The 42,310-nt window shown below is 72.6% G+C and carries 42 protein-coding genes, 1 tRNA gene and 1 riboswitch; of the genes, 20 read left to right on the top strand and 23 right to left on the bottom strand.

Annotated elements, in window-relative coordinates; translation table 11 throughout:
- From VNL12_RS05635 to VNL12_RS05620, 4 genes are all read right to left on the bottom strand, one after another.
- Nucleotides 1-686: protein adenylyltransferase SelO family protein (locus tag VNL12_RS05635; protein ID WP_325592368.1), on the bottom strand; the 686-nt coding region annotated here is incomplete at its 3' end.
- A 59-nt stretch (nucleotides 687-745) separates the two neighbouring features.
- The gene (locus VNL12_RS05630) at nucleotides 746-1,192 is read right to left on the bottom strand and encodes a hypothetical protein (protein WP_325592364.1); all 447 of its coding nucleotides are present in this window, start codon (nucleotides 1,190-1,192) and stop codon (nucleotides 746-748) included.
- Nucleotides 1,189-2,100 (bottom strand): NAD-dependent epimerase/dehydratase family protein, encoded by a 912-nt coding sequence (locus tag VNL12_RS05625; protein WP_325592360.1) that lies wholly within the window; start codon nucleotides 2,098-2,100, stop codon nucleotides 1,189-1,191. The genes VNL12_RS05630 and VNL12_RS05625 overlap by 4 nt, the downstream gene beginning before the upstream one ends.
- On the bottom strand, nucleotides 2,097-2,600 hold the full coding sequence (locus tag VNL12_RS05620; RefSeq protein WP_325592358.1) for an Rrf2 family transcriptional regulator: 504 nt from the start codon (nucleotides 2,598-2,600) through the stop codon (nucleotides 2,097-2,099). The genes VNL12_RS05625 and VNL12_RS05620 overlap by 4 nt, the downstream gene beginning before the upstream one ends.
- Before the next feature lie 297 nt (nucleotides 2,601-2,897).
- Here VNL12_RS05620 and VNL12_RS05615 point away from each other — a divergent pair, with 297 nt between their 5' ends.
- The 3 genes from VNL12_RS05615 to VNL12_RS05605 all read left to right on the top strand — a co-directional run bounded on the left by VNL12_RS05615 (nucleotide 2,898) and on the right by VNL12_RS05605 (nucleotide 4,110).
- A complete protein-coding gene (locus VNL12_RS05615; RefSeq protein WP_325592353.1) occupies nucleotides 2,898-3,059 on the top strand; it encodes a hypothetical protein in 162 nt (53 codons plus the stop codon).
- The gene (locus VNL12_RS05610) at nucleotides 3,056-3,625 is read left to right on the top strand and encodes a PIN domain-containing protein (RefSeq protein ID WP_325592348.1); all 570 of its coding nucleotides are present in this window, start codon (nucleotides 3,056-3,058) and stop codon (nucleotides 3,623-3,625) included. Before VNL12_RS05615 ends, VNL12_RS05610 begins: the two co-directional genes overlap by 4 nt.
- Nucleotides 3,626-3,912: 287 nt before the next feature.
- The gene (locus VNL12_RS05605) at nucleotides 3,913-4,110 is read left to right on the top strand and encodes a hypothetical protein (RefSeq protein WP_325592345.1); all 198 of its coding nucleotides are present in this window, start codon (nucleotides 3,913-3,915) and stop codon (nucleotides 4,108-4,110) included.
- A gap of 42 nt (nucleotides 4,111-4,152) precedes the next feature.
- Here VNL12_RS05605 and VNL12_RS05600 read toward each other — a convergent pair whose 3' ends face one another.
- From VNL12_RS05600 to VNL12_RS05580, 5 genes are all read right to left on the bottom strand, one after another.
- Nucleotides 4,153-5,436, bottom strand: a complete 1,284-nt coding sequence (locus VNL12_RS05600; protein ID WP_325592343.1) for a Fic family protein — start codon at nucleotides 5,434-5,436, stop codon at nucleotides 4,153-4,155.
- Nucleotides 5,437-6,304: 868 nt separating this feature from the next.
- Nucleotides 6,305-6,377 (bottom strand) — tRNA-Gly (locus VNL12_RS05595).
- 72 nt (nucleotides 6,378-6,449) lie between these two features.
- Complete coding sequence (locus tag VNL12_RS05590) at nucleotides 6,450-7,052, bottom strand: DUF4202 family protein (protein WP_325592340.1); 603 nt, start codon at nucleotides 7,050-7,052, stop codon at nucleotides 6,450-6,452.
- A 14-nt stretch (nucleotides 7,053-7,066) separates the two neighbouring features.
- Nucleotides 7,067-7,291 (bottom strand): hypothetical protein, encoded by a 225-nt coding sequence (locus VNL12_RS05585; protein ID WP_325592338.1) that lies wholly within the window; start codon nucleotides 7,289-7,291, stop codon nucleotides 7,067-7,069.
- Between the two features lie 10 nt (nucleotides 7,292-7,301).
- On the bottom strand, nucleotides 7,302-8,456 hold the full coding sequence (locus VNL12_RS05580; protein WP_325592336.1) for a hypothetical protein: 1,155 nt from the start codon (nucleotides 8,454-8,456) through the stop codon (nucleotides 7,302-7,304).
- A gap of 501 nt (nucleotides 8,457-8,957) precedes the next feature.
- On the opposite strand from VNL12_RS05580, the gene VNL12_RS05575 reads away from it, so the two are divergent.
- Nucleotides 8,958-10,634 (top strand): HNH endonuclease signature motif containing protein, encoded by a 1,677-nt coding sequence (locus VNL12_RS05575; RefSeq protein ID WP_325592334.1) that lies wholly within the window; start codon nucleotides 8,958-8,960, stop codon nucleotides 10,632-10,634.
- Nucleotides 10,635-10,825: 191 nt separating this feature from the next.
- Here VNL12_RS05575 and VNL12_RS05570 read toward each other — a convergent pair whose 3' ends face one another.
- From VNL12_RS05570 to metX, 3 genes are read right to left on the bottom strand one after another with little or no spacing between them, the layout of a single operon-like run.
- Entirely contained in the window at nucleotides 10,826-11,602 is a 777-nt protein-coding gene (locus VNL12_RS05570; protein ID WP_325592331.1) for a DNA-formamidopyrimidine glycosylase family protein, read from the bottom strand.
- A 22-nt stretch (nucleotides 11,603-11,624) separates the two neighbouring features.
- Nucleotides 11,625-12,818 (bottom strand): aminotransferase class I/II-fold pyridoxal phosphate-dependent enzyme, encoded by a 1,194-nt coding sequence (locus VNL12_RS05565; protein WP_325592328.1) that lies wholly within the window; start codon nucleotides 12,816-12,818, stop codon nucleotides 11,625-11,627.
- A 46-nt stretch (nucleotides 12,819-12,864) separates the two neighbouring features.
- Nucleotides 12,865-14,100 carry a homoserine O-acetyltransferase MetX gene (metX, locus tag VNL12_RS05560; RefSeq protein WP_325592326.1) on the bottom strand — a complete coding sequence of 412 codons (1,236 nt, stop codon included), beginning with the start codon at nucleotides 14,098-14,100 and terminating at the stop codon, nucleotides 12,865-12,867.
- A 64-nt stretch (nucleotides 14,101-14,164) separates the two neighbouring features.
- Nucleotides 14,165-14,283: riboswitch (SAM-I-IV-variant riboswitch) on the bottom strand.
- Between the two features lie 137 nt (nucleotides 14,284-14,420).
- Between metX and VNL12_RS05555 the strand changes: the two genes are divergently transcribed.
- Entirely contained in the window at nucleotides 14,421-15,158 is a 738-nt protein-coding gene (locus VNL12_RS05555; RefSeq protein WP_325592325.1) for a hypothetical protein, read from the top strand.
- Between the two features lie 99 nt (nucleotides 15,159-15,257).
- On the opposite strand, the gene VNL12_RS05550 is transcribed toward VNL12_RS05555, so the two are convergent.
- The 4 genes from VNL12_RS05550 to VNL12_RS05535 all read right to left on the bottom strand — a co-directional run bounded on the left by VNL12_RS05550 (nucleotide 15,258) and on the right by VNL12_RS05535 (nucleotide 19,677).
- Nucleotides 15,258-17,408, bottom strand: coding sequence for a hypothetical protein (locus tag VNL12_RS05550; protein WP_325592323.1), 2,151 nt, complete (start codon nucleotides 17,406-17,408; stop codon nucleotides 15,258-15,260).
- Between the two features lie 24 nt (nucleotides 17,409-17,432).
- Nucleotides 17,433-18,605, bottom strand: coding sequence for a DEAD/DEAH box helicase (locus VNL12_RS05545; RefSeq protein WP_325592319.1), 1,173 nt, complete (start codon nucleotides 18,603-18,605; stop codon nucleotides 17,433-17,435).
- Nucleotides 18,606-18,673: 68 nt separating this feature from the next.
- Nucleotides 18,674-19,153, bottom strand: coding sequence for a glutathione peroxidase (locus VNL12_RS05540; RefSeq protein WP_414654853.1), 480 nt, complete (start codon nucleotides 19,151-19,153; stop codon nucleotides 18,674-18,676).
- A 107-nt stretch (nucleotides 19,154-19,260) separates the two neighbouring features.
- The gene (locus tag VNL12_RS05535; RefSeq protein WP_325592313.1) at nucleotides 19,261-19,677 is read right to left on the bottom strand and encodes an MGMT family protein; all 417 of its coding nucleotides are present in this window, start codon (nucleotides 19,675-19,677) and stop codon (nucleotides 19,261-19,263) included.
- Nucleotides 19,678-19,803: 126 nt separating this feature from the next.
- On the opposite strand from VNL12_RS05535, the gene VNL12_RS05530 reads away from it, so the two are divergent.
- Both VNL12_RS05530 and VNL12_RS05525 read left to right on the top strand, forming a co-directional pair.
- Nucleotides 19,804-20,655, top strand: coding sequence for a serine hydrolase domain-containing protein (locus tag VNL12_RS05530; protein ID WP_325592311.1), 852 nt, complete (start codon nucleotides 19,804-19,806; stop codon nucleotides 20,653-20,655).
- Between the two features lie 290 nt (nucleotides 20,656-20,945).
- Nucleotides 20,946-21,164 carry a hypothetical protein gene (locus tag VNL12_RS05525; protein WP_325592310.1) on the top strand — a complete coding sequence of 73 codons (219 nt, stop codon included), beginning with the start codon at nucleotides 20,946-20,948 and terminating at the stop codon, nucleotides 21,162-21,164.
- Between the two features lie 56 nt (nucleotides 21,165-21,220).
- Here VNL12_RS05525 and VNL12_RS05520 read toward each other — a convergent pair whose 3' ends face one another.
- The 3 genes from VNL12_RS05520 to VNL12_RS05510 form a co-directional block, all read right to left on the bottom strand.
- Nucleotides 21,221-22,357 (bottom strand): osmoprotectant NAGGN system M42 family peptidase, encoded by a 1,137-nt coding sequence (locus tag VNL12_RS05520; RefSeq protein WP_414654852.1) that lies wholly within the window; start codon nucleotides 22,355-22,357, stop codon nucleotides 21,221-21,223.
- Between the two features lie 71 nt (nucleotides 22,358-22,428).
- A complete protein-coding gene (ngg, locus tag VNL12_RS05515) occupies nucleotides 22,429-24,141 on the bottom strand; it encodes an N-acetylglutaminylglutamine synthetase (RefSeq protein ID WP_349257803.1) in 1,713 nt (570 codons plus the stop codon).
- 218 nt (nucleotides 24,142-24,359) lie between these two features.
- The gene (locus tag VNL12_RS05510) at nucleotides 24,360-26,165 is read right to left on the bottom strand and encodes an N-acetylglutaminylglutamine amidotransferase (RefSeq protein WP_325592304.1); all 1,806 of its coding nucleotides are present in this window, start codon (nucleotides 26,163-26,165) and stop codon (nucleotides 24,360-24,362) included.
- Nucleotides 26,166-26,411: 246 nt separating this feature from the next.
- On the opposite strand from VNL12_RS05510, the gene VNL12_RS05505 reads away from it, so the two are divergent.
- Together VNL12_RS05505 and VNL12_RS05500 are read left to right on the top strand one after the other, a co-directional pair.
- Nucleotides 26,412-27,779: a cyclopropane-fatty-acyl-phospholipid synthase family protein gene (locus VNL12_RS05505; RefSeq protein WP_325592302.1), complete on the top strand. Its 1,368-nt coding sequence runs from the start codon at nucleotides 26,412-26,414 to the stop codon at nucleotides 27,777-27,779.
- A 92-nt stretch (nucleotides 27,780-27,871) separates the two neighbouring features.
- Entirely contained in the window at nucleotides 27,872-29,140 is a 1,269-nt protein-coding gene (locus VNL12_RS05500; RefSeq protein WP_325592300.1) for a cytochrome P450, read from the top strand.
- A gap of 69 nt (nucleotides 29,141-29,209) precedes the next feature.
- Here VNL12_RS05500 and VNL12_RS05495 read toward each other — a convergent pair whose 3' ends face one another.
- The 3 genes from VNL12_RS05495 to VNL12_RS05485 form a co-directional block, all read right to left on the bottom strand.
- Nucleotides 29,210-29,638, bottom strand: a complete 429-nt coding sequence (locus tag VNL12_RS05495; protein ID WP_325592298.1) for a type II toxin-antitoxin system VapC family toxin — start codon at nucleotides 29,636-29,638, stop codon at nucleotides 29,210-29,212.
- Nucleotides 29,635-29,889 (bottom strand): hypothetical protein, encoded by a 255-nt coding sequence (locus VNL12_RS05490; RefSeq protein WP_325592297.1) that lies wholly within the window; start codon nucleotides 29,887-29,889, stop codon nucleotides 29,635-29,637. The genes VNL12_RS05495 and VNL12_RS05490 overlap by 4 nt, the downstream gene beginning before the upstream one ends.
- Nucleotides 29,890-29,968: 79 nt before the next feature.
- Complete coding sequence (locus VNL12_RS05485) at nucleotides 29,969-31,756, bottom strand: acyl-CoA dehydrogenase (RefSeq protein WP_325592296.1); 1,788 nt, start codon at nucleotides 31,754-31,756, stop codon at nucleotides 29,969-29,971.
- A 154-nt stretch (nucleotides 31,757-31,910) separates the two neighbouring features.
- Here VNL12_RS05485 and msrB point away from each other — a divergent pair, with 154 nt between their 5' ends.
- Nucleotides 31,911-32,360, top strand: a complete 450-nt coding sequence (gene msrB, locus VNL12_RS05480) for a peptide-methionine (R)-S-oxide reductase MsrB (RefSeq protein WP_325592295.1) — start codon at nucleotides 31,911-31,913, stop codon at nucleotides 32,358-32,360.
- 282 nt (nucleotides 32,361-32,642) lie between these two features.
- Here the strand turns inward: msrB and ung are convergent, their stop codons facing one another.
- Complete coding sequence (gene ung / locus VNL12_RS05475) at nucleotides 32,643-33,323, bottom strand: uracil-DNA glycosylase (RefSeq protein ID WP_325592292.1); 681 nt, start codon at nucleotides 33,321-33,323, stop codon at nucleotides 32,643-32,645.
- A 178-nt stretch (nucleotides 33,324-33,501) separates the two neighbouring features.
- Between ung and VNL12_RS05470 the strand changes: the two genes are divergently transcribed.
- From VNL12_RS05470 to VNL12_RS05425, 10 genes are all read left to right on the top strand, one after another.
- Nucleotides 33,502-34,128 (top strand): MBL fold metallo-hydrolase, encoded by a 627-nt coding sequence (locus VNL12_RS05470; protein ID WP_325592290.1) that lies wholly within the window; start codon nucleotides 33,502-33,504, stop codon nucleotides 34,126-34,128.
- Between the two features lie 32 nt (nucleotides 34,129-34,160).
- Nucleotides 34,161-34,544, top strand: coding sequence for a hypothetical protein (locus VNL12_RS05465; protein WP_325592288.1), 384 nt, complete (start codon nucleotides 34,161-34,163; stop codon nucleotides 34,542-34,544).
- Between the two features lie 78 nt (nucleotides 34,545-34,622).
- Nucleotides 34,623-35,402, top strand: a complete 780-nt coding sequence (gene sufC / locus VNL12_RS05460) for a Fe-S cluster assembly ATPase SufC (protein ID WP_325592285.1) — start codon at nucleotides 34,623-34,625, stop codon at nucleotides 35,400-35,402.
- Nucleotides 35,399-36,733, top strand: coding sequence for a SufS family cysteine desulfurase (locus VNL12_RS05455; RefSeq protein WP_325592283.1), 1,335 nt, complete (start codon nucleotides 35,399-35,401; stop codon nucleotides 36,731-36,733). Before sufC ends, VNL12_RS05455 begins: the two co-directional genes overlap by 4 nt.
- A gap of 35 nt (nucleotides 36,734-36,768) precedes the next feature.
- On the top strand, nucleotides 36,769-37,269 hold the full coding sequence (gene sufU / locus VNL12_RS05450) for a Fe-S cluster assembly sulfur transfer protein SufU (protein ID WP_325592281.1): 501 nt from the start codon (nucleotides 36,769-36,771) through the stop codon (nucleotides 37,267-37,269).
- 45 nt (nucleotides 37,270-37,314) lie between these two features.
- Entirely contained in the window at nucleotides 37,315-38,073 is a 759-nt protein-coding gene (locus VNL12_RS05445; RefSeq protein WP_325592279.1) for a beta-phosphoglucomutase family hydrolase, read from the top strand.
- 53 nt (nucleotides 38,074-38,126) lie between these two features.
- The gene (locus tag VNL12_RS05440) at nucleotides 38,127-38,783 is read left to right on the top strand and encodes a GNAT family protein (protein ID WP_325592277.1); all 657 of its coding nucleotides are present in this window, start codon (nucleotides 38,127-38,129) and stop codon (nucleotides 38,781-38,783) included.
- A gap of 63 nt (nucleotides 38,784-38,846) precedes the next feature.
- A complete protein-coding gene (locus tag VNL12_RS05435) occupies nucleotides 38,847-39,098 on the top strand; it encodes a hypothetical protein (RefSeq protein WP_325592275.1) in 252 nt (83 codons plus the stop codon).
- Nucleotides 39,088-39,513 carry a TA system VapC family ribonuclease toxin gene (locus VNL12_RS05430; protein WP_325592273.1) on the top strand — a complete coding sequence of 142 codons (426 nt, stop codon included), beginning with the start codon at nucleotides 39,088-39,090 and terminating at the stop codon, nucleotides 39,511-39,513. The genes VNL12_RS05435 and VNL12_RS05430 overlap by 11 nt, the downstream gene beginning before the upstream one ends.
- Before the next feature lie 372 nt (nucleotides 39,514-39,885).
- A partial coding sequence (locus VNL12_RS05425) for a glycoside hydrolase family 65 protein (protein ID WP_325592271.1) occupies nucleotides 39,886-42,310 on the top strand: 2,425 nt, incomplete at its 3' end.

Raw genomic sequence — 42,310 nt, 5'->3', positions numbered from 1 at the left:
GCCTCGAAGAAGGCCAGGTAGGGCTGCTCGGCGTCGTCCGCACCGGGGTGGTGACGGGCGATGGCGTGATCGGCCAGGCGCCGCACGAGCGCGCGGTCGGGGTGGGTGGCGGCGTACTGAAAGGTGCCGACGCGCAGGTGGCTGGCCGCCACCCGGGCCAACACGGCACCCGGCAGCATGGTGTCGCGGGCGATCCGCTCGCCGGTATCCACCACGGCCAGGGCCCGGGTGGTGGGGATGCCGAGCGCACCCATGGCCTCGCCCATCAGGTACTCGCGCAGCATCGGGCCGAGGGCGGCCTTCCCGTCGCCGCCGCGGGCGAAGGGGGTCCGGCCCGAGCCCTTGAGGTGCAGGTCGCGCCGGTGGCCGTCGACGTCGGAGACCTCGCCGAGCAGGAGGGCCCGGCCATCGCCGAGGCGGGGTGAGAACCCACCGAACTGGTGGCCGGCGTAGGCCTGGGCCACGGGCGAGGCCCCCTCGGGGGTGGTGTTGCCGACGAGGACGTCGACACCCTCGGGCGTCCGCAGCGCGTCGGGGTCGATGCCGAGCTCGGTGGCGAGCTGCTCGTTGAGCACCACCAGGCCGGGGGCGGGCACCCGAGCCCCCTGCCAGGGCTCGTACAGCCCCTCGAGGTCGCGGACGTAGGTGTTGTCGAAGGCGAACAGCGGCGGCGCGGCGACGCTCATCGGGTGAGGATACCGGGCACCCTTTGACGCGCGACCGGCCCGAGCGGCGCGAGGGGGGATCAGGTCGTGGCCCGCCCGTCGACCGGACCGGCCCGATCGGCGGCTTCGTCGGACCTCGGCGCGGCGAGGGCGAGGAGGCCGGAGAGGGCGGCGACGCTGAGCGCCACGAGTTGCGCCACCACGTCGGCGGTGTCGAACGGATCCAGGTGCGTGGCGTGGTACAGCAGGTGGGGCGCCCCCAACAGGAGCGCGGCGCCACCGGCGGCCCGGGCCACGAGGACGCTTCGGGTCACGAGGGCGAAGCCGGCGACGAACGCCAGCGCCAGGTTGAGTCCGCCCACGTCGCGCACGAGGTGCTCGTTGAACGGGCCATCGACGGCGACCCACACCCGGCCGGCGCCGGGGAAGTCGTCGTAGAACGAGCGGGGGAAGGCCTGCGCCCACACCCCCACCACCAGGCTGCCGGCGGCGATGACCACCAGGGCGATGCGGTGCAACAGGGTCATCGGTCCTCCTCGGTGCCAGTGGGCCAGGACGTCCGGATCGACGGGTGGGCCGGGGTCCAACCCGTCTCCTCCGTGAAGCGGTGGTGCGAGACCCGGAGCGATCGCGAGACCGCCCGGGTCGAGGGGCTGAGGTCGGTCAGGCGCTTGGGCACCGAGCGGGGCGGCTTCTTGTCGAGGGCGGCAGCCACCACCCGGCCGGCCTCGGCCCGGGTGAGGGGCTCGTCGTCGGCGATGTTGTAGGGACCGGACGGGGCCTCGAGGGCGGCGGCGACGGCCGACCCTGCGTCGTCGGCGTGGATCATCGACACGTAGCCTTCGGGGTCGCCGATGAACGGGTTGAGTCGGCGTCGGGCGGTAGCGTTCATCGTCTCGGTGTGGGACGACCCGGCGGCGTAGAACTGGGCGAAGCGGAGCACCACGCCGGCGCCGCCCGCCTCGGCGAACCGGCGGACCTGCGCCTCGGCGGCCCCTGCGGCGCGAAACAGGTCGTCGTCGTGGGAGATCGGGCTGTCCTCGTCGATCCAGCGGCGCCCGGCATCGAGGTACGGGAAGCAGATCGCCTCCTGCACGTAGCGGCCCGCACCGGCGGTGAGGGCGGCGTCGACGAGGTGGGCCGACGCCTCGGACCGCAGGCGGTCGTTGGTGGCCCATGCCCCGCGGCGGGCGGACCGGGCCATGGGTGGGATGTTGGTGGCCAGGTGGACGACTGCCTCGTGGCCCACCACCGCAGCCGCCACCGCGGACGCGCCGAAGAGGTCGACGGTCACCGGCTGGCCGCCGAGGCGGCGGACGAGCGCGGCTCTCTCGTCGGTCCGGGCCACGGCCGTGACCTCGTGGCCGGCCGCCACCAGGGCGGGCAGGGCACGGGTGCCGACGACACCCGTGGCCCCCGTCAGGAACACCCTCACGGTCGGGACCTCCTTCTGACCTGCACCTCTTGGATCCACTCCGCGCCCTTGACGAGAACGTCCTCGGGCACCGTCGTGACCACCTCGGCGAAGAGGTCGGCGACGGTGGTGCGGGCCAGCTCGGCCCGCCACGCCTCCTCCGCCTTCCACATGGCCCGGGCGATGTGGCAGGCCTTGCGGTAGGCGGCCGGGTCGGCGCTCACCGACGGTCCCCGCTGGCGGATCTCCGAGCACCGGAAGGCGGTGTCGTCGCCGTCGACGGCCACCACGATGTCGAGCAGGGTGATCTCGTTGGCCGGTCGGGCGAGGCGGTACCCGCCCCGCGGCCCGGAGACCGATGCGGTGATGCCCGCCGCGGTGGTGGCCTGGAGGTGCTTGGCCAGATAGGCGGGAGGCACCTCGTGGTACTCAGCCAACCGGGCCGCGGGCAGTGCCTCGCCATCGGACAGGGCGGCCAGCACCGTGCAGCAGTGCACGGCCCACTCGACCCCGTCGCTCATCCTCACATCCCGGACAATAGACATCCCGGATACCCGATGTCCATATACAGATCGGCGCGCGCTCGGTGCCTACGCCTGCCCCTTCGCCCGGGGCCGACCTCGGCGGCGCGGGCGATGAGCGGCAACATGCGCGTGGTTGAGCCTTGCTCTCCTCCGATTGGTCCGGCACAATCGGGGGCCTCACGGCGGAGTCATACCGGGCGGTGTCGGCGTGTCCCTCTGCGCCCCCTGCGCAGCCGGCACCCGGTCCTTCGTTCACGTCACCGGGCCGAGGCACGGGATAGCATCTCGTCTGCGATGCCGAACGAGCCTGCGCCTCAGCGCCGCGAAGAGAGCCTTGAGCTGTCCGTCGAGGAGTTGTTCTGTCGCGCCCGCCCGCTGCCGCCTCATGACGAGATGGTCATCGACGACCTGACCCAGGAAGAGGGCGAAGCCTTCCTCGCTGCGATCCGGCGGTGAGCCCAGCCTCGACCAGGGGCCCGATCGTCATCGACACCGATGTCTTCGGTGCCGATCTGGTTCCAGGGTCGCCGCTGATCGCCCGTTACGAGCCGCTCATCGTCGGCCGTCCGGCCTTCATCTCGTTCCAGACCGTTGCCGAGCTCCGCTTCGGTGCAGCGCTCCGCAACTGGGGCCCGGCGCGGATGCTGAAGATGGACATGCGGATCGACACCGCGGAGATCGTGCACACGGGTGCCGCTCTCATCGAGGCCTACGTCCGGTTGCGCGTCGACTGCCAGCCCGTCGGGCATGCGCTGGCGCAGGCGCGTGACGACGCCGATCGCTGGATCGCCGCAACGGCCATCCGCCTAGGCGTCCCCCTGGTCTCGAACGACAAGATCTTCACCGGCGTTCCTGGCCTCACCCTCGAGTCGGTGCACACGGCTGAGCCCCGGACCCAACCCCCTCTGGCATCGCTGGCCCCTGCGGTAGAGGCCAGCAGCGCTGACCGAGGCAAGGAGCATGCCGACCAGGTTCGGTGCTGCGATCTCGGGCTGCCGAGCGAACGGGTCGTCGACACATAGGTCACGAATCCGCAGGTCAAACGACGAAACCCCCTGCTCGGCAGGGGGCTCCGCTTGGAGCGGACGACCGGATTCGAACCGGCGACCCTCACCTTGGCAAGGTGATGCTCGTCGGAGACTCGATGGCGAGAACGCCCAGGTCAGCAGCGGTGCCGGGACCCTGATCACGGCCGATTGGCACAATTCCCGGCACGATCCGCACCTACGTGTGGCCGAGTACTGAGCCCTGCCAGCCAGTTCCACGGCGTGCCACCCCGTTCGCCTCGAGCTGTTCCGCCAGTTGCGACGTGAGCATGATTGGCGAAGACCTCCTCGAGGAACGCCGCCGCCGGCGCAGGGCAGGTGATCCACGCATCACCCCAGAGGGCCGCGAGATCCTGTTGCGGCTGACGACGGGGGACCTGATGGACGAGTTCCAAGCCGCGCTCGACGCCGACCTCGAGCGCGATGCGCTCCGCGAGGGCAACGGCAGCGAGGACCCCTGACCCCGCCGACGCCGGCCCCGCCGCTCAACCTCGCCTGGGCGGCTAGATCACGGTTTCGTCCTCTTCGACGGCCGCTGGCAGGTCGAACAAGGCGACGTAGCTGTCGTACCGATAGACCCGGTAGCGCTTCTTGCCCGTCGTCTCTCGCAGGATGGCCGCGTCGACGAGGCGGTCGAGCATCTTGTTGGCGGTGGTCGGCGACACGTCGAACCGTTCGTGGACCCACTGGGCGTTGACGAGCGGCTGCCCATAGAGGGCATCGAGCAGCCGGAAGTCGTTCGCAGCGCCACCGGTGTCACCGAGCACTGCCCGGTCGGCCTCCCGCAGCTGGTGGACTGCGCCTGCTGTCTCGGCTGCCGTCGCGGCTGAGTCTTGGACGCCGTCGAGAAAGAAGCCGAGCCACCCCTCCCAGTCTCCCCGCTCGCGGACCGCCATCAGGCGCTCGAAGTAGGCCGTCCGATGCTTCTTCAGGTAGGTGCTCAGATACAGGACCGGCTTGGCCAGCACCTGCCGTTCATGGAGGAGCAACGAGACCAACAGTCGACCGGTGCGTCCATTGCCATCGGCGAACGGATGGATCGTCTCGAACTGGGCGTGGGCGAGGCCGGCAGCGAGGAGGGTGGGCAGCTCCGTCTCGTGGAGGTACTTCTCGAGGTCGCTCATCGCCTCCTCCATCACTGGCACGGGGGGCGGCACGAAGGACGCAGTGGCGAGCGTGCAGCCGGGCGGACCGATCCAGTTCTGCGTTCGGCGGAACTCCCCCGGCGTCTTCTCGGCGCCTCGCCCGCTTCGCAGCAACGTCGCGTGGACCTCGCGAAGCAGTCGGTTGCAGAGCGGAAGTTCGTCGAGACGTGCGACCCCGTGGTTGAGCGCGGCGACGTAGTTCACGACCTCCCCGACATCGAGGTTCGGAACGGCTGCCCCCTCCTTGAGCTCGAAGGCGAGGACGTCATCGAGGGTGCAATCGGTCCCCTCGATGAGCGAGCTGAGGAGTGCCTCTTGGCGCACGTACATGGCGAGGAAGAGGTCAGCGTCAGGCAGGGACCGGGCGAGCCCGTCAAGCCTCCCGATCGCCATGTCGGCGTTCGAGAGCTTGGCAACGAGGTTGGTGGCGATGAGGTCGACAGGAGGGTCGGGCGGCAAGGGCGCCGGTTCGAACGCGACGTAGCCTTCGAGCTGCTTGCGGCAGTAGCCGGCCCGGGAACCTGACTTCACCCGACCACCGTACCTCTTAAGTCCAGAATAACGTTGATCTATGGAATAAGCAGTCCGTGGTGGCGGCTTAAAGGCAGCCTCGCAGTCCCAGGCCGCGGCTATCCGCTCCATGTTCCAGAATTTGGACTCAGGCTGGACTTAGCGAGGCGGCCGAGGCTCCGGCCAGCTCTGCTTGGACCGTGACGCGATCGCCGTCGCGGCGCACCACTCGAGCCCCTAACGGCGCCTCGTCCTCGTCCCCGATCAAGACGTCGTCCCCGGGGCTCGGGTCGAACGTGGAATCACCGGCACGGGGCCCATGCGAGATCCAGCAGACCACGACGAGGTCACCTTCATCAAGCAGCACACGCTGGGATGACCGGTCGGCCAGGAGGAAGTCACCGAGGCCCGAACCGGGCACGGCGTCGTCGGCTGAGGGCCGCGCCGAGACGCCGTGTCTGCGACGTCTCACTCTGCGAGGGCAGCGGCGAACGCGTCGTCCTCGTCCTGTGACAGCCCCTCGATCACCAGTGCGTAAGCTGACGGGACCACAGAGGGGCAGCGTTCAGCCGATCGTCGATGAGGTCGGTTAGCCCCAATGCCGTTCAGTTAGGACTACAGCGCACGTGGCGCAATCCCTCCTACGCCGACTGGCGCCCGCGGCCCCAGGACAACGAAGTGGGTTGGAGCATCTCGATCGGCAGGCTCGAACGACTGGTCGAGAGCGCAGGCTGACCGACACCCGTCGAAACGCCCCGAAGTGCCGATCGGGAACGATCCGTGTCGGAGCTGGGGGACGGCGTTGGCGGCTTCCGGTCGCCATGGTCCCGATCGAAGCGAGGCCGCTCGGCTGGCACAATTTCCGGCACAGTTCGCAACGGCACAGCGGAGAACGCCCTGGTACGGGGCGGTACCACCTGGACCCTCCCGGTCGGCGACCGAGACACGAAGCCGCAGGTCAAACGACGAAACCCCCTGCTGGGCAGGGGGTTCCGCTCCGAGCGGACGACCGGATTCGAACCGGCGACCCTCACCTTGGCAAGGTGATGCTCTACCAGCTGAGCTACGTCCGCATGAGCCGGTGATGGTAGCAGTGGCCCCGCACCCGGGCACACCAGATGGCGCCCGCAGCACCCGACGACGGGCTACTCCTCGGGGACGAGGGCAGCCTCGAGCAGGGAGCGACCGGTGGCGCTGAGGGGTAGGGCGGCGGCGTGGGCCAGGGCCTCAGGGCTCATCTTGTCCGCCGTGCGGCGCAGCACGCCCACCGTCTTGTCGCCCATGAGCTCGGCCGCCTCGTCGAGCTGGACGGTGAGGAAGGCGAGGCAGACCGCATCCTCGTGGGTCTGCACCGCCGGGACCCGGCCAAGGCCCTCCTTGCGGATCAGGCGCCGGGCCAGGGCGATCGTGTCGTCGTCCCAACCGTGGTCGCCCAGCAGGCTGGCGACATCATCCGCGTGGCGGGCCTTGGCCGCCGTGCGCCAGCGCAGGTAGCCGGCCCGACCCTCGGGATAGTCCGAGCGAGGCCGCTCCCAGCGGCGCAGGTGGTGCGCCCGCGCCGCCAGCCGCTGGGCGGGGACGGCCTCCTGATCGAGGCGGTCGACCCACTCCGACGCGATCCGCCCGAGGGTCTGCTGGAGCGGCCCCTCCTGCCCGCTGACGGTGACCCGGTCGGGGTCATCATCGTTGGCGGCGTCGATGGCCGCCGCCGTGCGCGCCTCGCGCTCGTCGGCCGCCGGATCACCCATGGACCGGGGCCGGGTCAGTCCGACGGCGGGCGGAGGTCGATGCGCAGCACCAGCACACCGTCGTCGAGGGACCCCTCGGCGTCACCGATCATGGCGAAGTCCTGGAAGTCGGTCTGGGCCTGCTCGACGAGACGGGTCCGCTCGGGGCCGGCGACGGGCGGCAGGTTGCGGCGCTTCACGGCCTGGGCGCGCTCGCGGAAGCGGGCGACCATGGCATCGACGTCGAGGTCCTCAGGCATGGCGGCCACGCTACCGGCCGTTCGAGCGCCCTGACGCCGACGGCGCCGACGGCGGCGGCCCGTCGGTGGTCGACCGGCGACCGGCGTCGCCCTCCGATGCCGGGCCCGTCTCCTCATCGGTCGACGGCGCCGGAGCGGCCGGCACCCGGATGGAGGGCTGACCGGGACGCACGAGCACCCGCTCGGCGTCGGGCGTGCCCAGCTTCTTGGCCGGTGCGTCCACCCGCCGGGGCCGACGGGGCGGATCCGCGTCGATGACCGGCGGACCGCCATCGGCGACGGAGGGCTCGGGCGGGGCGGGACCGTCGGACGCATCGACAGTCGCCGTCTCGTCAGACCCAACCTCAGAGCCGTCGTCGTCGGGCGCCTCGTCGATGGAGTGCTCGTCGTCAGATGCCTCGTCGCGGAGCGCCTCGTCGGCGGAGTCCTCCGATCGACCCTCGTGGCCGTTCGCGGCACCGGCGGTGCCCTCGGCCCGGTCGCCCTCGTCGCCGTCAGGCTCGCTGACGTCCGTCGCGGTGCTCTTGGCCGGCCGAACCACAGCCGCGTCGGTCCGTCCCCCCTCTGGGTCGTCGACGCCGTTGCGGGCCGACCCATCCCCGACGTTCGTCCGTCGGGTCCCGGGACCGTCGGCCTTGGTCCGGTCGGTGGCGGGGCGAGCGCTCGTCGTGACGGGGGTGCGCGTCGTGGTGGCCGTCCCCCCGGGTGTGCCGTCGCTGTCGTCCTCTCCGCCCCGCGCCGTCGCGACACGGGCGTCAGCGGACCGGGGCTCGCGGCCCTCGGCCTCCGCCCGCCGGGCCTCGAGACGCTCGGCCGAGCGGCGGGGGTTGGTTGCCCGCACGTAGATAACCAGAAGCGCCAACAGGCCGAGGGCGACCACGCCGAGCGCGATCACCACCGTCCACACGGCGCGGAGGTCGGCGTCGGCCTGCTCCTGGGCTGCCTCGCTCGTTTCGTCGGCCTCGGTCACGTCGCCGCCCTCCCCGGGGACCGACGCCACCGGTGGCTCGTCGCCCGCAGGCGGGGTCGGCTCCGAGGGGTCGGCCTGCCTCGTGACCTCGACGGGGGCGGCCAAGGCGACAGGCGCGCCGGCGATGGACAGCCCGATGGCCAGCGCCGCCGCAGCGGCGCCGCCGCGCAGGAGCGACAGGGGGCGGGGAGACACGATGGGGGCGATGCTATCGGCGGCCACGTCCTGGCCCGGCCCAGCCTCGGTCGACCGTCGGGCCGATGGCTCCCGTCGGCTGGCCGGCTACCAGCAGGCTGGCGCAGCGCGGTCCTCAGCCGGTGAAGCGAGCCTCGGCGTGGTGACCGGCCCGGGCGAGGTCGGTCCGCCGACCAGCGCCACCCCTGCGAGTCCGGTCCGCGCGCCTCGGCGTAGTGGTCCCAGACCGCCGGCATGAGGATGGCGGTCCGAGCGCCGATGCTCCAGCCGATGGGCAGCTCGCCCCGCCGGGGGCTGTTGCAGGAGCCCGGCTCGATGTAGCACTCCTTGGGGACGATCGTGTTGTCGTCGTCGCTGCGGACCACGACCACGTTGACCTGATCCCGGGTGCGGGGTGCGGGCTCGTCGGTGGGATCGTCCAGACGGACCCGAGGGGTGTCGATGGCCCTGGCGGTCGACGTCGTGGGGTTGGTTGTCACACCCTGGAGGTACGTTGTTCCCATGGTCGATGTGGCCGAAGCGGCCCCCTCTGCGACAACCGAACCCGGCGACCTGGCCGCCTTCGTCGAGACCGACCTCGACTCGTGCACCGACGCGGAGCTCATCGACCGGCTCCTCGATGCACAGCGGATGCGGGCCCGGCTCGACGCCTGTGTGGTCGCTCTCACCGACCGCTTCGACGCCCGCACCGTCTGGGCCGCCGACGGTGCCCACAACGCCCCCGGGTGGGTCGCCGCCCGGGTCGGGGTCTCCTACGGGCAGGCCAAGACCGACCTGGCCCTGGCCCGCGACCTGCGCAGCCACCCGCAGATCACCGCTGCGCACCGGGCCGGGCGCCTCACCCAGGCCCAGGTCCGGGCGCTGCTCACAGCCCGCAGCGGCGGCCTCGAAGACGCGTTCGACCTCTGCGAGGAGGTCCTCGTCTCCGAGGTCGCCACCGCCACCCTCGCCGCAGGGCGGCGGTTCCTGGCCCGCTGGACCCAAGAGGTCCGCGAACGCTTCGCCATCGCGGAGCCCGACGGCCCCGAACCCGACGGCGGCGGGGTCCGGTCCCGGGCCTGGCTCTCGCCGGTGGGCGACCGGTGGGCCGGGCAGCTCGACCTCTGCGCCGAGAACGGCGAGAAGGTCGCCAACGCCATCGACGCCCAGATCAACGCCCTGTGGACCACCGGGGTGTTCCGCACCGACGACGGCCTCGACCCCTCTGAGCGACGGGCCATCGCCCTCGTCGAGGTCATCGAGCGCGGCACCCGCGGCGGCGACGACGACGGCACCGCCCGCCCCCTCATCCTCGCCCTCACCACCACCGCCACCCTCACCCAACCACCCCCCGGCGCCACCGACGGGACCGGCAGCGAACGCGGCTGCGAGCCACGCCCCCGCGACCACCGATCCGACCACATCGCCGACCCCAGCGGCCCACCCCCGCCGTGGCCCCTGCCCGGCACCGCCGGCGCCTCCGACCTCGACGACCCCGAGAGGGGCCTCGCTGCCGACGGTCAATTGGCCGACGACCCCCTGGGCGACGATCTGCTGGCCGGGCTCGACCCGCTCGCCCCCTACCCCGCCATGCTCTCGGAGCTGTCCCGCTCGGGGCCGGTGCACCCCGACGTGGTCCGGCGTCTGGCCTGCGAGGGCACCGTCATCCCCGTCTACGTCGGCCCCGGCGCCGATCAGCTCAACATGGGCCGCGCCATCCGCATCGCCAACCGGGCCCAACGCCGCGCCCTGCGCATCCGCGACGGCGGATGCCAGTTCCCCGGGTGCTCGGTTCCGCCCGAGCACTGCATTGCCCATCACCTGGTGTGGTGGGAACACGGCGGTCGCACCGACCTCATCAACCTTGCCCTGCTCTGTCGCCACCACCATAAGTTGGTCCACGGCGGCGGCTTCACCATGACCCGCGGCCCTGACGGCACCCTCGTCACTACCCGCACCGACCGAGAACCGCTCACCGCGCCCCTCCGCGCCCGCAGCCCCCTGATCCGCACCCGACCACCCCCCGGTGCACCACCCCGAGGTGCACCACCGGAGGACGACGCCGGTGAGATCGCAGCCGAACGCCGCCAGGCCGACTACCTGACCCGATGCCGCATCAAGGATCTCATCCGCCAGGCCGAGGTCGCCCGCCACTGCCGGCGCCGCGACCCCTCCGACACCACCCCCCTCCGCAGCTGACCCGGCCCGACGGCGACCAGCACCCGACACCATCCGCAGACCCCACCGAGCCCACACGACGAAGCCGCAAGGAACCGCCGGCTTGCCAAGATGGACGTTCCGGGCGGCTCGGCCAGACCGACCGGGGGCAACGAGATCAGGCGCCGGGTCAGAGGACCGTCAGCTCCTGGCGAAAGCTGGCCGCCGCAGCGCTAGGTCTGGTGCCGGGGACAGGAGTAGGTCGTGCGACCGCCCACGGTGCGGCGATCGAGCGGACGGTGGCAGCGCGGGCACCGCCCGTCGCGCGAGCGCTGGATCTGCAGATCGCCGGTGTGGGCGCCTCCCCGCTCGGTGAGCAGGGCGATGGTGGCGGCGAGGTGGCGGTGGAGGCGGGTCACCTCGCGGGGCTCGAGCGAGGTCGCCGGCCGGGCCGGGTCGAGCCCGGCGCGCCAGAGGGCCTCGTCGCAGATCAGGTTGCCCACACCGGCCAGGCGGGCCTGGTCCATCAGCCGCGCCTTGAGCGGCGCCTGGGATCGGGCCAGCAGGTCGCGCAGGGCGGCGCGGCCGACGGTGGCCGCATCGGGGCCGAGGCGCTCCTCGTCGGGCTCGAGCTCGACCCCGCCGAGGCGCCGGGGGTCGACGACGGTCAGATCTCCCCCACCCTCGAAGCGCAGGCCGAAGCGGTGCCACACCGGGTCGTCGCGACCCGTCGAGTACTCGAGGCGCTCGATCGGCCCGGCGCCGTCGACGAGCAGGCGACCGGCCATCCCGAAGCGCAGGCCGAGCACCGGCCCGTCGGTGTCGACCATCAGCAGCTTCCCCCGGCGCCGGGTGCCGGTGAGGGTGCGACCGGCGAGGGCGGCGGTGACCACCTCGGGTTCGACGCCCTTGCAGAACCAGGCGTCGGGCGCGTGGACGGCGGCGATGCGACGGCCCACGGCCCGCTCGGCGACGCGCCGGTAGAGCTCGACCTCGATCAACTCGGGCACGGAGCCGCCCGTCGAGGTTGCCTCACGGGCGAGGGACGGCTCCGGCCGCCGTCAGGGCCCGGCCGAGATCGGCGCGCAGGTCATCGGGGTGCTCGAGGCCCACCGACAGACGGATGGTGCCCGCGCCGATGCCGACCGCCGCCAGCTCGTCGGGCAGCAGGTTCACGTGGGTCGTCGACGCCGGGTGGGTCACGAGGGTCTCGGGGCCTCCGAGCGACGACGCCAGGCGGGCCAGCTCCACGGCCTCGACGAAGCGGCGCCCGGCGTCGATGCCCCCGGGCAGGTCGAAGCAGACGAGCCCCCCGAGGTGCTGCATCTGGCGCAGAGCCAGCTCGTGCTGGGGGTGCGACTCGAGGCCGGGGTGGCGCACCTCGGTGACCCGCCCGTCCTTCTCGAGCCACCGGGCCAGCTCGAGCGCCGAGGCCGACTGGCGGGCGAAGCGCACCGGGAGCGTCCGCAGGCCGCGGATGCCGTTGGCGGCGTCGTAGGGCGACGCGGTGGCGCCCTGCAGCACGGCGAAGCCGGTCAACCAACCGATGAGCTCGGCCGAGGCCGCGACCACGCCCAGGGTGGCATCGTTGTGCCCGGCCATGGCCTTGGTGGCCGAGTGCACGACGAGGTCGACGCCGTGGGCGAGCGGTCGCTGGCCGAGGGGCGTGGCGAAGGTCGAGTCGACGACGGTCATGGGCCCGGCGATGGCCCCCAGGGCGTCGAGGTCGACGAGGTCGAGGCGGGGGTTGGCCGGGGTCTCCACCCACACCAGCATCGTCTTCCCCGGCCGCACGGCCCCGGCGAGGGCGCCGGGCTCGGTGCCGTCGACGAAGGTGACGTCGATGCCGAAGCGCGGGCACACGGCCTGGAGCACCAGTTGGGTGCCGGCGTAGATCTGGCGGGCGGCGACGATGTGGTCGCCCTGCGAGCACAGGCCGAGCATCACCGCGGTGACCGCGCCCATGCCCGAACCGAAGGCCCGCGCCGCCTCGGCGCCCTCCAGGTCGGCCACCGCGTGCTCGAAGTCTGAGACGGTCGGGTTCCCGTAGCGGGAGTAGAAGCGGTCGCTTCCGATGGAGGTGGCGGCGGCCTGGGCCTCGTCGACCGAGTCCGACACGAACGTCGAGCTGGCCCAGATCACCGGGGCCAGCGCCGGGTCGGAGCCGGCCCGGCCGCTCCGCACGGCGAGGGTGTCAGGGTGCAGCGGCGTGCTCTCCTCGGTCATGGGCGAGAGCCTCCCACGGCGGTCGGCGGGGCGGTCGGGGCCGACATCACGGCGTCTCCAGGTCGTCGAGGACGGGGGCGAGCAGGGTGGCCACCTGGTCGAGCTCGAGCAGGAAGCCGTCGTGGCCCTGGGGGCTGTCGATCTCGGCGTAGCGCGCTCGCTGACCCCGATGGGCGAGGGAGCGCACCAGCTCCTCGGACTGGTAGCTCGGGTACAGGGTGTCGCTCGACACGCCGACGGCCAGCACCGGGGCCTTGATGCGGGCGAGGGCGGCGTCGATCCCACCGCGGCCCCGGCCGAGGTCGTGGAGGTCCATGGCCTTGGTGAGCAGCAGGTAGGAGTTGGCGTCGAAGCGCCGGATCAGCTTGTCGCCGTGGTGCTCGAGGTAGCGCTCGACCTGGAACCGCTGCCACAGGCCGAAGTCGCCCGAGAGCGGCTCGACCTCGTCACGCCCGAAGCGGGCGGTGAACACGTGGTCGGTGCGGAAGGTGATCTGGGAGATCATCCGGGCCAGGGCCAGGCCCCCGTGGGGACCGGCCCCCGGGACGGCGTCGTAGTAGTCGCCGTCACGCCAGCCGGGGTCGAGGGCGATGGCCCGGCGCCCGGTGCTCCAGTAGGCGATCTGCTGGGCCGTGGCCGCCGCACAGGTGGCGATGGGCACCAGGGCGCCCACCCGGTCGGGGAACATGACCCCCCACTCGAGCGCCTGCATGCCGCCCATCGAGCCTCCGATGACCGCGGCCCACCGCTCGATGCCGAGGCCGTCGGCCAGGCGGGCATGGGTGCGCACCATGTCGCGGATCGACACGACCGGGAACGTCGAGCCGTAGACGCCGCGCCGGTCGGGTCGCGGCGAGGCGGGACCGGTGGTGCCCTGGCAGCCGCCCAGCACGTTGGCGCAGACCACGAACCAGCGGTCGGTGTCGAGCACGCGACCGGGCCCGATCAGGTCGCCCCACCAGCCGGCGGTGGCGTGGCCGGGCCCGGCGGGCCCACCGGCGTGGGCGTCACCGGTGAGTGCGTGGCAGAGGAGGACGGCGTTCGACGCGTCGGGGGCGAGGGTGCCCCACGTCTCGAAGGCGACGGTGATGTCGCTCAGCTGCCCGCCGCCCTCGAGCACGAAGGTGCGATCGACGAACGTGCGGAGGAACTGGCGGTCGCCGGTCGGGTCGCTCGGCCGCCACGCGCCGGAGGCGGGGAGCGTGCTCACATGGGCCCGCGTCCACGACGGTTGGGCCAGCGCGGAGTCGGCCTCGACCAGCTCGGCGATGTGTTCGGCCATGGGTGTCTCGCCTCCTCCGGGGTCGGGGTCGGGGGCGGGAGCCCGGGTGCCGTGCGCCGGGCGGACCCGGACACTTCGTTGCCGGTGGGAGCCGACCACATCCCCGCCGAGGCGAGAGGCACCTTGGGTGTCCGTCCCAGGTTGCCGGACCCGGGTGACCCCGGGCCGCTCAAGATGACAGTCGCAGCGTAGGCGTCGGGCCCGGAGGTGGCCAACCAGATCGCCGCCACCCTCTCGGCGGCCCGCGGTGCCGCCGCCCTCCCCGCCACGTCGGCTCACGACCCTGGCACCGACGCGCGCCGCCGGTAGCCTCGCCCGCCATGGAACCCGACGCCGACGCCGACGTCGACGCCGACGGGGACCGGAAGAACGTCGGGGACCGGGAGAACGTCGGGGAGTCGACCGCCGGGGACGAGCCGCAGGCCGACGTCGCATCGGGGCCGGGGACCGAGCCGGCGCCGGTGCCGGCATCGGGGCCGACCGCCACCGGGCCCACCCGACGGACCCGTCGCGGTTCGACACCGACCCGGTCGGGGAAGGCGTCGCGCGGTGATTACACCGGGTGCGGGCTCTGGGCCCTCGGGTTCCTGGTCCTGGTGCTGGTCAGCTTCGCCGTCGGTGTCGTGCTGCGCCCCGACACCGACCCCAACGAGGGTCCCGACGCGGTGTCACTGGCGCGCAGCGTGGGCGGCGACAGCAGCTACCGCCTGGTCGGGCGCACCGACGAGACCGAGGACCCGTGCGTGACGCTGCTGCGCGGCGACGAGGAGGTGACCGGGCAGTGCGGCGTGGGCGTCTCGACCGACGCGGGCGAGGTCGATCGCTACGCGGTCACGTCCAGCGAGCTGGAGGACGGCACGACGGTCGTGTTCGGCCCGGTGCCCCGCCAGGCCGAGACGGTGCGCCTCGAGCTCTCCGACGGCTCCGAGCCCGAGGTGGCGGTGCGCCGCAGCGATGCCGCCGGCCTCAGCTGGTTCACCTACGAGACCGACCAGACCGTCGCCGGCCCGGCCGAGATGCTCGACGGCAACGGCAGCCCGGTGCCCACCCCGCGCTGAAGGCCCCCTCATCGGCCCCGGCCCTCGATGTGATCGATCCGCCGGCCAACTCCGGACCCAAGTCCCCCGTGGTGGCGGACACGGGTCCCAGGTGGAGGTTCAGAGGCGGGCTCTCCACCACGTGGTCACGGGGTGGTCGGCGTCGAGGCCGTAGGCGACGCTGAGGTCGGGACCGACGTCGACGAGCGGGCGACCGGCGCGTAGAGCGCGGGCTGCGGCCTCCCAGCGGCCACGATCGGAGGGCAGGGGAACGCTCAGGACCTGGCGGGCGGAGAGCTTGAGGGCGTCACCGCCGCGCGCGGTGCCGGCGCTCTCCCGCAGGGCCCAGGCGGTGACGGGAGGGGCCGACAGTGCGGCGGCGACCATCCAGAGCAGGAGCTCGACGTCGATGGGTCCGCCGTCGGTGTTCTCGACGTCCCAGAGGGTTGCCCGGCCCGGGGCCAACGGCTCGACGGCCACGAGGGGCACGCCGGGCACGAAGCGTCCGTCGATGTCGACCGCCGCCTCGACCACCCGGGTCTGGGGGGCGACGACGACCTTGGGTTGCAGGCGGGCCCGTACCCAGGCTGCGACCGCCGGTGCCTCGCGGGCCACCGCGTCGAGGTCGGCCACGGGCCGAGACCAGGTGCGACCCGCGATCCGCGCCGGGCGCCGACCCCAGAGCAAGGTCAACGGGTCGACCGAGCCGGTGGTCAGCACCGGCGCCCGCGCCGCTGGGGTCTCCGGGTCGAGGGCGTCGCCGTCGGGCGCCTCGTGCAGGTGCGGGGCCAAGCCGTAGAAGTGCTGGCGGAACCCGGCGGTGGCGGTGACCAGGTCGCCGAGGTGGCCCGACGCGCCGGGGAGGGCGACGACGGGCACGCCCCGCGCGTCGGCCAGCAGCGGGGCCCACGATCGCCTCGCCGGACCGGGGCGCGCCGGGCCGGCAGCGAGGGCGAAGCCGTGGGCGGTGCGGACAGCAGGACTCGCGACCATCCCGGTCGGGGTAGCGGGACTCGCGACGATCCCGGTCGGGGCATCGGGACCAGGGACCTCGGGGCCGGGGACGCCGGGGCCGGGGGCCGGCGGCGGTCCTGTCCCGTCGGGGGCCGAGGACCGCACCTGGAGCACCGGCGCGCACACGTCGACCTCCGCGGCGAAGGCCGATCCGCCGGCGACCCACAGGCCCACGAGGTCGGCCCGCTCGCTGACCGCGGCCCGCACGCCCTCGGCGTCGCGGGCGCCGAGCACCGACTCGGGCTGGACGAGAACGACGCGCCCTCCGGGCCGGACCCACCCACAGGCAGCCAGCAGGAAGACCGCGGCGGCATCGACGTAGCCGCCGGCGGCCCGGCCGTAGCGCTCCCGAAGACGAGCGGCGCCCGCCCGGTCGCGGGCCGTGGCGCTCGACAGCTGGCCGAGGAAGGGCGGGTTGCCCACCACCAGGTCGACCCGACCGCGCCCCAGCCGGGCCGCCCCCGTCCCCGCCACGGCGTCGGGGCCCCCCGGGCCGTCGGGGCGGTCACGCCCGTCGGGGCGGTCGCACCCGTTGAACCCGTCGTGCCCGGCGAGGCCGTCGTGCCCGTCGAGCGCATCGAGCTCCAACCCGTCGCCGACGACGAGGTGCGGTCCAACCGGTGCCGCGCCGTCCCACCCGGTGTCGAGCGCCCAGCCCACCAGCGCCGCCTCGGCCACCGCAACCGCACCAGCGTCGAGGTCGACACCGCCCAGCCCGGCGAGGACGCCCGTCGGGTCCGCCCCGCGGGCGTGCTGCCACCGCGCCGCGGCGAGCAGGAAGGCACCTCCGCCCACGGCCAGGTCGATCACCGACAGCGCATCGACCACCGACAGGCCGGTGCCGTCGCTCCGGTCCGGTGGCGTCCACCCGTCGAGGGCCCAGCAGACCAGTCGGTGGGCCAGCACCGGTGAGGTGTAGTGCGCCCCTCGGGCCCGCCGCGCCTCGGGATCGAGGAGCGCCTCGTGCACCGCCCCCAGCAGCTCGGGACCGGCCAGGCCCTCGGACACCGGGGGCACGCTCCGCGCCACGGGGTCGTCGGGCGGGCACGACGCGAGCAGCGCCAGGCCTCGGGCCTCCATCGCCCACCCCCGCGCCCCGGCCACCTGGCGCAGGACGCCCGCTTCGAGGCGGGCGGCCACGTCGGGCTCCCGGTCGCCCTGCGCCATGAGCGCCGCGGCCATGAGCGCCGCCGCCCACTCGCCCCACGCCGGGTGCCGGGCGGGGTCGACGGGATCTGCGGGGTCGACCCCGGTCATGGCCGCCCCCCGGGACCAGTTGGGTCAGGCTGCGCCGGAATCCGCGGTGGGATCCCAGGCCGTGAGGTCGGCGAGCCGGGCGTCGTTGGAGAAGATCTCGACGATCGGCAGGTCGATCCCGATGCGCTTCTGCAGGCGCCGGACGTCGAGCTCCTCGTTCCACAGGGCCAGGGTGACCACGAGGCCCTCCTCACCAGCGCGGGCGGTGCGCCCGGACCGGTGGATGTAGGCCTTGTGGTCCTCGGGCGGATCGCCGTGGATCACCACGTCGATGTCGTCGACGTGGATGCCGCGGGCGGCCACGTCGGTGGCCACCAGCACGGGCAGCTTGCCGGCCATGAAGTCGGCGAGGGCCCGCTCGCGCAGACGCTGGGGCAGGTCGCCGTGGATGGCACCGGCCTTGACGCCGTCGTCGGTGAGGTCGTCGACCAGGCGGTCGGCGTAGCGCTTGGTGCGGCAGAACACGATGGTGCGGTTCGAGGCCCGCCCGATGGCGGCGATGACCTTGGACTTGTCCATCTGGTGGACCAGGAGGAACCGGTGGGTCATCTCCTCGACGGTCACCTGGGGCGAGGAGACCTCGTGGCGCACGGGGTCCGTCTGGTAGCGATCGACCAGGATCTTCACCGCACCGTCGAGGGTGGCGGAGAACAGCAGGGTCTGGTGCGTGCCCTTGATGTGGCGCAGCAGCCACTCGACCTGGGGCAAGAAGCCCATGTCGGCCATGCGGTCGGCCTCGTCGACGACCACGATCTCGACGTCGTCGAGCCAGGCCTCCTTGCGCTCGATGAGGTCGATCATGCGGCCGGGGGTGGCCACCACGACCTCGGCGCCGTCGGCCAGGTTCTTGATCTGGCCGACCATGTTGGCGCCGCCGTAGATGGCGGCGACCCGCACGCCGACGGCCCGACCGAGGGGCATGAGCTCCTCGGACACCTGGGCCGCCAGCTCGCGGGTGGGCACGAGGATGAGGGCCCGGGGCCGGCGTGGCTCGGCCCTCGTGACCCGCTGGAGGGTGGGCAGCCCGAAGGCGAGGGTCTTGCCCGACCCGGTCTTGGCCTTGCCGCAGACGTCACGCCCGGCAAGGGCATCGTTGATGGTGAGCTCCTGGATCGGGAACGCCTGGTCGATCCCCGTCTCGGAGAGCGCCTTGACCAAGGCCCCGTCGACCCCGAGCTGCTCGAAGCTCGTCGTCATGTTGAGCTCCAGCCTACGGGGATGCGGGGCGAGAAACCCAATGTCACCGCGAGAGATCTGTGGCCCGGCTAGGGCAGGGCGGCCTCGATGGCGGCGGTGACCTGAGGGTCCTCCGGTTCGGTCTGGGGGGCGAAGCGGGCCCGGACCGTGCCGTCGGGTCCGATCAGGAACTTCTCGAAGTTCCACCGGATGTCACCGTCGTGACCCTCGGCATCGGCGGTCTGGGTCAGCTCGGCGTAGAGGGGGTGGCGGTCCTCGCCGTTCACCTCGACCTTCTCGAACATCGGGAAGCTGACGCCGTAGGTGGTGGAGCAGAAGGTCTGGATCTCGGCGGCCGTGCCCGGCTCCTGGCCCAGGAACTGGTTGCAGGGGAAGCCGGCGACGGTGAAGCCCCGCTCAGCGTAGGTCTGCTGGAGGCGCTCGAGGCCTTCGTACTGGGGGGTGAGGCCGCACTGGGAGGCGACGTTGACGACGAGGGTCGCCCGGCCCTCGAGCTCGTGCAGGCCAGCGGGGCTGCCATCGAGGGCGTTGACGTCATGGTCGTAGATGGCCACGGGGACCTCCGGGGTCGTCTCGGCACGCGGCGCGCGCTCGGCGGACACCGTTCTACCGCCCGGGCCGAGTCGGCGCCCGTCCACCGCTATCCCGGCGACGGTCATCCCCGGAGCCGGCGGACCCGGCGCCCGCCCACCTCTGTCCCTTCGTCGCGCAACCGCCGGGTCTGCTCCTCCTCCTTGCCCGGAGCGAGCCGGCCGGAGGCGTCGACGACCCGCCACCAGGGAAAGGCGCCCCCCGAGCGCGACAGCACCCGCCCGACGCCCCGGGAGCGCCCGGGCCAACCCGCCTCGGCCGCCACCTCGCCGTAGGCGATGACGTCGCCGGGGCGCAGCGCCGCCAGCACCGCTGCGACCGCCCGCTCGAGGTCGGGCTCGGGACCGTCGAGGCGGTGCCGGGCGACCAGCGCGGCGGCCGGCGCGTCACGGGCGCCGGGGGCCTGGTCACACCCGTCGTGGGGCTCCTCGCACCCCTCGTGGGGCTCCTCGCCGCCGTCGTGGGGCTCCCGGGCGACCATGGCGCCATCCAAGCCGTTCCTGCGCCGAGACGCGGCGCGCGCCGCCGTCATCGGGCGCAAGAACGGATCACCGCCCCGCCGAGCGCGACGCCGGGACCCCGCAGCCGGGCTCGGTAGGGTCGATCTGTGGCCCCGACGACCGAGACCGGGATCGACGTCGGGGCGCCACCTCCGGGGCCGCTCACTGCGGTCGAGGAGTGGCCGGTCGACGCCGCGGCCGCCGCCGTCGTGGATCGCACCGGGATCATCCACGCCGTCGGCGACCTCGACCGTCCCTTCGCTCTCGCCTCGGTCACCAAGCCACTCTTCGCCTCGGCCGTGCTGGTGGCCATCGAGGAGGGATCGCTGGCCCTCGAGGAGCCGGCCGGGCCCGAGGGGTCCACCATCGAGCACCTGCTCGCCCACGCCTCGGGCCTCGGACTCGACGGGCGCGAGCTGGCGGCTCCCGGCCGGCGGCGCATCTACAGCAACGCCGGGTTCGAGGTCCTCGGCGCCGAGCTGGAGCGGACCACGGGGCTGACGCCGGCCACCTACCTCGCCGAGGCCGTCCTGGCCCCCCTCGCCATGACCGCGACGGGCCTCGACGGGTCACCGGCCCATGCGGCGGTCAGCACCGTCGCCGACCTGGCCCGCTGGGTGGGCGAGCTGATCGACCCCCGGCTGCTCGCCCGCACCACTGTGGCGCGGGCCACCTCGGTGGCCTTCCCCGGCCTCGACGGCCTGGTGCCCGGCTACGGCAAGCAGGCCCCCAACGACTGGGGTCTCGGGTTCGAGGTGCGGGGAGCCAAGGACCCCCACTGGACCTCGCCCGCCAACAGCTCCGCCACGGTCGGCCACTTCGGTCGCAGCGGCACGTTCTGGTGGTTCGACCCCGCCGTCGAGCTCGCCCTGATCGTGCTCACCGACCGGGAGTTCGAGGCCTGGTGCAAGCCCCGCTGGCCGGCTCTGGCCGACACCGTCTTGGCGTCCCGGGGCTGAGTCGGGCTCGCGCCAGGCCGTTCGCGACCGGAGCAGCAATTCCCTCATCGGTGAGCTCGGTCGTCTCCCGGGTCTGCCGCTCAGCCGCTGCTGGCCCACCATGAGCCACGAGCAGCGCGACCCCGCCGCCGGTCGACTGCTGGCGATCCTCGACTTCGAGTGGCCCGGGGCCGCACCGCCCGACCTCGACCTCGACGTGCTCCTGCGCTTCTGCGCCTTCCCCGACCTGCACGTTCCTGAGTCCTACGCATCGGCGACCCACGCCCGCGACTACCGAGGTCCCGTTCTGGTTGGCCGAGGACTATCCCGAGCTGTTCTCCCGACCCGAGCAGCTCGACCGCTGCCGCCTCTTCGCCATTGCCTGGGACGTCGCGGAGCTGATCGCCTTCCCACCACACGCCGGGGCCGCCAGCCTCGACGCCCGTCACCCGCACCGGCGGCTCCTCTCGATGCTCGCCGGCGACAGCCACCTCGACCGCATGGACCGCGTGCAGGGCGCCCCGGCCTGACGATCGGCCCCTTGCCCCGCAGGCAGGCAGGCAGGCAGGCAGGCAGGCGCGAGGGCTCAGTCGTCGGTGAGGCGGCCCCACTGCTCGGTGGGGGCGGGCTGGCGGCTCGAGGGGAAGTCCTCCAGCGCACCGGTGGGCGTGGCGTCCCAGCGGGCGAAGGTGAGGGGGGTCTGCAGCCAGACGGTGAGGAGCTGGGCGACGGCTTCGACCGATCGGACGTGGGTGCGCTCCCACCCGTGGCTGCCGTCGAGGCCGAAGGCCACCAGCGCGGCGCGGGTGCCGGCCCCGGCCTCGAGGGCGGCGGCCACATCGGACCGGTACCACTTGAACAGGTCGCGGGCGTGGGGGATGTCGTGGTCACGGCACAGCCGGCACAGGCGACGGGTGAGGTGGTAGTCGAAGGGGCCGGTCATGTCGCCCAGGGGGATCGTCACCCCGTCCTCGATGCTGTGCTGGCCGGGGGCGCACACCGCGTTGTCGACCGAGATCATCTCGGCCACCTCGGCATCGAGCCCGTGGCTCGCGCCCTGGCCGATCTCCTCGGCGATGGTCACCAGGAGGCTGGCCCGGTGGGGCAGGACGATGTCGCCGGCCACGATCGCCCGTGCCGCGGCGAGGGCCGCAGCCACCCCGGCCTTGCCGTCGAGGTGCCGGCTCACGATGTACCCGGCGTCGGTGATCTCGGGGTTGGCGTCGAGGGCGACGAAGTTGCCGACCTCGATGCCGAGCGCGGCCAACCCGGCACCGTCACTGACCTCCTCGTCGACCCGCACCTCGACGTGCTCCCAGCCGATGCCCTGGGTGTCGACCTCGTCACCGAACGCATGGCCGCTGGCCTTCAGCGGCATGATCGTGCCGGTGAAGGCGCGGTCGGGATCCTCGGCGAAGATCTTCACCCGGGCCCCCTCGGCGAAGCGGGCGCTGAACGTGCCGACCTGGGCCAGCTCCAGGCGCCCGTTGTCCTTGAGCCGGCGGACCATGCACCCGATCGTGTCCGAGTGCACCACCAGCGCCCGGTCGATGCCCGGTGACCGGCCCGGCAGGTCGACGAGCAGCGAACCCCGCCGGGTCAGCCGGAAGGGCAGCCCCAGGTCGGTGAGAACGTCGCCCACGTACTGCATGATCGCATCGGTGCGACCCGAGGGACTGGGGATGCGCAGCATCTGGAGGAGGACATCGAGGGTCCACCCCATGTCGATCTTGAGCGCCGACGGCGCGCCCGGCCCGTCGGGTGCGCCCGGCTCGTCGGGGCAGGAGAGATCGGTCATGGCGTTGGGGCTCCTTGGGGGGTCCAGGCCCGCGGCAGCCCGCGGTTGCCCGGGAAGAGGAAGTCGACGAACGCGGCGGCGGTCGGCTGCGGCTCGTGGTTCGCCAGCCCGGGTCGCTCGTTGGCTTCGATGAACACGTACTCGGGGGAGCTCAGGTCCGGCACCAGCAGGTCGATGCCGGTGACGGGGATGCCGATGGCGGCGGCGGCGGCGACGGCGACGCTGCGCAGATCCGGGTGGACCTCGGCCGTGACGTCGTGGATGGTGCCGCCGGTGTGGAGGTTCGCGGTGCGCCGCACCCGGAGGCGGACGCCCTCGGGCAGGGTCTGGTCGAGCTCCCAGCCGCCCTCGTGCACGGTCGCTTCGGTGACCTCGTCGACGGGGATGTGCGACTCGCCCCCCGTCGCCGCGGCGCGCCGACGGCTCTGGGCCGCGATGAGGTCGCGGACCGAGTGCTGGCCGGTGCCGACGACCTCGGCCGGACGACGGACCGCGGCGGCGACGACGGAGCCGTCGATGACGACGAGGCGCAGGTCGTCGCCCGGGGCCCGCTGCTCGATGAGCACGTGGGGGCAGTGCTCCCGGGCGCGCGCCAGCGCTCCGGCGAGGGCCTCGGGGCTGGCGACGCCGACGGTGATGCCGAGGCCCTGCTCGCCCCGGACCGGCTTGACGACCACGTCGCCCACCTCGTCGAGGAAGGCCTGGTCGCCGTCGTCGAACGACGCCAGGCGACCGCGCGGCACGCTGATCCCGGCCTCGCTCACGATGCGCCGGGTCAGGCGCTTGTCGTCGCAGCGGCTCATGGCCACCGCCGAGGTGTACTCCGAGAGCGCCTCGCGCGTCACCACGGTGCGCCCGCCGTGGGTGAGGCGCAGCTCACCGGCCTCGGCGTCGAGCACCTTGACCTGGATCCCCCTGCGGATGGCCTCATCCGCGATGATCCGGGCGTAGGGGTTGAGATCCTCGATGGTCTCGGTGAGCGGCGTGAACAGGGGCTCGTTGATGGCGTTCTTGCGCTTGACGCCGAAGACCGGCACCCGCTCGAAGCCGAGCTTCTCGTAGAGGCCGATGGCGGCGTCGTTGTCGTGCACGACCGAGAGGTCCATGTAGGCCCGTCCCCGCTCGCGAAAGATCCGGGCCAGGTCGCGCACCAGCGTCTCGCCGACCCCTGGCACCGAGCAGCCCGGGTCGACGGCAAGGCACCAGAGGCTCGACCCGTGCTCGGGGTCGGAGAAGAGGCGCTGGTGGTCGATGCCGGTGACGGTGCCGAGGATCTCGCCGGTCTCGGGGCGGGTGGCGACCAGGTAGGTGACGTGATCGGTTTCCGCGTGGTTGCGCCACATCACCTCGATCGGTGCCGGGACCATGCCGCAGCGGACGTAGATGCGATCGATGACCTCGGCCTCGTCGGGGTCATCGATGGCCCGCACCACCACGCCCGGCGCCGTCCGGCCGGGGATCTCCTCGAGACCGAAGCGCAACCGGTACGTGTAGCTGGGGTCGATGAAGAACTCGTGCGGGTGGCGGGCCACGAACACGTGCGGGTCGCGCAGGTAGAGGCAGATGTCTCGCTGACCGTGCTGCTCCTGGCGCAGCACCCCGGCCATCGCCCGCTGGTCGGCGAAGGTCTGGCCGAAGACGAGCTGGCCCCACCCGGCGTCGAGCACCACGTCGGGGTCCATGGCGTCCTGCAGGCGGGCGGGCGGCATCTGCCACGAGGTGGTGGTGATGGCCTCGGCATGGTCCCAGCCGTCCTCGACCGGCCGCCGGGCGCGAAGCGGGACCTCGTCGTCGGGCGGGCCGGTGCCGTGGCCGCCGACACCGCCGACGCCGCCGACGGCGTGGTCGACCTCGACCACGGGCTGCTCGCCGATGCGGGGCTCGCCGGTGCGCGGCACGCCTGTGGGCGGGTCGCCGGTGGCGGCGCTCATGCCGCCGGCCCGGTGATGTCGTGGCGCTGCAGCCACAGCTCGAGCAGGCCGATCTGCCAGAGCTCGTTGCCCCGCAGCGGCGTGAGGCGGCCGTTGGGGTCGGCGAGCAGGGCGTCGACCGCGGCGGGCCGGAACAGGCCCCGCTCCTTGGCCGCCGGGGCCGCCAGCGCGTCGCGCACCATGTCGAGGTAGGGCCCCTCGAGGTGGGTGAGCGCGGGCACCGGGAAGTACCCCTTGGGCCGGTCGATGACCTCGGAGGGGATCACCCGGCGGGCCGCCTCCTTGAGCACGCCCTTGCCCCCGTGGGCGGTCTTCCGCTCGGGCGGGCAGGTGGCGGCCAGCTCGACCAGCTCGTGGTCGAGGAACGGCACCCGGCCCTCGAGGCCCCAGGCCATGGTCATGTTGTCGACGCGCTTCACCGGGTCGTCGACGAGCATCACGGTCGTGTCGAGGCGAAGGGCCCGGTCGGTGCCGGTGGCCGCGCCCGGTGCCGCGAAGTGCTCGTGCACGAAGCGCCCGCTGGGATCCCCCGCCGCGACCCTGCCGGCGCCGGCCAGCAGGGCCAGGGCGTCGGGGTCACGGTCGAAGAACGCGGCGCGGTAGGCGGCGAGCGACCCGTCGACCGACGCCGCCTCGGGCGCTCCCATGGGCGGGTACCAGTGGTAGCCGGCGAAGACCTCGTCGGCCCCCTGGCCCGACTGCACCACCTTGACGTGCTGGGAGACCTCCTGGCTGAGGAGGTAGAAGGCGACGCAGTCATGGCTGACCATGGGCTCGCTCATGGCGCCGATGGCGTCGTCGAGCGCGGGCAGCATGCGCTCGGCGCCGACGCGGATCTGGTGGTGGTCGGTGCCGAAGCGCTCGGCGACGATGTCGCTCCACCGGAACTCGTCGCCCTCGACGCCGCCGACGGACTCGAAGCCGATGGAGAAGGTGTTGAGCCCGGTCTGGCCCGCCTCGGCCAGCAGTCCCACTATGAGGCTGGAGTCCACGCCGCCCGAGAGCAGGCAGCCGACCGGCACGTCGGCCACCAGGCGACGCTCGACGGCGAGGCGCAGGGCGGCGAGCACCGCGTCCTCCCAGTCGCGCTCGGACCAGCCCGCCCGATCGTCGCGGCGGGTGAAGTCGGGCGACCAGTAGACGGTGTCGGTGCGACGGCCGTCGGGCTCGAAGGCCACCAGCGACGCCGGTGGCACCTTCTTCACGCCCTCGAGGATCGTGAGCGGCGGGGGCACCACGGAGTGGAAGCTCAAGTAGTGGTGGAGGGCCACGGGGTCGATGCGGGTGTCGATGCCGCCCCCGGCCAGCAGGGCGGGGACCGACGAGGCGAAGCGCACCCGGTGGACGTCGGTGGCCACGTACAAGGGCTTGATGCCGAGCCGGTCGCGGCCGAGCAGCACCCGCCCGGAGTCCCGCTCGACGAGGGCGAAGGCGAACATGCCCTGGAGCCGCTCGACGACGCGGTCGCCCCAGCGGTGGTAGCCCTTGATCAAGACCTCGGTGTCGCTGTGGGAGAAGAACCGGTACCCGTGGCTGATCAGCTCGGCTCGCAGCTCGGTGTAGTTGTAGATGCACCCGTTGAACACGACGCTGAGCCCGAGCTCGGCGTCGACCATGGGCTGGCCTCCGGCGTCGGAGAGGTCGATGATGCGCAGCCGACGGTGCCCGAGGGCCACCCGCCCCTGGGACCACACCCCGGCGGCGTCGGGGCCCCGGCGCGCCATGGCGTCGGCCATGGCTGCGACCCCGGCCACGTCGGGTCGTCCCCCGTCGATCCGGATCTCTCCTGCGACTCCGCACATGCGCGCCGACCCTACCGGCCGCCGTCCGCGCCCCGGCCGGGCGCGCCGAGGTGCCCCCGCTGGTCGGCGGCGCGTCCTCTGAGGGGCCGGTGCCGGCCCTGTGGGGCTCATGTCGGGCCCGTCCCCAGGCGCTCGCGCCACTGAGGCCGGGAGCGGCGGCGGGAATGCGCCCGGCGTCCCGGCACGTTCACCAGGGCGGAGCGACGCATCGCGCCCCATGAGGAGCAGGAACCAGGAGGTCGGGCCATGGCCGATGTCGCCACCACCGTCGCCCCCCTCGTCCGTCGTCTGCTCGGCGGGGCCCTGCCGGTGCGCCTCGAGGCGTGGGATGGCTCCCACGCCGGCCCCGACGTACCTCGGGGCGCCGAGGCACTGATCGATGACGCCGCAGCCGAGACCGGCCACCTGACGATCGTCGTCCGCTCCCCCGACGCCCTGCGGCGCATGCTCTTCGCCCCTGGCGAGCTGGGCATGGCCCGGGCCTACGTGGCCGGCGACATCGACATCGACGGTGACATCTTCGCCCTGCTCGACCTGCGCCACCGGCTCGGCGCCGCGGGTGATCACGTGCGGGTCGGACCGTCGCTCACCGACATCGGCGCAGTGGTCGGCATCCTGCGGCGTCTCGGCGCGCTGGGGCGGCCCCTCCCCGCTCCGGAGGAGGAGCAACGCCGTCGGGGAAGACGCCACAGCCGTCGTCGCGACGCCTCGGCGGTCCGCCACCACTACGACGTCGGCAACGACTTCTACGACCTCGTCCTGGGTCCGGCGCTCACCTACTCGTGCGCCTACTGGGGCGACGGTGTCGACGACCTGGAGACGGCGCAGCGGGCCAAGCACGAGCTGGTGTGCCGCAAGCTGGGCCTCGCCGAGGGCATGCGTGTGCTCGACGTCGGCTGTGGCTGGGGATCCTTCGTCATCCACGCCGCCCGCCACCATGGCGTCGACGCCGTGGGGATCACCCTGTCTCCCGAGCAGGCCGACGGGGCCCGGGCCCGGGTCGCCGAGGCCGGTCTCGAGGACCGCGTCGAGATCCGGCTGCAGGACTACCGCGACGTCACCGACCCGCCCTTCGACGCGGTGGCCAGCGTCGGGATGTTCGAGCACGTCGGCGCGGCCGAGGCCGACACCTACGCGGCGGCGATGGCCGCGCTGCTCGTCCCGGGCGGCCGCCTGCTGAACCACGCCATCTCCCGCCCGGACCCCCACGCCGACGCCGGGATCCACGCCCGCAGCTTCATCGGTCGCTACGTGTTCCCCGACTCCGCCCTGCACGAGGTGGGCCAGGTCGTCTCCGCCCTGCAGGGAGCCGGGCTCGAGGTCCGCGACCTCGAGTCCCTCCGGGAGCACTACGCCCGCACCCTCCGGGCCTGGGTGGCCAACCTGCAGGGCGACTGGGCCCGCGCTCAGCGCCTCGTCGGGCCCGGGCGGGCCCGCACCTGGCGGCTCTACATGGCGGGCTCCGCGGTGGCCTTCGAGGCCCACCGCATCTCCGTGCACCAGGTCCTGGCCGTCCGTCCCCATGCCGACGGGACCAGTGCGTTCCCCGCCACCCGGGAGTGGCTCGCCCGACCCCTCGTCGCCGACGGGACGGGTGGCGCCGTCGGCGGTTGACCGGCCGACGCTCACCGGGCGGCTCGACACCGACGGGTCGTTCTTGACCAGCGGGTCAAGCAACCGCAGCCCTGGCTGCGTAGGTTGGGACGATGACACCTGCCACCGTGTCCCTCGACGAGATCGCCCTCTCGGACCTCGACTTCTGGACCCGCCCCCTCGCCGAGATCGACAGCGCCTTCGCCACGTTGCGGGCCGAGGACCCCATGCGGTTCTTCGCCGAGGCCGAGGTGGAGCTGCTGCCCCGGGGGCCGGGCTACGTCGCCCTCACCCGCCACGCGGATGTCGTCGAGGCGAGTCGCCACCCCGGCCTCTACTGCTCGGGGAGGGGGACGAACATCGGTGACATGCCACCGGCGTTCAACGAGTTCTTCGGCTCGATGATCAACATGGACGACCCCCGCCACGCCCGGATGCGACGCATCGTCTCGCGCGGCTTCACCCCGCGCCAGCTCGGGATGCTGCAGGGCGACGTCGAGGGCGTGGCCGCTGAGATCGTCGACGACATCGCGGCCACGGGGTCCTGCGACCTCGTCACCGAGGTGGCGGCCCTCCTGCCGCTGCGGATCATCCTCGACCTGATGGGGATCCCCCGCTCCGAGGAGCGGTTGGTCTTCGACCGCACCAACGTCATCCTCGGCCTGGGCGACGCCGAGTACGTCCCGGACCAGACCGTCGACGGCATCATGACCGCGGCGCTCATCGCCGGCCAGGAGCTGGCCGACCTGGTCAGCGAGCTGGGCACCGAGCGTCAGCGCAACCCGGGCGACGACCTGGTCTCGGCCCTGGTGACCGCCGAGCTCGACGGTGAGGTGCTCACCCCCGAGGAGCTGGGCTCGTTCTTCATCCTGCTCGTGGTGGCGGGCAACGAGACCACCCGCAACGCCATCGCCCACGGGGTGGTGGCGCTGGCGGAGAACCCCGACCAGCGCCGCATCTGGGCCGACGACCTCGACGGGGTCACGCCCACCGCGGTCGAGGAGGTCGTGCGCTGGGCCACGCCGGTCACCCACTTCCGCCGCACCGTCACCGAGGACGGGGTGCGCCTCGGTGACCGGGAGCTCTCCGAGGGCGACAAGGTGGTGCTCTGGTACCGCTCGGCGAACCGCGACGAGGCGGTCTTCGACGATCCGTTCCGCTTCGACGTGCGCCGCTCACCCAACGACCACCTCGGCTTCGGTGGTCCCGGCCCCCACTTCTGCCTCGGCGCCCACCTGGCGCGCCGCGAGGTCGGGGTGATGATGCGCGAGCTGCTCGCCCGCCTGCCCGACCTCGAGCCCGACGGCCCGCCCCAGCGCCTGCGCTCGAACTTCATCAACGGGATCAAGCACCTGCCGGTGACCTTCACCCCGACCCGGTAGGGCACGAGCGGCCGGCCGTTCTGGGGGCAGGGTTCACGCTCCAGGCCGAATTCTCTCCCCAGAAGCGACTCAGGTCGGCGGGGCGACGATCGACAGGCCGGTGAACCGACCGAAGTCCCGGTCGAGCGTGGCCACCGATGCGCCTTGCTCCAGGGCCAGGGAGGCGATGTAGGCGTCCGGGACGAGGTCACCGACAGCCTGATCATCCACGCACAGCTGTTCGAACACCTCGAGGTGGCGCTCGCCGGGGGCGATGGCGACGTGGCGAGGCTGGTCGCGAACGGCGCGAACGAAGTCGAAGGCGCCGGCGGCCGGCGACGGCACGGAGAAGATCCGGCGGTTGGTCACGATCCTCACGAACGACGACCAGACCACGTCGGGGACGGTGAAGGGCTCGGGCGCGGCGAGCAGGGCGTCGAACCACGGCCTGACGACATCGTGGTCGGGATGTGATGTGCGGAAGGCCGCCACCACGACGTTGACGTCGAGGAGGATCACCGGAGCCTCTCCATCGACAGGCCGTCGTCGAGAGCTGCGATCAACCCCCGGGTGGAGGCCTCCACCCCAGGGGCCAGACCGGCGTCATCGACGAACACCGGGACCGGAGGGCCGGCCGTCTCGTCACGGTCCGCGGCCAGAGCGAGACGCAGCGACTCCTCGACGATGGTGCCCAGCGTGACGCCCCGAGCGCCCGCTCGGGCCTTGGCTCGGGCCAGCAGGTGATCGTCGATCGACACTGTCGTGCGCATGATGCGCAATCTATCGCATCACGCGCATCACGGCGCCGAGCCGGCCCGGCGGTGGGACCCTGCCGTCCGACCCGAGCGGCTAGAAGTTCGCGGCGAGGAGGTCGTCGGAGCCCGAGGTGGCGGGGCCGACGAGGCCGTGGACCTCGGGCAGCACGTTGCGGGCGAAGAACCGCGCGGTGACCACCTTCTGGGCGAGGAAGTCGGCGTCGCCGTCGCCGGCGGCCAGTCGTTGGGAGGCGAGCAGGGCCTGGCGGGCCATGAGCCAGCCCGCCACGGTCAGGGACAGGAGGCGCTGGAACGGCGTCGCCACCGAGAGGGCGACCACCGGGTCGGCCTGGCCCTCGGTCATCAGCCACTGGCCGGCGGCCTCGGCCGCGTCGACGGCCCGGGCCAGCTCGTCGCGGATGGCGACGAGCTCGTCGCCGGCATCGTCGAGCTCCCCGACCGTGGCCCGCATGCGGGCGATCTGGTCGGCGAAGACGGCGCCGCCGCGCATCGGCATCTTGCGTCCGACGAGGTCCATGGCTTGGATCCCGTTGGTGCCCTCGTAGATCTGGGTGATCTTGGCGTCGCGGTAGTGCTGGGCGGCGCCGGTCTCCTCGATGTAGCCCATGCCGCCGTGGACCTGGATGCCGATGGAGGTGACCCGCTCGGCCTCGTCGGTGCACCAGCTCTTGGCCAGCGGGATGAGCAGGTCAAGCATCTCCTGGGCCGCGGTGCGGTCGGTCTCTACGTCCGCGTGCTGGGCCCGGTCGATCTGCACGGCGGCGGTGAAGCACAGGGCCCGCATGGCCTCGGTGAGCGACCTCATGGTGAGCAGGCTCCGACGCACGTCGGGGTGCTCGACGATGAGGGACTTCTCGCCCCGCGCTGCGCCGGGGGCGAAGCCCTGCTTGCGGTCCTTGGCGTAGGCCAGGGCCTGCTGGTAGCTGCGCTCGGCCAGGCCCAGGCCCTCCACGCCGACACCGAGGCGGGCGTTGTTCATCATGGTGAACATGTAGCGCATGCCGGCGTTCTCTTCGCCGATGAGGTGGCCGACGGCGCCCTCGCCCTCGTCGCCGAAGGACAGGGCGCAGGTGGGGCTGGCCCGGATGCCCATCTTGTGCTCGAGGGAGATGACCTTGACGTCGTTGCGCGCCCCGAGGGTGCCGTCGTCGCTCACGAGGAACTTGGGGACGATGAAGCACGAGATGCCCTTGGTCCCCGCCGGCGCGTCGGGGGTGCGGGCCAGCACGAGGTGCACGATGTTGTCGGTGAGGTCGTGGTCGCCGAAGGTGATGTAGATCTTGGCGCCGGTGATCCGGTAGCTGCCGTCGTCCTGGCGGACGGCCCTGGTGCGCAGCGCGCCGACATCGGAGCCGGCGTCGGGCTCGGTGAGGTTCATCGACCCCGTCCACTCACCGGCGACCATCTTCTTGAGGTAGACCTCGCGCTGCTCCTCGCTGCCGTGGTGCACCAGGGCGTCGATGGCCCCGTGGGTGAGCAGCGGGGCCATGGCGAGGGCCATGTTGGCGCTGTTGAGCATCTCCTGCTGGGCGATGCCGACGACCCACGGAAAGCCGCCGCCGCCGTATTCCGGCTCGAAGGCCACCGCGCCCCACCCGGCATCGGCGTACGCCTGGTACGCCGCTTTGAACCCCTCCGGCGTGACGACCTGGCCGGCTTCGAGGTGCGAGCCGTCGGTGTCGCCCACGGCGTTGGTGGGCGCCCACACCTCGGCCATGAGCCGGCCGAACTCCTCGAGCACGCCCATGACGCTCTCGGCGTCGGCCTCGCCGTAGGGGGCGAGCTTCGTCAGCCCGTCGAGGTCGAGGAAGTCGACGAGCGTGAAGCGGATGTCATCGAGAGGTGCGGCGTAGTCCGACATGGCGCCGATCGTAGGGTCGATCCCGGGCCGGGCCCCATCCCTGACCGGCCGTCATCCCATCCGGTGTATCCGGCGGGCGCGGCTCACCCCAACCGCTGGTGACGATCGGCGCCCGGTGGTGGCGGTTCGGCCCGGGACCCGGCACGCTGGAGCCATGACCGACGCCACCACCTCCGGGGGCCCCGGCTCCGGCCCCCTCCCCACGCCCGAGGAGCTGAAGGCTCGGCTGACGCCGATCCAGTACGACGTCACCCAGAACGAGGGCACCGAGCGGGCCTTCTCCGGTGAGTACTGGGACGCCAAGGACCCCGGCACCTACCGCTGCGTGGTGTGCGAGGAGCCGCTCTTCCGCTCCGACGTGAAGTACGAATCGGGCACCGGGTGGCCGTCGTTCTGGGAGGCCATCGACCCCTCCAAGGTGACCCTCGTCGAGGACCGCAAGCTCTTCATGCGCCGCACCGAGGCCCGGTGCGCCCGCTGCGGCGCCCACCTCGGCCACGTCTTCCCCGATGGCCCGGAGCCGAGCGGCGAGCGCTACTGCATGAACTCGGCCTCGCTGGTGCTCGACCCCGACGACCCGTCGGACCCGCCCACCGACACCTGACCGGCGCGTCACCGGCGACCCGGCCCGCCCCCCGGTTCCGCCCGACCGTCGTCCCCTCTCGCCCGAGGTCGTCCGCCAGCGAATCGACAGCGAATCGCCCTCCGACGGGCCACCGAGGACGACGCGGGGTCACGCGGGGCCCCGGTCACGCAGGACGCTCGTCAAAGGGTCGGAACGCGCCATTCCGAGCGCATCAGCGAATCGACCGGTCCGCCAGCGAATCGACAGCGAATCGCCATCCGACGGGCCGTCGGGGGACGACGCACGCCTGTCGGGACCCGATCAGGGGCGCTCATGGAGGGATGGGATGCGCCAGTCGACCGGATCGCGCCCGGCGGCGACGAGGGCGGCGTTGGCCCGGCTGAAAGGCCGGCTGCCCAGGAAGCCGCGGTGGGCCGAGAGCGGCGAGGGGTGGGGCGATTCGATCACGACGTGGCGCGACGTGTCGACCAGGGCCTTCTTCCGGCGGGCCGAGGAGCCCCAGAGGATGAACACGACCCGCTCGGTCTTGGCGGCCACGGCGCGGATCACCTCATCGGTGAAGGTCTCCCAGCCTCGACGTTGATGCGACGCGGCCTCATGCGCCCGCACCGTGAGCGTGGCGTTGAGCAGCAGCACGCCCTGACGGGCCCAGGCCTCGAGGTTGCCGTGGTCGGGCTGGGGCACACCGAGGTCGGACTCCATCTCGGCGTGGATGTTGCGCAGCGAGGGCGGGACGTCGATGCCGGGGCGCACCGAGAAGCACAAGCCGTGGGCCTGGCCGGGACCGTGGTAGGGGTCCTGGCCCAGGATCAGCACCTTGACCGCGGCGAACGGGGTGAGGTGCAGGGCCGCGAAGACGTCGTCCGAGGGAGGGAACACCTGGTGGTGGCGCCGCTCCTCGTCGACGAAGGCTCGCAGGCCGGCGAAGTAGGGCTGGCCCAGCTCGGTCCTCAGCACCGGGTTCCAGTCCGTGGTGGCCATCGCCGGCCGAACCTACCGAACCCTCCGACCGGGTCAGAAGGGGGTCGAGTCCGCCGGGGTCAGGCAACCCGCCGAACTGGTCTGCGATCTGGGGGTCGGGCCCCCCGATCCACCTACCGGTTCAGGAAGGAGGGCGGGTCGGCCGACGGCGGGCGACGATCGTTGGCACACTGGGGCCATGACCACTGCGACCGACCCCGCCGCCACGCTCATCTGGTCCGCCACCGGCATCGAGGTGCACAACGTGGTGGTGGGACCGTTCGAGAACAACGTCTACGTGGCCCGCTGCACCGAGACCGGCGACGCCGTGCTGGTCGATGCGGCCAACGAGCACGAACGCCTGCTCGAGCTGTGCCGGACCTTGGGGGTGCGCCGAGTGCTCGAGACCCACGGCCACTGGGACCACATCCAGGCCGTGCCCGAGCTGCGCGACGCCGGCTACGACGTGGCCGTCACCGCCGCGGATGCCGACATGCTCCCCAGCTACGACTCGACCATCGCGGACGGCGACGTGATCGAGGTCGGGCGCCTGCTCCTCCACGCCATCCACACCCCGGGCCACACGCCGGGCTCGGTGTGCTTCACCGTCGAGGGCACCCCGCTGCTCTTCAGCGGCGACACGCTGTTCCCCGGCGGCCCCGGCAACACCAAGAACGGCGGGCACTTCGGGACCATCATGCGGTCGCTCGACGAGCGCCTCTTCCCCCTCCCCGACGACACCGTCGTGCTGCCCGGACACGGCGACCGCACCACCATCGGCGCCGAGCGGCCGCACCTCCAGGAGTGGGCGGATCGGGGCTGGTGACGCAGTCGGCATCGATCCGCGAACATGCGGGCATGGCCGATGCCCTGCCCTCGCCCCTGCGGCCGCTCGACCACACCCCGGTCCACACCGAGGACCTGCCGGCCACGCCCCTGCGGGACCGTTCCATCCCGGCCACCGCCTGGGTCGAGGCACCCGCATCGCTGCTGGCCTTGGGCGACGACCTCGCCGACGCGCCCGTCGCCCGCTACATCCGACGCATCGGGCCGTGGCTGCTGTGGCGCGCCGGTCCGCCCTCGAGGGGCGACGCCCGGTGCTGGGCGGGCCTCGCCGAGGACCTGGAGACCGCGTTCACGCTCCGGCTGCACCCCGACGGCACCGCCGATGGGGTGGGCCCCTCGGGCACCCGTCACGATCGGTTCCGAGCCTGGAAGGAGGACCTGCGCGATACGGCCTGACCGGCCCAGAGCCCGGCCCGGGAGCCATTTCCCCTACGCGGGTAGTGCGAATGTGGCGCCACCTCCTACCCTGGGGTCATGGCTGATGTTGCCGCCGATGGGGCCACTCCCGTCCTTCAGATCACCGACCTCCACGCTGCGCCGGCGGGCGGGGGCGACGACATCTTGACCGGCGTCAGCCTCACCGTCGGCCCCGGTGAGGTCCACGCCGTGATGGGGCCCAACGGCTCGGGGAAGTCGACCCTCGCCAGCGTCCTGCTCGGCAGCCCCGAGTACTCGGTCACCGGCGGCACCGTGAAGTTCCTCGGCGACGACATCGCCGAGTGGGGGGCCGACATGCGGGGCGCGGCGGGCATGTTCCTCGCCTTCCAGTACCCCCAGACCATCCCCGGCGTCTCGGTGCTGAACTTCCTGCGCCAGGCCCTCTCGGCCCGCAAGGGCATCGACCTCTCGATGCTCGAGCTGCGCCTCTCGATCATGGAGTGGATGGAGCGCCTGGGCATCGACCCCGCCTTCGCCGACCGCCACCTGAACGACGGCTTCTCCGGCGGGGAGAAGAAGCGCAACGAGGTGCTGCAGATGGCGATCCTCGAGCCCGAGCTGGCGGTGCTCGACGAGACCGACTCGGGCCTCGACATCGACGCCCTGCGCACCGTCGCGTCGGGTGTCCGCGAGGTCCGCCAGGACCGCCCCGAGCTCGGCATCCTCGTCATCACCCACTACCAGCGGCTGCTCGACGAGCTGAACCCCGACACCGTCCACCTGCTGGTCGACGGGCGCGTCGCCCGCACCGGTGGGCCGGAGCTGGCCCGGAAGCTGGAGGCCGAGGGCTACGCCGAGTGGATGGCCCCGGCATGACCGACCTGCCCACCGAGCTGCCCACCGGCCTCACGACCACCGACCTCCCCACCGCCGCCGCCCAGCCGTCGGTCGCTCCCCTTGCGTCGGTCGCCGGCGAGGTGCTCGACGTGGCCGCCATCCGGCGTGACTTCCCGATCCTCGACAAGGAGATCGGCGGCCAGCGCCTGGTGTACCTCGACTCGGCCTCGTCGTCCCAGCGTCCCCAGGCGGTGATGGAGGCCATGTCCGCCTTCGCCGAGACCGACTACGCCAACATCCACCGCGGCGTCTACGCCTTGGCCGAGCGGGCCACCGGCCGCTACGAGGCCGCCCGCGGCGCGGTCGCCCGCTTCATCGGCGCGCCGAGCGCGGATGAGGTCGTCTTCACCAAGAACGCTACCGAGGGCTTGAACCTGGTGGCCCAGTCGTGGGGCCGGACCCACCTCGGGCCCGGCGACGCGGTGGTGCTCACCCAGATGGAGCACCACTCCAACATCGTGCCGTGGTTCCAGCTCCAGGCCGAGAAGGGCTTCGAGATCCGCTGGATCCCCGTGACCCCCGACGGTCACCTCGACCTGAGCGAGCTCGATCGGCTCCTCGACGGGGCCAAGATGGTCGCCCTCACCGCCATGTCGAACGTGCTCGGCACCCTCACCCCGGTCCGTGAGATCGCCGATGCCGCCCACGCCGCCGGCGCCCTCGTCACCGTGGACGCCTGCCAGTTCGTGCCCCACGTGCCCGCCGACGTGGTTGCCATGGGCGCCGACTTCGCCGCCTTCAGCGGCCACAAGATGGTGGGGCCCACCGGCATCGGGGTGCTGTGGGGCCGGTCCGAGCTGCTTGACGCCATGCCCCCGTTCCTGGGCGGCGGCGGGATGATCCTCACCGTCGACCAGGGCGGCTTCACCCCCGACGCCTTCCCGGCCAAGTTCGAAGCGGGCACCCCGCCGATCATCGAGGCCATCGGCCTGCACGCCGCGGTCGACTACCTCGATGCCTTGGGCATGGACGCGGTGCGGGCCCACGAGGTGAGCCTCACGGCGTATGCCTTCCGCGCCCTCACCGAGCGGATGGGCGACCGCCTCACCATCCACGGCCCGCCCGAGCCCGCCCAGCGCGGCGGCGTCCTCTCGCTCGCCGTCGACGAGGTCCACCCCCATGACCTGGCCCAGGTCATGGACGAGCACGCCGTGTGCGTCCGCCCCGGCCACCACTGCGCCAAGCCGCTCATGAAGGTGCTGGGTTGCGGGGCCACCGCTCGGGCCTCGCTCTACGTCTACAACGACACCGACGACGTCGACGCTCTGGCCGATGCCCTGGCCCACGCGGCAGACTTCTTCGCTTCCTGATCCTTCCTCTCTACCTCGCCTCGTCGGAGACACCCATGCCCGGACTCGAAGACCTCTACCGGGAGATCATCCTCGACCACTACCGCTCGCCTCGGAACCGGGGTGAGCTGGACGTGCCCCCGGCGACCAAGACCGAGGGGTTCAACCCCCTCTGTGGCGACGAGATCATCGTCTTCGTCACCCTCGACGGCGACACCGTCACCGACATCAAGATCGCCGGGCAGGGCTGCTCGATCAGCCAGTCCTCGGCATCGATGATGTCGGCCGCGGTCAAGGGCCGGACGCGGGCCGAGGTCGACGACCTCACCCGGGCGTTCAAGTCGATGATGTCGATCCACGAGACGAGCCTCGGAGGCACCCCGGAGGGTAACGGCGACGGCGACCCCGACGGCGAGATCATCGAAGCCCCCGACGTGAAGCTGGGCGACCTCGAGGCCCTCCAGGGCGTGGTGAAGTTCCCCGTCCGCATCAAGTGCGCCACCCTGTCGTGGAACACCTTGGCCCAGGCCATCGACGAAGCCGCCGACCGGAGCTGAGGTCTCCCGCACGCCACCGATCGACCGCCCTCTAGGTTGGCGAGGGTGAGCGACAGCGAGCAGGCCGGCGGTGCGGTGATCGACACGGCGACGGTGGCGGCGGTGCTGTTCGACATGGACGGCGTGCTGACCGACACCGCATCGGTGCACCAGCAGGCGTGGGCGCAGCTCTTCGACGTCGCCCTCCCGGTGCTTGCCCCCGACCGCCAGCACGCGCCGTTCTCCACCGAGGACTACCGGCGCCTGGTCGACGGCCGGGCCCGCATCGACGGGGTCGAGGCCACCCTCGTCGACCGGGGCGTCGCCCTCCCCCGCGGCCAGATCAGCGACCCGCCCGGCACGGCGTCGGCGTGGGCCCTGGCCAACCGCAAGAACGACCACTTCCACCAGGCCCTGGCCTCGGTGGGCGTGGCCACCTTCCCGACCAGCATCACCGTGCTCGACGCGGTGCGAGCCGCCGGGGTGCCCACCGCCGTGGTGTCAGCCAGCCGCAACCGGGCCGAGGTGCTGGCCACCGCCGGCCTGGCTGACCGCTTCGACGCGGCGGTCGACGGCCTCGACATCGAGGACATGGGCCTGGCCGGCAAGCCCGACCCGGCCACCTTCGTCGAGGCCGCCCGCCGCCTCGGCGTCGACCCCGCGCGCTCGGTGGTGGTCGAGGACGCGACCTCCGGGGTTGCCGCCGGACGCGCCGGGGGCTTCGGCCTCGTCATCGGCGTCGCCCGCCACGACGACCCCGCCGACCTCCTCGCCGCTGGCGCCCACGTCGTGGTCGCCGACCTGACCGAGGTCGCCGTCACCTGACGGCGCGCGCCAAACGGTGGGCGCCCCGGCCGCCGACCGGCTGGACTGATCCCGTGATCGAGATCCCCGGCCTCCCGCCCCGCCTGTCGGACGAGGTGCTCGCCCGGCGCCGGGAGCTGTCGGTCACGCCGGACCTGGGCGAGATCCGGACCGAGCGCCTGGTACTCCGGCCCTACGTCGAGGCCGACGCATCGGAGCTCCACGCCATCTCCAACGGCGAGCCGGCCACCCGGCTGGGCGGCCGCATCGAGGCCTACGACGCCGACGAGCTGATCTGGCGGTTCATGCGTTCAGGTCCCTTCGTCGGGCCCGACGACCTCCGCCTCCTGCACGGGCACATCGCGGCGCTGCCCGACGCCCGGGTCCTGACCGCGGTCGACCGGGCGACGAACGAGCTGCTGGGCTCTGTGAGCCTTCTGGCCAACGTCCCGGCCGACCTGAAGGTCGAGGTCGGCAACATCTGGTACTGCCCCGCCGTCCAGGGCACGGGTGTGAACGCCGAAGCCGTCGGCTCGGTGATCGACGCTCTCTTCGGGCTCGGCTACCAACGCATCGAGTGGAAGTGCCACGCCCTGAACCTGCGGTCCCGCAGAGCCGCCGAGCGGTTGGGCTTCACGTTCGAGGGCGTCCTCGACCGCCACCTCATCGTCCAAGGCCGTCACCGGGACAGCGCCTGGTACCGCCTCCTCGCCTCCGACCACCGGCCTTGATGGCGCAGCCGGGCCCGCATCTGTATGTGACCAGGTCAGCATCATGATGCTACAGTGACGGTCATGAGGACGACGATCACCCTGGCCGACGATGTCGCCGCCGCGGTGGACGAGCGCATGCGCGGCAACCACGTGGGGCGCAGCCAGGCCGTGAACGACTTGGTCCGGGCCGGTCTGCGCCAGACGAAGGCGCGCTCTCGCTACGAGCTGCCGACGTTCGACCTCGGGATCAAGGTCGACATCACCAACATCGGTGACGTGCTGGACATGCTCGACCAGTGCGATGCGGAGGACGCCCGGTCGAGTGCTGGTTGACGCCAACCTCCTCGTCTACGCCGTCGATCTCCGGAGCCCCCGTCGCGACGCGGCCCGCTCGTGGTTCTCCGACGCGCTCAACGGCGAGAACCGGGTGGCGCTGCCGTGGATCAGCCTCGGCGCCTTCGTCCGGGTCGTCACCCACCCGCGCATCCTCGCCAACCCGATCTCGATCGACCAGGCGTGGTCCACGGTCGAGGGGTGGCTGGCCCTCGACAACGTCTGGACGCCGAACCCGGGACAGGGTCACGCGCCGATCCTTGGCCGCCTCCTCCGCAGCACCGGTGCCACGGGCAACCTGGTCACCGACGCCCAGCTTGCCGCCCTCGCCCTCGAGCACGGCCTCACGGTGGCCTCGGCGGACAGCGACTTCGCCCGCTTCCCCGAGGTGCGCTGGCACAACCCCCTGCATTGACCCGGCACCCGGGGGCGTCATCGGGCACAAGAAGCGGATCGGTCGCCCGGCCTCGCCGGCGAGCACAGCTAGGCCGGGCTGGCCGACGGGAGTGGTTCTTGCGCCGGGATCGGACCGCGGCGGGCGTGATCGGGCGCAAGAACGGCGCTATGTCGCAAGGCCCGAGGTCTGGCGCCCGGTGGTGGCGCGGTGGGACGAGGAGCGCGGGATGGATCGCAGCCGGTTCTTGCGCCGGGATGGGCCTGTCCGGAGTCGCGGCGCCGAGTCTCGACCCTGGATGACCCACCACTCATCCGAAGGCGTTGGGAGGAAGCCGCTGACGCGCGACGATGCTCCGATGCAGATCGGGCCCCTCGCAGCGGACGACCAATAGTGGGCGGCGGAAACGCGACGACCAACGACCCGGGACTGATCTCGCGCACCGGTTGGGAGTTCACCTACATCGGTGTGCACCCCGACGTCGAGGGCCGGCGCGAGGCGCTCTGCACCCTCGGCAACGGTTACATGGGCACCCGCGGCGCAGCGCCCGAGGCGGTCTCCGACGGCACCCACTACCCCGGCACCTACGTGGCCGGCACCTACAACCGCCTCACCACCGAGCTGGCCGGCACCCGCATCGACCACGAGAGCCTGGTGAACCTCCCGAACTGGCTGCCGCTCACCCACCGGGGGGCGCCGGCGACCGCGGCGGAGGGGCGGCCGCCGCCGTGGTTCGCTCCCGGCGTCGGCGAGGTGCTCGAGCTGCGCCAGACCCTCGACCTGCACCGCGGCACCCTGCGGCGCCGCCTGCGGGTGCGCGACGAGGAGGGTCGCATCACCGCCGTCGACGAGCGTCGCATCGTGTCGATGGACGACCCGCACATCGCCGCCATCGAGCAGGTCATCACGCCCGAGAACTGGTCCGGCCGCCTCGAGGTGTGCTCTGCCCTCGACGGGCGGGTCGCCAACACCAACGTGGTCGAGGACCGCCTGCTGGCCAACGACCACCTAACGGCGGTCGACATCGGTTGGAGCGACGGCGGCGTCGACTGGCTCGAGGTCGACACGTCGTGGTCCCACGTGCGCACCGCGCTGGCCGCCCGCACCCACATGCACACCGACGGCCCGGTGCGGGTGCGCTTCGAGTCCTCGCACACCCCTGAGCTGGTCAGTCGGGTGCTGTCCTGCGATGCGGTCGAGGGCCGCCCGGTCACCGTCGAGAAGGTCGTGGCCATCTTCACCAGCCGCGACGCGGCGGTCGGCCGCCCCCTGGAATCGGCCCGCCAGGCGCTCGTCGGCGTCGGCACCTTCGACACCCTCCTCTTCATGCACGAGCTGGCGTGGAAGCACCTCTGGGAGCGTTGCGAGATCGACGTCACCGACGACACCGGGGACGAGGAGGTCATCGCCGCGGTGCGGCTGCACGCCTTCCACGTGCTGCAGACCGCCTCCCCGCACGTCAAGGACGTCGACGCCAGCCTCGCCGCCCGCGGCCTGCACGGCGAGGGCTACCGGGGCCACATCTTCTGGGACGAGCTGTTCGTCTTCCCGTTCCTCAACTTCCGCTTCCCCGACATCACCCGGGCCCTCCTGCGCTACCGCGCCCGGCGCCTCCCCGCCGCCCGGCGCCAGGCTCGCGCGCTGGCACAGCTGGGGGCCCGCTTCCCGTGGCAGTCGGGCAGCGACGGCTCCGAGCAGACGCCCAACCAGCTCTGGAACCCGCGATCGGGCCGCTGGATGCCCGACAACTCCCGGCGCCAGCACCACGTCGGTCTCGCCGTGGTGTGGAACGTGTGGCAGTACCACCAGGCCAGCGGCGACTACCGCTTCATGCTGGAGCACGGCACCGAGCTGCTCGTCGAACAGGCCCGGTTCTGGACCGGTCTCGCCGCCCGGGGCGACGACGGGCGCTTCCACATCCGGGGCGTCATGGGCCCCGACGAGTACCACGACGGCTACCCGGGCGGCATAGGTGGGGGCATCGACGACAACGCCTACACCAACGTCCTCGTCAGCTGGCTGCTGCAGCGGGTGCTCGAGGTCCTGCGCGGCTTCAACGGGCACCAGGCCGAGGTCCAGCTCTGGGAGCGGCTCGGGGTCACCGAGGACGAGGCCGACCACTGGGAGGAGGTGGCGCACCTGCTGCACGTCCCCTTCCACGACGGGATCATCAGCCAGTTCGCCGGGTGGGACGAGCTCGCCGAGATCGACTGGGAGGACTACCGGGCCCGCTACGGCAACATCGGGCGCCTCGACCTGATCCTCGAGGCCGAGGGCGACTCCACCAACCACTACAAGCTGGCCAAGCAGGCCGACGTGTTGATGCTCTTCTACCTGATGACCCCCGACGAGCTGTGCGACCAGCTCGGGACCATGGGCCATGGGTGCGACGCCAGCCTCCTCGACCGGACCGTCGAGTACTACATCGACCGCACCGCTCACGGCTCGACGCTGAGCCGCATCGTCTACGCCTGGGTCACCGCCCGCGTCGACCCGGCCAAGTCGTGGGAGCTCTTCCGCGAGGCCCTCGCCGCCGACATCGACGACACCCAGGGCGGCACCACGCCCGAGGGCATCCACCTCGGCGCCATGGCCGGCAGCCTCGACCTGCTCCAACGCTGCTACAGCGGCCTCCAGCTCCGGGGCGACGAGGTCTGGTTCGACCCGCACCTGCCGCCGTCGGTGGCCAGCCTGGCGTTCGACCTGGTGCACCGCGACCGCACCCTCAGCGTCACGCTGTCGCACGCCACCCTGCGCATCGAGGTCGAGCCCGGTGCCGTGGTCCCCGTGTTCATCGGGGTGAGGGGCAAGGTCACCG

Source organism: Iamia sp. (genome assembly GCF_035575815.1).
In the GTDB taxonomy this organism is placed as follows: domain Bacteria; phylum Actinomycetota; class Acidimicrobiia; order Acidimicrobiales; family Iamiaceae; genus Iamia.
Note: the sequence above shows the minus strand (reverse complement) of the source record. Positions and strands in the feature narration are given on the sequence as shown.

Coding starts and splice junctions, on each gene's coding strand:
- VNL12_RS05630 (WP_325592364.1), bottom strand. CDS start 1,192: ATGACCCTGTTGCACCGCATCGCCCTGGTGGTCATCGCCGCCGGCAGC.
- VNL12_RS05620 (WP_325592358.1), bottom strand. CDS start 2,600: ATGAGCGACGGGGTCGAGTGGGCCGTGCACTGCTGCACGGTGCTGGCC.
- VNL12_RS05615 (WP_325592353.1), top strand. CDS start 2,898: ATGCCGAACGAGCCTGCGCCTCAGCGCCGCGAAGAGAGCCTTGAGCTG.
- VNL12_RS05600 (WP_325592343.1), bottom strand. CDS start 5,436: ATGGAGCGGATAGCCGCGGCCTGGGACTGCGAGGCTGCCTTTAAGCCG.
- VNL12_RS05590 (WP_325592340.1), bottom strand. CDS start 7,052: ATGGGTGATCCGGCGGCCGACGAGCGCGAGGCGCGCACGGCGGCGGCC.
- VNL12_RS05585 (WP_325592338.1), bottom strand. CDS start 7,291: ATGCCTGAGGACCTCGACGTCGATGCCATGGTCGCCCGCTTCCGCGAG.
- VNL12_RS05575 (WP_325592334.1), top strand. CDS start 8,958: ATGGTCGATGTGGCCGAAGCGGCCCCCTCTGCGACAACCGAACCCGGC.
- VNL12_RS05565 (WP_325592328.1), bottom strand. CDS start 12,818: ATGACCGAGGAGAGCACGCCGCTGCACCCTGACACCCTCGCCGTGCGG.
- metX (WP_325592326.1), bottom strand. CDS start 14,100: ATGGCCGAACACATCGCCGAGCTGGTCGAGGCCGACTCCGCGCTGGCC.
- VNL12_RS05555 (WP_325592325.1), top strand. CDS start 14,421: ATGGAACCCGACGCCGACGCCGACGTCGACGCCGACGGGGACCGGAAG.
- VNL12_RS05550 (WP_325592323.1), bottom strand. CDS start 17,408: ATGACCGGGGTCGACCCCGCAGATCCCGTCGACCCCGCCCGGCACCCG.
- VNL12_RS05545 (WP_325592319.1), bottom strand. CDS start 18,605: ATGACGACGAGCTTCGAGCAGCTCGGGGTCGACGGGGCCTTGGTCAAG.
- VNL12_RS05535 (WP_325592313.1), bottom strand. CDS start 19,677: ATGGTCGCCCGGGAGCCCCACGACGGCGGCGAGGAGCCCCACGAGGGG.
- VNL12_RS05520 (WP_414654852.1), bottom strand. CDS start 22,357: ATGGGGTGGACCCTCGATGTCCTCCTCCAGATGCTGCGCATCCCCAGT.
- ngg (WP_349257803.1), bottom strand. CDS start 24,141: ATGCCGCCCGCCCGCCTGCAGGACGCCATGGACCCCGACGTGGTGCTC.
- VNL12_RS05510 (WP_325592304.1), bottom strand. CDS start 26,165: ATGTGCGGAGTCGCAGGAGAGATCCGGATCGACGGGGGACGACCCGAC.
- VNL12_RS05505 (WP_325592302.1), top strand. CDS start 26,412: ATGGCCGATGTCGCCACCACCGTCGCCCCCCTCGTCCGTCGTCTGCTC.
- VNL12_RS05500 (WP_325592300.1), top strand. CDS start 27,872: ATGACACCTGCCACCGTGTCCCTCGACGAGATCGCCCTCTCGGACCTC.
- VNL12_RS05490 (WP_325592297.1), bottom strand. CDS start 29,889: ATGCGCACGACAGTGTCGATCGACGATCACCTGCTGGCCCGAGCCAAG.
- VNL12_RS05485 (WP_325592296.1), bottom strand. CDS start 31,756: ATGTCGGACTACGCCGCACCTCTCGATGACATCCGCTTCACGCTCGTC.
- msrB (WP_325592295.1), top strand. CDS start 31,911: ATGACCGACGCCACCACCTCCGGGGGCCCCGGCTCCGGCCCCCTCCCC.
- ung (WP_325592292.1), bottom strand. CDS start 33,323: ATGGCCACCACGGACTGGAACCCGGTGCTGAGGACCGAGCTGGGCCAG.
- VNL12_RS05470 (WP_325592290.1), top strand. CDS start 33,502: ATGACCACTGCGACCGACCCCGCCGCCACGCTCATCTGGTCCGCCACC.
- VNL12_RS05465 (WP_325592288.1), top strand. CDS start 34,161: ATGGCCGATGCCCTGCCCTCGCCCCTGCGGCCGCTCGACCACACCCCG.
- sufC (WP_325592285.1), top strand. CDS start 34,623: ATGGCTGATGTTGCCGCCGATGGGGCCACTCCCGTCCTTCAGATCACC.
- VNL12_RS05455 (WP_325592283.1), top strand. CDS start 35,399: ATGACCGACCTGCCCACCGAGCTGCCCACCGGCCTCACGACCACCGAC.
- sufU (WP_325592281.1), top strand. CDS start 36,769: ATGCCCGGACTCGAAGACCTCTACCGGGAGATCATCCTCGACCACTAC.
- VNL12_RS05435 (WP_325592275.1), top strand. CDS start 38,847: ATGAGGACGACGATCACCCTGGCCGACGATGTCGCCGCCGCGGTGGAC.